This is a genomic window from Halorussus salilacus (genome assembly GCF_024138125.1).
GTDB classification, from domain to species: Archaea; Halobacteriota; Halobacteria; order Halobacteriales; family Haladaptataceae; genus Halorussus; species Halorussus salilacus.
The window spans coordinates 2,820,956-2,875,366 of record NZ_CP099993.1; the positions used below are offsets into that span (position 1 = coordinate 2,820,956).

A 54,411-nucleotide genomic window follows, 5' to 3' on the forward strand; every position below is an offset into this window, starting at 1 on the left:
CTTCGCGTCTCGTTTCCCGTCGGTTCCGCGTCGTCGTGTCCCCCCATGACGCGAGTAGTGTCGGTGGTTTCGTCCAAAAGCGTTCGGGTCGGCTACCCGTCGAGGTCGTCCAACTGGACCGTCTCGTCGACGACGAGGGTCGGCCCCTCGTCCATGTCCACGAAGTTCGCGGCGTCGGCCTGAACCTCTTGGCCGATTTCGGACTCGAACGCCTCGCCGATGGCGGCGGTGTCGTCGAAGTAGAGTTCGAGCAGGCCGTCGTAGCCCGCCTTCTCGGGGTCCTTCGGAACCGAGGTGACGTACTTCCGGAGACCGGGCAACTGCTCGGCGAGGTCGGCGTGGTCGCCCGTCCAGTACTCGACGAACTCCTCGTGGGTCAGGCCGTCCTTGCGGACGAGCAGGTCGACCAGTTTGACTGCCATAATTCCACGCTTGACCCGCGTGAACTTCCGTGTGTCGGTCGACGTTTCTGTCGTCGCTCGCACCCGTCGGCGACGCGGTGTCGAGTGCGGTCGTCGCTCGCGCCAGTCGCCGACGCGATTTCGGGTGCGGTCGTCGCTCGCACCGCGAGCGACGACCGCACGGCGATTCCGGCAAGCACTGATGGAGGGGCCTCACTTAAGTACCCGTGCCACCTGTTGGCTAGCGATGACCGAACTGGAACCGCCGACGAGGCGCGAGTGTCAGCGATGCGGTCGCCGAGAGGCGTGGGACGACGACGCGACGAACTGGACGATACGCGACGACGCGCAGACTGGCGAGCCGTTCTGTATCCACGAGTGGGACATCACCGGGACGTACCGTCCGATTCGGGGGTGACCGATTCGGGGGTGACCGATTCGGGGGTGACCGCCCCGGAGGGTGAGGGTCGGCCCGGCGGTCCCAGCCCACGTCCCCCTCCGTCCCGCTCTCCCGCCCCCAGCGAGCGGCCGGACCAATCCCGGCAGTTTTTATTACCGGGGGGCGTAAACCCGTCATAGACCGATAGTTCGCGGGTTCGTGGCTCGGCCACCGCGGGCCCCACCGACGGCCGAAAGACGCCGCGGCGGGGGTTCGACGCCGCGAGCAGGTTTGAATGCGTACGGACGCCGCGCGACGTGGCTCTCACCGAACCACGGCGCGGCTTTGCGTACAACAGGATGAAACTATGGAAATAGAAATTGCAACCATCGGCGGTTACGAAGAAGTCGGACGGCAGTGTACTGCCGTGCGCGCGGGCGACGACGTGGTCATATTCGACATGGGGCTGAACCTCTCGAAGGTCCTCCTCCACGACAACGTCGAGACCGAGAAACTGCACAGCCTCGACCTCATCGACATGGGCGCGATTCCGGACGACCGCGTCATGAGCGACCTCGAAGGCGACGTGCAGGCCATCGTGCCCACGCACGGCCACCTCGACCACATCGGGGCCATCTCGAAGCTGGCCCACCGGTACAACGCGCCGGTCGTCGCCTCGCCGTTCACCATCGAACTGGTGAAACAACAGATTCAGGGCGAGCAGAAGTTCGGCGTCGAGAACGACCTCGTGAAGATGGAGGCTGGCGAGACGATGTCCATCGGCGACTCCGGGCAGGTCGAACTGGAGTTCGTCAACGTGACCCACTCCATCATCGACGCCATCAACCCGGTGCTCCACACGCCCGAGGGGGCCATCGTCTACGGTCTCGACAAGCGGATGGACCACACGCCGGTCATCGGCGACCCCATCGACATGAAGCGGTTCCGCGAGATCGGCCGCGAGGGCGAGGGCGTCCTCTGCTACATCGAGGACTGCACCAACGCGGGCCGGAAGGGCCGCACCCCGAGCGAGGCGGTGGCCCGCCGCCACCTCCAAGACGTGATGACCTCGGTCGAGGACTACGACGGCGGCATCGTGGCGACGACGTTCTCCAGCCACATCGCCCGCGTCAAGAGCCTCGTGGAGTTCGCCAAGGACATCGGGCGCGAACCCGTCCTGCTCGGACGGTCGATGGAGAAGTACTCGGGCACCGCCGAGCGACTCGACTTCGTCGACTTCCCCGAGGACATGGGGATGTTCGGCCACCGCAAGTCCGTGGACCGCACCTTCAAGCGCATCATGAAGGAGGGCAAGGAGGACTACCTCCCCATCGTCACCGGCCACCAGGGCGAACCGCGCGCGATGCTCACCCGGATGGGTCGGGGCGAGACGCCCTACGAACTGGACGACGGCGACAAGGTCATCTTCTCGGCCCGCGTGATTCCGGAGCCGACCAACGAGGGCCAGCGCTACCAGTCCGAGCGCCTCCTGAAGATGCAGGGCGCGCGCATCTACGACGACGTCCACGTCTCGGGCCACCTCCGCGAGGAGGGCCACTACACGATGCTGGACGCGCTCCAGCCCCAGCACGTCATCCCCGCCCACCAGGACATGAAGGGGTTCTCGCCCTACGTGAGCCTGTGCGAGAACCAGGGGTACAAGCTCGGTCGAGACGTGCACGTCACGAGCAACGGCAACCTCATCCAACTCGTCGAATAACATGACAGACGCGAGCGCCGAGACGCTGGAAGAGCGGGTGATGGGAGCGGTCGAACAGCGACGCGAGGTCGTCAACGACGCCATCGTCGAGGACCTCCCCGTCGACGAGCCCGAACGGCTCTACGAGGCCGCGCGGTACCTGCTCGACGCGGGCGGCAAGCGCCTGCGGCCGACCGTGCTGTTGCTCGTTGCCGAGGCGCTCGCGGACGCCGACGCCGACCCCGAGACGACCGACTACCGGGCGTTCCCCGGGCTCGCGGGCAACGACGTCGACGTGATGGCCGCCGCCGTCGCCATCGAGGTCATCCAGTCGTTCACGCTCATCCACGACGACATCATGGACGACGACGACCTCCGGCGGGGGGTCCCGGCGGTCCACCGCGAGTACGACACCTCGACCGCGATTCTGGCGGGCGACACCCTCTACTCCAAGGCGTTCGAGATACTGCTCGACGCCGACGCGCCCGCCGACCGCCTCGTCGGCGCGACCGACGTGCTGGCGACGACCTGCACCAACGTCTGCGAGGGGCAGGCCCTCGACATCGCGTTCGAGGGGCGCGACGACGTGCTCCCCGAGGAGTACCTCGACATGATCGAGCACAAGACCGCCGTGCTGTACGGCGCGTCGGCGACCATCCCGGCCATCCTGCTCGGTGCCGACGACGAGACCGTCGAGCAGCTCTACCGGTACGGCATCGACGTGGGCCGGGCGTTCCAGATTCAGGACGACGTGCTCGACCTCACCGTTCCGAGCGAGAAACTCGGCAAACAGCGCGGGAGCGACCTCGTCGAGAACAAACAGACCATCATCACCCTCCACGCCCGCGAGCGGGGCGTGGACGTGGACTCGCTGGTCGAGACCGACGACGTCGAGGCGGTGACCGAGGCCGAGATCGACGAGGCGGTCGCGGCGCTCGCAGACGCGGGAAGCATCGATTACGCCTCCGAGAAGGCCCGAGAACTGGTCGAGCGAGGGAAGGCGCGTCTCGAAGTCCTGCCCGACAACGAGGCGCGCGACCTGCTCGAAGGTATCGCAGACTACCTCATCGAGCGCGAGTACTGAGTCGCGTCGTCGCTTCGAAGTCGCCAGCGGGGGCGGCTACTCGTCGGTGAACTCCTTGTAGTGGGTGTGTTCGAGGTACTCTTCGAGCGTGGGCTGTCGCCAGTAGCGGACTACCTCGCTCCGGGCGTCGTAGTCCACCACGTCGGCACTGGCGATGGTGGGGAGGTGGTCCTCGCGGAGTTCCTCGGCGATCTCTTCGCGGAGGGACTCCGTGATGGGCACGTCGTCGGCGCGGGCCTCCCACATCGCAACCTCGTCTGCGAGCGTCTCGACTTCTGCGAATCCGTCGTCGGTACCCATCAGGGCGTAGAGTGCGTACCGACGACGTTTCTCCGCGAGGAGGGCGAACAGGGTGTCGAACGAGGGTGTCGTGACTGCGCGTCCGCTCCGGAGGGCGTGTTCGTCAGTCGCCGAACGTACCGGGTCGTTGCTCATGGCGGGTGACCTCCAAGAACTCCTTTCGCCAGAGAGGCCAACAAACCCATGCCTCAATAATTAGGTGCGGCCGCGAGAGAGTGTCACACGGCCAATATCAGCCGTCTAATCAATCGAGGAACGTCCCGACCAGCTTGCGCTGGGCCGCCCGGAGGTGCTGGTGGAGGGTGGGCGACGAGACGCCGAGCGAGTCGGCGACCTCCTCGGCGGTGCTCTCTCGGGGGTACTCGTAGTAGCCCGCGAAGTACGCGGTCTGGAGCGCAGTCTGCTGTTTCTCGGTGAGCTCCCGGTTCAGGGTCTGTCGGAACTCCTTGGCGGTGTGGACCGGGCGACCGACCTCCTGCTTGCTCACGAGCTTCGCGTCGGGGAACGTCAATCGGAGGCTGTCGACGACCGACCTGACGTTCGCGTCCGAGGGCGCTTCGGTGACGTACTCGATGTCGCCGCCATCGATGGTCCCCGACTTGACCACGGTGCCAGCCTTGACGAGCCGGGTGACTCCCGTGTGCGAACAGAGGATTTCGAGCAGGCACTCGTCGGCGTCGTCGGTGACGACGCGGAACTCCTCGACGCCGCTCGCGTCGACGCCGCTCAGCGCGTCCCGAATCGCAGACGCCGACGCGTCCTCGACCGCCACGTATTCGAGCAGGCGGTCCTCGGAGACCTCCACGAACCCTTCGAGGACGAACCGACACTCCAGTTCCGCTGCCGTTCGGGCGAGCGCGGAGTCGGCGTCTCGAACCCGGAACTCCAGCTCGATGGCGGTGTCGGCGAACAGCAGGTTCCGGTTCTTGACCGCGTTGATAGCGAACGCGACCACCTCCGCGAGGGCTTCGAGCGCGCTCTGCTCCCGGTCGCCGAACGGTCGCGAGCACGCGCCGCTGATCCCGAGGACGCCGTAGTTGGTGTTGCCGTAGGTCAGCGGCAGGAGGACCGCCGAGGACATCTCAAGGTCCAGCATGCACTCGCGCTCGTGCTCGGAGAGTCGGGCGTCGGTCGACACGTCCGGGACGACGACCGATTCGCCCGCCTGCACGACGCGCGTGAAGGAGTTTCCCCCCTCCGACCGGGCGCTAGTGGCCTCGACGAGTCGCTCGACGCCCTCGCGGTCGGCTCCCGCGATGACGCTCGGGTCCATGCGCTCGTCTTTGACCCACGGCCCGCCGATCCACGCGAACTGGTAGAACTCCGAGTCGGCCAACCCCTCACAGACGGTGCGCTCGACCTCCTCTCGGGTCCCCGACTCGACCAGCGAGTCGAGGATGCCGTGGATCAGGTCGTTGATGCGGTTGAGCGTCTCCAGTTCGTCCCCGCGGGCGGTCAGTCGTCGCTCGTTCTCCCGGCGGTCGGTCACGTCGCGGGCGACCCAGACGACCGCATCGCGACCGTCGATGTCGCTCCCGAGCGGCGCGGTCCGACCCTCGAACCAGCGTTCGCCCGCGTCGGTGTCGACCCGGTACTCGATGGTCTCGACCCCGCCGGTCGACAGCGTCGTGCGGATGTGTTCGAGGAACCGGTCGGCCATCGACTCCTCGAACGCGTCGTAGAGGGTCTGGCCCACGAGTCGCTCGCGCTCGACCGTTTCGAGGTCGGCGGTGGTCGGCCCCGAGAGCAGTTCGAGGTACCGGCCGTCCTCGTCGATGATGAAGGCGACGTCGGGGAAGGCGTTGGTCAGCTCGCGCATGCGGTCGCCGGTCAGTCCCGAGTCGGCCTCGACGCTGGTGGCGGCGACCGCGCGCCCGACCCGCTTGCGGAGCGACTCGCCGCCCGCGTCCTTGGGGAGGTAGTCGGTCACGCCCTTCCCGAGGGCCTCGCTGGCGACCGCTTCGCTCCCCGAGTCGGTGAACAGGACCACCGGCAGATTGGGGTGGTCGTCGCGGATGGTTTCGAGCAGGTCGATGCCGTCGCCGTCGGGCAGGTCGTACTCGGTGACCACGCAGTCGACGTCGCCGCAGTCGGCGAGTCGCTCCCGCGCGGCGGCGACGGAACCGACGCTGGTGACCGCGACGCCGTGTGAAGCCAGCGACGCGGGCGGTTCCTCGGCGTCGACGTAGACGAGCCGGACGGCCGTCGCGTCTCGATTGGGAGTCACGCTCTGGGAAGCGGTACGTTCGGCTTCACCTAAGCGTCTCGGTTAGCTAGCGCACACGTTCGGCGACCGCGGGGTCGGTCGGACGACCGACCCCGCGGTCGCTCGCGCGTTCGAGCGAATCCGGTTCAGTTTTCCCCCGGACGCTCGAACGACTCCCCAATGAACGACGAACTCCGAGAGCGGATCGAGACGGAGGCAGAGATTCACGCGCTCGTGAACGCGGTCAAACACGACAGCGACGCCGACGTGGGCGCGGTGATGGGGCCGCTGATGGGCGAGAACCCCGACTTCCGCCAGCACGGCGACGAGATTCCGGGCGTCATCGGCCCCGTGGTCTCGCGGGTCAACGGCCTCGACGCCGACGAGCGCCGCGACCGGCTCGCCGAACTCGCGCCCGAGTGGCTGGCGGAGTTAGAGAGCGAGGACGAGGGCGAGGACCATCCCCTGCCGGACCTCCCGAACGCCGAGGAGTACGACGACATCCGGATGCGGTGTGCCCCGAACCCCAACGGCCCGTGGCACATCGGCCACGCCCGAATGCCCGCGGTCATCGGCACCTACGCCGACCGCTACGACGGGGAGTTCATCGTGCGGTTCGACGACACCGACCCCGAGACCAAGCGGCCCATGCTGTGGGCCTACGACGAGATTCTGGAGGAGGTCGAGTACCTCGGCTTCGAGCCCGCCGAGGTGTACCGCGCGAGCGACCGCCTCGACATCTACTACGACCACGCCCGCGACCTCATCGAGAAGGGCGGGGCCTACACCTGCTCGTGTTCGGGCGAGGAGTTCTCCGACCTGAAGAACTCGGCCGAACCCTGCCCCCACCGCGAGAAGGACCCCGAGACGACCATGGCGGAGTTCGAGGCGATGGTCGACGGCGAGCACGAGTCGGGCGAGATGGTCCTCCGGGTCAAGACCGACATCGAGCACAAGAACCCCGCGCTCCGGGACTGGGTCGCGTTCCGCATCATCGACACGCCCCACCCCCGCGAGGAGGCCGAGGAGTTCCGGTGCTGGCCCATGCTCGACTTCCAGTCGGGCGTCGACGACCACCTCACGGGCGTCACCCACATCATCCGGGGCATCGACCTCCAAGATTCGGCCAAGCGCCAGCGCTTCGTCTACGACTACTTCGACTGGGAGTACCCCGAGGTGGTCCACTGGGGCCACGTTCAGGTCGACGAGTACGACGTGAAGATGTCGACCTCGACCATCCGGGAGCTCATCGAGGACGGCGAACTCGACGGCTGGGACGACCCGCGCGCGCCGACCATCCCGAGCGTCCGACGACGCGGGATTCGGGGCGAAGCGCTCGTGAACGCGATGGTCGAACTCGGCACCTCCACGTCCAACGTCGACCTCGCGATGAGTTCGGTGTACGCCAACAACCGCGAACTCGTCGACGACGAGGCCGACCGCTACTTCTTCGTGCGCGAACCCCACGTCGACTTCACGGTCACCGGCGACGCCCCCGACTCGGCGCATCCGCCGGTCCACCCCGACCACGAGGACCGCGGAACGCGCGACATCGACCCGGGCAACCGGGTCCGCATCGAGGAGGCCGACGTTCCGGCAGACGGCGAGCGCGTCTGGCTCAAGGGATTCGGCTGTTTCCGACGTGCCGACGACGAACTCGACTACGTCGGCGACGACATCTCCGCGGTCCGCGAGGAGGGCGTCGACGTGATCCACTGGGTGCCCGCCGACAGCGCCACCCTGACCCAGATGCGCCGCAAGGAGGGCGACGTGGTCGGCTACGCCGAACCCGGCTTCCGAGAGGCCGACCCCGACGAGATGGTCCAGTTCGAGCGCGTCGGCTTCGCCCGCGTGGACCGTCAGGAGGCCGACGACGAGACGGTCGTCTACTTCGCCCACGAGTGAGCGGTCCGAACTCCGAGCGAAACGCATTCCTATTTCCGCTGACGAGTTCGCGACGTGCGACATCGCGCCCTCGTTCTCTGCGTCGCGCTCGCGGCCCTGCTCGTCCTCGCAGGGTGTTCTGCGTTCGCGCCCGTCAGGGGAACCGATTCCGGCCCCGACGACCCGCCGGTCCTCCGGGACCTCGCGGTCCAGAACTACGACAATACCTCCCACACGGTCGAGCTGGTCGTTCTCGACGACGAGGAAGGCGTCGTCCACTGGACGACCCGAGAGATAGAGGGCAAAAGCCGCGACGACACCCGAGGCACCGTGGTCGACGGTGCCATCGTCGACCCGCCGAGCGTCGCCAACTCCACGCGCGAGTACACCGTCCTCGTGCGACTCGACAGCGCATCCGACGGGGTTCGGTATGAGGTACCGCCAGACGGAGCGTCCGACTGCTACAGCCTCGGGGTCCACATCCGCGACGGGAAACTCACGGGACCGATGACCAATCACTGGAACGACGACCACGGCTACTGTTCGGACCCCTGACTCCTCACGGCCACTCGTCCTCGCGCCCCGCCAGCGGTTCGGCGACCACGCCGTCGCGCTGGGCCAGCGCGCGAGCGTGGCCGGGACAGACCGGGCGGTTCTCGGCCCACGGAACATGAAGTCGAACCGCGGCGCGTTCCGAACAACCGTCTTCGGTGCACTCGGTCACGGCCGACCCTACTCCCCGGGTCCTAATCGGTGTACCGCCGTTTCTCGGCCACCGCCGACTCGTCGCCGTAGCGGTCGACCAGCGGCTCGTAGGCGTCGCCGAGCGCCCGCATGCACTGGCCCGCCGAGTGGAACCCGAGTTCGTCGGCGACGCGAGGCCACGGGTGACCCTGCAGGACCTTCCGGACCAGCAGGCGCTCCTCGCGCGCCGAGAGCGGCGGGTCGGCTCCCGCCGACCCGCCGCTCTCGACGAAGTGCTTGAGCGCGACCCGGCGGAACGGCCGGGGCGCGGCGTCGTAGAGGCCCGGTCCGTAGGCGCTGGCGGCGACCGCGCGCCAGTCCCACGGAGAGAGGTCGAGGTCGACCTCGGCGTCGACCGACCGGAGGAGTTCCCGGACCACGTCGGGGTCGGCGTCGCGCAGGGGGTCGGCGAGCATCGACGCGACTCGGGAGGCGAACCACCGGGCGTGGCGGTCGTGGAGGTCCGCTCCCTTCCCGTTCAGGGGGTCGAGCATGAGCGCGGAGTACTCGCCGCTCGTGTCGTTTCTGGTGGTCGAGAGCTGGACCGCGCGGTAGCCGTTCTCGCGCCAGAACCGCAGGAGCTCTGGGGTCGCGCCGTAGCCGACCCCGAGCCAGTCGAGGTCATCGGCGAACTCCCCGCGGACCGCTGCGAGCAGGCGCGAGCCGAGCCCGCTCGACCGGACTGCGTGGTGGACCGCGATGCGCATCACCCGCAGGCCCTCGGGGACGCCCGCCTCCTCGTCGCGGAGCTGGGAGGTCAGCACGTCAGGGAGCATGTTCCCTCGGACGCGCCCGCCCTCGTACATGTGTTCGCGTACGTCCGCGGGGAGGTTGCCCTCGCGGGCCAGTAGCGCCACCGCGACGACGTGGTCACCGCCGGTCGCGGGGCCCTCGCGGACCAGTGCCCGGACCGCGAGGTTGGGCGCGTCCAGCAACCGCGCGAGGTCGTCGGGCTCGGTCCGGTAGTGGGCCAACACGAGCAGCCCGAACGCCTCCCGGAGGAGCGTCTCGTCGGCGAGGAGGTCGTCGGGCGAGAAGTCGCGGTACTCGACCGAATCCGGAGTTGCACCTGCGACGACCCCCTCGACCGGCGGCCGCGCGTCGAGCAGGAGCGCGCGGAACGCCCACGCCTCGACGGGGTCGCCCGCGGCGTACCGGATGGGTTCGTCGAGTCGGGTCTCGACCACCTCGTGGTCGCTCTCTGCGAGTCGGTCGCGGAACCGGACCGCGAAGCCCCTGCCCGCGCCCTCGTAGCCGTGGACGGTCGTGGCGAACGCGACCCGGCGCGCGTCGAGGAAGCGTTCGAGCAGACGGACCGAGAGCGCGGCGGCCTCGTCGACGAAGACCACGTCGGGGTCGCCCGGAAGGTCGGCGGCCGCGGTCGGTTTCTCGAAGCGAACCCGGCCGCCGGTCCCGTCGCACAGACGGATTTCTCGGGGCGGGTCGCCGTCGGTCTCTACCTCGCGGCCGAGCGACTCCAACAGCGCCGCCGCTCGGACGAACACCTCGCGCGAACTCCGATACTCCGGGGCGGTGACCAGCACGTCCCCGCCTTCCGCCGCGAGCGCCCCGGCCGCGATGCCCGCGGCGCTCGACTTCCCCCGGCCGCGGTCGGCCTCCACGACCGCGGCGGTCCCATCCTCGCGCAGGGCTTCGAGGTCCCGGACGACAGCTATCTGGTCGCCCGTGAGACAGGCGTCGTAGGCCGCGTCGGGGAACGCGCGGTCGTCGGGCAGCCGCGGCGCTTCGTCGGCGGTCGAGAGCCGCGGCGCTGGTCGAGTCAGGCCGTCGCGCTCGATGGTCTCCTCGCCCCCCTCGTCCACGCTCACGATGGCGACGCCGGGGTGGGCGCGCAGGGTCCCGACGAACCGCCGCCGGAACCGCCCGGTCACGTCGCCGAGGGTCACGGGCGGCACCGCGAGCGTCTCGTCGAAGTCGGTCCGGCGGTCGGGGAACTCATCGAGCGCGGGCATCAGGATGACGAACAGGCCGCCGCCGTCGGCCGCGCCGACGACTCGCCCCACCGCGTTCGGTCGGAAGTCGGCGTGGCAGTCGAGGACGACGCACTCGCGGGTCGTCCCGAGCAGGCGGTCGGCGCGCTTCGGGCCGACCCGCTCGCAGTCGAGGCTCCCGGTGCCGACGAGGGTGGTGGCCGCGCGCTCGACGCCGCTGGCGTCGAGCGCGCGGTCGGCCGCCCGGTAGCAGGCGTCGCGGTCGCCAGCGAGGACGAGGAGGCGTCGCTCGTCGGTCGCTCGGGCCTCCTCGCGGAGCGCGGCGGCGACCTCGGCGAGGGTCATGTCCGGGGGTTGTTCCGACGCGAGTATGGGCGTTGCGACTCGGGGCGTTGGGACTCGTCGCGTCGAGCGCTCTCTGCTCGCCGGTGAGATGGCTCAGCCGTTTCCGGTTAGTCGGACTGGCGGTCGCGAGGTGGGGGCGGCGGCGTCGCCCGCGGCGCGGGCGACGCCGCCGCCTGTTCGACACTGCCGACTGACTCGCCGACTATCTGCCCCGCAACCGCGCGAAACGTCCACGCCGGATTGGTCTCGGCTTCGGATTTAAACCCTCGCGTCGCTTGGGTCGATTCCGGTGCGTTTCGGGTATTCGATAGATTCCGAAGACCTTTGTCATGTGACTCCCTCGCCCGCGGTATGCCCGGCCCCGTCTATCTCTCCGGCGAGCGCGTCGAGCTCCGAGTCACCGAGCGCGAGGACGTGGAGTTCCTCCAGCGCGCGCGGAGCGACCCGGACCTCCGGACGCCGCTGACGTTCACCGAACCCCGGACCCGCGAGCAGGTCGAAGCGTTCTACGAGAACACGATTTCGGCCGACAACGGCGACGCGAACTTCCTGATCTGTCCGGCGGGAGGCGACGACCCCGTGGGCGAGGCCAACCTCTTTCGGGTCGAGGACGACCACGCCGAGGTGGCCTACTGGCTCCTGCCGGAGGCCCGCGGCGAGGGGTACGCGACCGAGGCCGCCTCGCTACTGGTCGAGTACGCGTTCGAGACCCGGGGTCTCCGGCGCGCGTACGCCCGCGTGGTCGATTTCAACGAGGGGTCCCGAACGCTGTTGGACCGACTCGGCTTCTCCGAGGAGGGACGCCTGCGCGACCACGTCTTCCTCGACGGCGCGTATCGCGACGTGCTGTTCTACGGCCTGCTCCGCGAGGAGTGGGACGAGCGGGACGAGTGGACCGAAGCGTAGCGACGGAGTGGCCCAACTTCCCGTGTCTTGGTTTCGCACGCCCGCGGCGGCATTTGAAAGCGCTTTTAAGGGGTGACGAACAATCCAATTGTACGACCTGCGCGCGGTTGATGATGCTCCTAGCCGCACAGGACTATCCCGGCAGGGGAGCCTGAGCCGACGTGCAGGGAGGTGAACAACCTATGCCAGTGTACGTAAACTTCGACGTCCCAGCCGACCTCCAAGACAGCGCCGTCGAGGCGCTCGAGGTCGCCCGAGACACCGGAACCGTCAAGAAAGGAACCAACGAGACGACCAAGGCGGTCGAGCGCGGCAACGCCGAGCTCGTCTACATCGCCGAGGACGTTCAGCCCGAGGAGATCGTGATGCACCTGCCCGAACTCGCCGACGAGAAGGGCATCCCCTTCGTCTTCGTCGACACGCAGGACGACATCGGTCACGCCGCCGGGCTGGAGGTCGGGAGCGCCGCCGCGGCCATCACCGACTCCGGCGAGGCCGACGACGACGTGGAGGACATCGCCAGCAAGGTCGAGGACCTTCGGTGAACTAAACCATGAGCGCAGAAGAGACCGAAGAAGAAGGCTCCACGCCCGCCGAAGTGATCGAAATCGTCGGCAAGACGGGGATGCACGGCGAGGCCATGCAGGTCAAGTGCCGCATCCGCGAGGGCGAGAACCAGGGCCGCATCATCACGCGGAACTGCCTGGGCCCCGTCCGCGAGGGCGACGTGTTGCAACTGCGCGAGACCGCCCGCGAAGCCGACTCCATCGGAGGCCAATAACATGCCCCAGACCCGAGAGTGTGACTTCTGCGGGTCGGACATCGAGCCCGGCACGGGAACGATGTTCGTCCGCACCGACGGCACGACCATCCACTTCTGCTCCGCGAAGTGCGAGAAGAACGCCGACCTCGGGCGCGAGCCCCGCAACCTCGAATGGACCGAGGAGGGCGGTTCCGGGGACGGCGAACGGATAGAGGAGAGCGAGTGACATGAGCGAGACCGAGCGCACCTTCGTCATGGTCAAGCCCGACGGCGTCCAGCGCGGCCTCATCGGCGAGATCGTCTCCCGCTTCGAGGACCGCGGCCTGAAGCTCGTCGCCGGGAAGTTCATGCAGATCGACGATGAACTGGCCCACGAACACTACGGCGAACACGAGGGCAAGCCCTTCTTCGAGGGGCTCGTGGACTTCATCACGTCCGGCCCCGTCTTCGCCATGGTGTGGGAGGGTCAGGACGCGACCCGACAGGTCCGCACCATGATGGGCGAGACCGACCCCGCCGAGTCCGACCCGGGAACCATCCGGGGCGACTACGGCCTCGACCTCGGTCGGAACGTCATCCACGGTTCGGACCACGAGGACCCGGGCGCGAACGAGCGCGAGATCGACCTGTTCTTCGACGAGGAGGAACTGGTCGACTACGAGCGCATCGACGAGACGTGGCTGTACGAGTGAGATAGCGTCGGCGTTTCGTTTTTTCGCGGCTCTGCTCGACCGGTAGCGGGAGCTGTCGGGTTCTACACCTCGATTTCGAGGTCCTTCCGGTCGAGTTCTTCGGCGACCTCCTTAACGGCCTCGTCCAGCCCCCGGACCGTCTCGGTCTGCTCGGTCGTCGCGTCGGCGATCTCGCCGGTGCGCTCGGCCACCGTCTCGGTTCGGTCGGCGAAGTCGGCCACCTCCGACTCCAGCGACGCCATGCGCCCCGCGTGGTCGTCGACCGCGTCGGCCACCGCGGTCAGTTCGCCCGCGACCTCCCGGACGTTCCGGCTGATGGCTGTCTGGGTGGTTTCGAGGTCCCGGGTCTCGTCGACCGCCGCGTCGAGGTCCTCGTCGAGCGACCGGACGTTCTCGACCGTGCTCCCGATGGTCTCTCGGACGGCCTCGACCTGCTCGCCGACCCGCTCGGCCTCCGACCGGGAGCGCTCGGCGAGCTCTTTGACCTCGTCGGCGACGACCTCGAATCCCCCCGCGTCGGCGGTCGAGTCGGCGACCCGCGCGGCCTCGATGTTGGCGTTGAGCGCGAGCAGGTTGGTCTGCTCGGCGATGTCGGCGATGGTGTCGGTGACGCTCGTGATCTCGTCGGCCCGGTCTTCGAGGTCGGCGGCGTTCTCCCGGACCGTCTCGGCGGCCTCGACCGCGCGGTCGAGCGTCTCGACGACGTTCGCCACCGCCTCCTCGCTGCGTTCGGTGTCCCCGCGGATGGCGTCGCCGCGCTCGTCGATCTGGCGGGCGCGGTCGGCCACGGCGTCGCTCTCGTCGCTGACGGTCGCCAGTTCGTCGTGGATGTCGGCGAGTCGGTCGGACTGCTCGACCGTCGTCTCCCGGATGGCTTCGCTGTGGTCTGCGGTCTCCGTGAGCGACGACCGGAGTTGCTCGGTCGCGGTCGCGACCTCGTCGGTGATTCGCGAGTGGAGCGCGCCGAGGTCGCGGTTGCGCTCGACGATGTCGGTCACGACCGTGTTGACCTGGAGCGCGCCGACGGTGTGCCCGTCGGGCGCGGTCAGGGGGAAGCCCGCGCCCTCGACCGCCCAGAGGTCGCCCTCGGGCGTCCGGCCGGTCCGGACCCGGTCCTCGACGATGGTCTCGCCGAGTCGGGCGACCTTCTCCGAGAGCACCTCGTCTTCGCCCTCGGTCCCGACCACGTCGTAGGCCTGCTCGCCCACCGCCTCGCTGGCGGGTATCCGGACGAGGTCGGCCAGCCCCTCGTTCCAGTGGGCGACGACCCCTTGCTCGTCGACCACGCCCACCGGGTGAGGGAACGCCTCGACCACCTCCCGGAAGAGGTGCCGGTAGAAGTCCCGCTGGCGGCGGAGCTGTGCGGTGGTCGGCTCCCGGTCGTCGTCGGTCGCGAACTCCTCGGGGACGAGGCGGTCGGTCGCCATCGCCCGCCCGTCGTCCCCACCGAGTCCCGTGGCACTACTTGACATATCCGTCTCTCGGCGGAGTAGTCTTATAGAAATTGTGGTGAGCTATCTCGTGGCGTCTCCACGTCGACCCGAGTGGCCGGTCTCGGACCGAGTGGCCGGTCTCGCAGCGAGTGACTCTGTGCCGACCGCCCGGTGGCGATTCGACGGCGTCGAATCGCCACCGACAGCGACGAGGGGCAACGCTCCGAGCGCGACGCGACCCGGAACGCTCGTCGGACAGCGCACCGGACGTTTTATGCGACCGATGCGACACGTACCGGTATGGACACCGACCTCACTCGCCGCGCGCTCGTCGCCGCCATCGTCGGCGGCGGCGCAGTCGGCGGGTCGCTCTCGCCGGTCCGGGGGTATCTCGACCGGTTCGCGCCGTTCACTGGGTCGGCGTGGGCGAGCGCGACCGACGGCCCCGACCGCCGGGTCGAGAGCCCGTACGGCGAGGCCACGGTCCGGTACGACGAGTACGGGGTTCCTCACGTCGAGGCCAACGACGAACGAGCCCTCTACTTCGCTGTCGGCTACGCGCAGGCCGCAGACCGCCTGTTCCAGATGGACCTCCAGCGCCGGGTCATGCGCGGCCAACTCTCGGAGGTGGTCGGCGAGTCGACGCTCGACTCCGACGAGTTCCACGTCCGGATGGACTTCGCGGGCGGCGCGGCGGCCAACCTCGAACTGCTTTCAGGAACCGAGACGGGGCGAGCGGTCGAGGCGTTCGCCGAGGGCGTGAACGCCTGCATGGACCGCGAGGAACTCCCGCTGGAGTTCGGCCTGCTGGAGTACGAACCCGCGCGGTGGACCCCCGCCGACACGATGCTGATGGAGTCTCAGATCGCGTGGGGCCTCACCGGGAACTTCGGAACGCTCGAACGCGAACTGGTCGCTCGGCGGCTCGGCGAGGACGCCGCCGCCGAACTCTACCCCTTCCGACTCGACCACGACGCGCCGATACTCCGCGACGGAGCGAGCGACGGAGACGGCGGTGAATCGACCGAGAGCCGACCCGTCTCCCCCTCGGGTGAGTTCGACGACCCCGCCCTGCTCGACTGGCTCCGAGCGTTCGAGAGCCCGCCCGGAATCGGCTCGAACAGCTGGGTCGTCTCGGGCGAGCACACCGACAGCGGCGCGCCCGTGGTCGCCAACGACCCCCACCTCACGCTGTCGGCCCCGCCGGTCTGGTACGAGATGAACCTCCGGACCGCCGACGCGAGCGTCCGCGGGGTGACCTTCCCGGGCGTGCCGTTCGTCGTCATCGGCGAGAACCACGCCGGGGCGTGGGGATTCACCAACGCGGGGGCCGACGTCGTCGACTTCTACACCTACGAGACCGACGAGTCGGGCGAGCGCTACCGCTACCGGGGCGAGTGGCGCGAGTTCGACACCGAGGAGCGGACCATCCGAGTCGCCGACCGCGACGACCGGACGGTGACCGTCCGGAAGACGGTCCACGGCCCCGTCCTCGAACGCGAGGGCCAGCGGATGGCCGTGGCGTGGACCGGACACACCGCGACCGAGACCTCCCGGGCGGTCCACGAGTACGCAGAGAGCGACGGTATCGAGGACTTCCTCGACGCGACCGAGCGGATGGACCTGCCCACCCAGAACGTCGTCTACGCCGACCGCGAGGGCAACACCCTCTACTACGTCACGGGAAAGATTCCGCGCCGGACGATAGACGGCGAGGAGGTCCGAGGGACTCGGGTGTTCGATGGCTCGGCGGGGGAGGCCGAGTGGGAGGGCTTCGAACCCTTCGGCGTCTCGTCGTGGGAGGGGTTCGTCCCCTTCGAGGAGAAGCCCCACGCGATACATCCCGACTACGTCGGCACCGCGAACCAGCGCATCGCCGACGACCCCGACCACTACATCGGCGAGCGCTACGGCGCGCCCTACCGGGGACAGCGCCTCTACGAACTCCTCGACGAGCGCGTCGAGTCGGGCGAGCCGGTGACCCCCGAGTTCTCGAAGCGCCTCCAGCGCGACGCCTACGACAAGCGCGCCGAGCAGTTGGTCCCCGACCTCGTCTCGGCGGTCGAAGACGCAGACGAGGACGACGACCTCCGAGAGGCCGCCGAGAGCCTCCGCGACTGGGACTATCGGATGGCCCGCGAGTCGCGGGCCGCGCTCGTCTTCTCGCGGTGGGTCGACCGGTTCCGCGAGGCGACCTTCGGCGACGACTTCGAGGAAGCCGACCTCGACGAGAGCTACTACCCGAGCGACTGGGTGCTCGCCACCCTTCCGGCCGACAGCCGGTGGTTCGGAGACGACTCCCGGGCCGAGGCGATGGTCGGCGCGCTCCGGGCCGCTCTCGACGGAATCGAGGACGACGCCACCTACGGCGACCACAACACCACCGAGTCCATCACTCACCCGTTCGACCAGTCGTTCCTCAACTACCCCGCGTACCCGACCGACGGTTCTCCCCACACGCTGAACAACTACCGCAGGGAGTCGGCGGTCGGGAGCAGTTGGCGGATGGTCTGCCCGATGACCGAGCGCGCCGACTCCGCCTGCGTCCTCCCCGGCGGCAACTCCGGCGACTACTTCTCGGACCACTACGACGACCAGCTCCGGATGTGGGCAGACGGCGAGTACCGGCAGATGCCCCGCGAAATCGAGGACGAGAGCGAGGTCGCTATCCGGTTCGACCCGGGGGAGGGGGACCGATGACCCCCTTCGGGTCGGCGCTCGACGAAATCCGCGCGAACCGCCGCCCGCGGTGGCTCGCGCTGGCGGCCGCCGTCGCCGTCGGTCTCGCCGCGGCGCAGGTCCACTGGTACGGCTTCCTCGTCGGCGGCGCGCTGGTCGGTCTCGTCTCGAAGACGACTGCGCGCGCGCTGCTCGCCGGAATCGCGTTCGGCCTGCTGGCGGTTGCGGTGTTCTCGGGGTTGCTGGCGTCGAACGGCGCGCTCTGGAGGGCCGCCGCGATGGGAGAGGCGTTCTATCTCGGCGTGGCGATTCCGGTGGTCGGGGCTGGCCTCGGGTCGCTAGTGAGAGGTGTCGTCTGAGCGCTATGACGTAATCGCTGGCCGTTCGTCGATTTCCGATTTTCGTCGCTTCTGCTCGGTTTGTCGGCGACGAAAACATACTCCGGGACCGAAACTGCGAGCGAGGATAGAAGACACCGAAAGCGCTAGCTATCACTTGAGCCACGGAGACCGCAACCGCACGGCAACCGCGGGCCACACACCTCCCCAGCCGACTGCGCTTCTCGCTCCTTCCAGTCGCTGCGATGCTCATCCCTCGCGCGAATTGGGCGCGACCCCGCGGTCACACTCGCTTCGCTCGCGTGAGCGAGGGGTCGCGCCAGCGCGCGCCGGAGTGGAAATATCGACCTGCGATAGTTCTCCGGGTCCACGAAGCGAACCTTCAAGTACGAAGCCGGGACCAACCCGGGCCGTGACCTGAATCGGGCCGGAACGCGTTCGCGGTCGCGCGGCGCGCGGCGTTCCGGACGGAGCCAGCGCGCCGCCAGTTAGCCCGACACACCGCCCCTCGAACGCTTCGCGTCCCCCCGCCAACGCTTCGCGTCCCCCCGCCAACGCTTCGCGTCCCCCCGCCAACGCTTCACGATTCGAGTTCGACCCGCGGGTAGAACAGCGCGTAGCCGACGTCTCGGAGGAAGTTGGCGACCACCCCGACCAGCGCCGGGAGCAGGACGACGCCGAGCATGAGCGGCAGGTCGTGGCCGCCCGTCATCACGTTCACCGTCAGTCCGCCGAGCCCCGGCACGCTGGCGATGACCTCGACGACGTAGACCGCGAGTAGCACCATCCCGAAGAGGTCGGTGAAGAACACCGACGCGAGCGGCACCACCGCGTTCCTGAGCATGTGGCGGCCGACCCGCCAGACGCTCGACCCCTTGCCTCTGGCGGTCTTGACGAACTCCGCCGACGCGTACTCGCCGAGTTCGGCCCCCGCGTACCGGAGCTGAATCCCGAACAGGTACAGCCCCATCACGGTGGCGGGGAAGACCGCGGCCTGCAGGTTCCCGGGCGCTAACGGCCCGGCCGTCGCGGTGTAGGCTATCTCGTCGTTGGTCGCGACGAAGTAGGCCGGAAGCACCCACCACTTCACCGCGTACGCGAACAGGAACACCGGTACGCTCACCGCGACGTACGAGAGGCCGTCGGTGAGTCTGTCGAGTCGCGTGTCCTCGGCGGCCCCCGTGTAGAGCCGGATGCCGGTGGCCCCGATCACGGCGAACGCCAGCGCCGGGAGGAAGTACACCAGCGTGAACGCGACGTGGTCGGCCAACAGCGTTGTCACGGCCGCCTCCCTGGTGTACGACCACCCCAGATCGAGTTTCGCGAGCCCGACCAGCCAGTCGACGTACCGCTCCGACACGGGGACGTTCTGGTTCGTGGCGGCGAGGTACGCGTCGACCGCCTCCGAGGGGTCCTCGCCGCTCATCGACGCCGACTGCACGATGCGCGTCTCAGCCGGGTCGGTCGTGAAGACCACGACCGCGAACGCCGTCGTGAGCACCGCCCAGACCGTGAGGACCATCCCCGCCAACCGACGGAGGACGAACGAGCGCCGACTCACGGCCTCGACCTCCGCGGGACGCGTTCGGTGCGAGCAACCGGACTCCGTGGCGGAGAACCGCCGCGCCCCACCGGGGGTGACTGGGTAGATCTCATCGAGGGCTCTGACCGTAGTGTCTTCGATAAAAAGTATAAATCTTTACGTTTCCTCGGCGAGTTCCCCGGAACGATTGACGAGAATGAGTTCCGACCCGCCGACAGGAGACGAATCCTTCGAAGCCGTCGACTGGGAACTGATCGATGGGGACGCACACCCGGTCTCTTGGAACGTCCGGGCGTTCGTCGTCGGAGCGGGACTGCTCGCGGTCGGATACGCCCACCAGCGATTCGCCGCCGCACCGCTCCCGTTGGACTGGACGCTCTCGCACCTCGACTGGCTGACCGCCCTCTCGTTGCTCGCGGTCGGCGCGTTCGTCGTCGTACCCCTCGCGAGAAACCTCCGGACGACACTGCGGTACTGGGGCCGGTTCCGGGCGAACCGACTCGGCGTCGCGAGCCTCCTCTACGCGGTCGCGTTCTTCGCGGTCGGGCTGATCGGCCCGTTGCTCGTCTCCGAGCCCAAACTCGACGTCCTCTACGGCTATCAACCCCCGGTCGGGACCGCGGTCGACCTCAAGTTCGTCCCGTCGTGTCTGGGAAGGGTGGCCGACGGCCGGTGTCACGGAACGTGGCGGTACCCGCTGGGAACGACCTACAGCGGCAAGGACCTCGTGCCCTTCGTCGTCTTCGGCGCGCGGACGACCCTGCAGGTCGTTCTCGTGTCCTCGGCGCTACTGGTGCCGACCGGCGTCGCGGTCGGCCTCGCGGCCGCCTACGCGAGCGACCGGGTGGACGCCGTCCTCATGCGGTCGGCCGAGAGCCTCCAGACCATCCCAGCCATCCTCATCTACCTCGTGCTCCGTCCGTGGGTCGGCGACTACCGGCTCCTGCTGATGGTCGGGGTCTTCGGACTGGCGAACTGGGGCGGCCTCGCCAAGCTCGTCCGTAGCGAGGCGCTCAAGCACCGCGAGGAGTCGTACGTCCGGGCCGCCGAGAGCGCAGGTGCCGACCGCCGGACCGTCGTCCGCCGCCACCTGTTGCCGAACATCTCGGGGTCGGTGCTCGCCAACGCGACGCTACAGATACCGATGTTGGTCCTCACAGAGGCGGCCCTGTCGTTTCTGGGCTTGGGAGCGCCCACGGTCCACTCCTGGGGACAGACCATCGCCCTCGGAATCCGGGACCTTGGAACGCATCCCGCGTGGTGGGTCACGCTCTTTCCGGCGGTACTGTTGACACTGACGGTGCTGGCGTTCAACGCGCTGGGGGACGCGCTGGAATCGACCCTCGATCCGCGCCGATGAGCGACCCGTCGGGGTCGGAATCGGGGTCGAAATCGGGGTCGGGACCACCCGGTTCGGGACTCTGCTCCGGTCGGAGCGCCGTCAGTCGTCGGCGGTCACGGTCGACTTCCCGACCGCTATCTCGCCCGCGTCGAGTTCCTGCTCGATTTCCCGCGCGGCGCGCACGAGGTTCGCCATCTTCTCGTAGGCCACCTCGCGGGGCAGGAGCTTCAGCCCGCAGTCGGGGCTGACGGTCAACTGCTCGGGCGGGACGACCTCCAATCCCTTCTGGATGTTCTCTTTGATCTCCGCCACCGATTCGACCTCGGCGACGTGGGCGTCGACCACACCGAGCGCGAGGTCCTTGGTGAACTCGGGCTCTTCGAACACGTCCAACTGGTCGTAGTCGCCGTTCGCGAGTTCGAGGTCGAACTCGTCGACGGGGAACTCCAGTATCTCGGGGTAGATTCGCGAGTAATCGCCGTAGCAGACGTGGAGGCCGATACGAACGTCCTCCGGAATCCCGTCTGCGATCCGCTCCAGACACTCGCCGACGATTGCGTGGTCGTCGGGCGTGGTCGCGAGCGCGGGCTCGTCGATCTGGACGTACCGGGCACCCGCTTCGACCAGCTTCTCGACCTCGGTGTTGACGAGGTCGGCGAGGTCGTGGGCCAGCGCCTCGGTATCCTCGTAGGCCTCGTTGAAGCTCCAGTTCGCGAGGGTGTACGGCCCCGTGATGGGAACCTTGACCGGCCGGTCGGAGACGCTCGCGGTGAACTCGTACTCATCGACCAGCCACGTCTCGTCGTACTCCACGTCGGAGACGACCGAGGGCTTGTCGAAGGTGTTGTGGCCCCACACCTTCACCGGGCCGTTGAACTCGTAGCCGTCGATGCGGTGGGCGAAGTACTCGACCATCTCGTTGCGACGCATCTCGCCGTCGACGACCGCGTCGAGTCCGGCGCGCTCGTGTTCGCCGGTGATGAGCCGCGAGGCGTCGTCCTTGGCCTCCTGCCACGCCGCCTCGTCGAAGTCCGCGTCGGGGTCTTCGTAGAGGTCGCGCGAGCGGTCGACCCACTTGGGCTTGGGGTACGAGCCAACGACGGTCGTCAGCAGGAAGTGGTCGTTCGGGTGGTCCTCGGGTCGGAACTGGTCTCGGTTGTCGCTCATGCTTTCACCTCCGCGATGTCGGTCGCCTCGCCCAGCGCGGCGAGCTTCTCCTCGAACGTCGAGTACGGCAGGTAGAACAGCTCGGTGTTCGGCGTGAGATAGACGGTCTCGAAGTCGGTCGCCGGGGTGTTGTCCGCCAGCCAGTCGGCGCGCTCGGCGATTTGCTCGGCGTCCTCGACCAGCGTGTTCTGGCCGTCCACGACGCCCGCCGCGATGGAGTCCTTGGTGCCGTACTCGTTGATGTTGTAGAGGTTGTCCTCGGGGTTCGAGACGAAGTCGTAGCCCACCGCGTCGAAGTCGGCGTCGAGCAGGTGGGCGTGGACCTTCTCGTCCAGCGCGCCCCAGTAGGTGTGGACGACCACGTCCGCGCCCTCGGGGGCGGCCCCGGCGACCGTATCGATTGCCTGGCTCGCGCGCTCGTCCTCGCCGTCGCCCGGCGGGTTCTCCACGAGCGAGGGTTCGAGCACGAACAGCGTCTCGACCTCGGGGAACGCCTCGACCTCTCCGGCGAGGAAGTCGGCGACCGCCGCGAGGAAGTCGGCGTCGTCGCCGTAGTGTTCGTCGGTCGCGAGGTCGGCGAGCGAGTACGGTCCCGGCACGACCGCCTGCAGGGAATCGGAGTCTGTCAGCGCCGCGGCCGCCTCCAGCTCGGCCGCGATGTCGCCGTCGAAGGTGAGGTCGCCCGTGACCACGGGGTCCCGGTAGAAGTTGTTGTTGTCGTAGTATCGGACGATGCCGCGGGTCTCGACCGAGTCGTGGACCGCGAGCGGGTGGGCGAGCATGTCGTCCCACCGGAGTTGCCCCTCGACCGCGCGGTCGAGCCCGGCCGACTGCTGGCGCTCGATCACCTCCTCGCGGGCCCGCTCGTAGACCGCGACCACGTCTTCGCCCTCGTCGCCGTCGATGAGGTCGTGCTTCTGGTGGCCCTTCAGGTCGGCGAGGTCGTCTTTCGCCCAGTCCGGAAGCGGATACACCCCGGGTGTCGTAGCGACGCGCTCTGTCATGTACATCGGGCTACGGAATGCCGACGCTTAATATTTTCTACTCGGGAAATTACCGATGTTCATAGATGCATGTTAGCACGTCCCGCTATCTGGCGATTCGCGATTTCGGGAGAGAGGGCGTCGACGGCGTTATCGAACCAACTTCAGCACGGTCAGCGTCTCGAACGGGAACGACTCGTCGCGGAGTGCGACGGCCGAGAAGCCCTCCGCGGCCGCGAGTTCGACCACCTCGTCGACGCCGGTGAGACTGCTCACCAGCAGGTAGACCGCGCCGTCGGGCGCGAGCGCGCGCCCGACGGCCGCGAGGAACGGTTCGACCACCGCGCGGCCGTCCTCACCGCCCGACAACGCGACCTCCATCCAGTCGTCGCGCTCGGCGTCGGGGTCGGTCGGCAGGTACGGCGCGTTGAACAGGACGGCGTCGAACGCGTCGTCGCGGAACGGGTCGAGCAGGTCGGCCCGGACGGCCTCGACGCCGCGCTCGCGGGCCTGCGCGCAGGCGTGAGGATTGATGTCCGACCCGACGACCCGGAGACCGGTCTCGTCGGCGACACGCTCGGCGACGTAGCCCGACCCGGTGCCGACCTCCAGCGCGAGGTCGGCGGCCGAACCCCGCAAATCCGTCGTCGCGGCCTCCGCGAGCAGGCGCGAGTCCTCTGCTGGCTGGTACACCTCGGTCTCGACGCCCCGGCGGTCGGCGAGGTCGGTCACTCCTCGCCCACCCCGTCGTCGCTCGGTTCCGGGCGGTCGGACTGGTCGGCACCCCCGTCCGGGGTGGCCTCGACCGCGGTCGTCTCCTCGCCAGCCAGACGGAACCCGCCCGACTCCTCGCGGCCCGTGAGTTCGCGCTGGGGGTACGGAATCTTGACGCCCTCGCGGTCGAACGTCTCCTTGACCGCCTTGATGACCGCGGTCCGGGCCCGCCACTGCCTGCGTGAACTCGGCTTGTCGATCCAGAAGCGCAGGCCGAGCACGACCGCGGAGTCGCCGAACCGCTGGACGACGACCTGCGGGGTCGGCACCGACAGTATCTCGTCGAGGCCCTTCATCGCGTCCTTGGCGAGGTCGGCGGCCCGCTCGACGTCGCTCGCGTAGTCGACGCCGACCTCGACTTCGATGCGGAGCCGCCCCTTCCGGCTCTTGTTGATTATCTTCTCGCCGCTCACGATGTCGTTCGGAATCATCACGTACTCGCCGTCGAACGTCTGGATTCGGGTGTTGACGATGGAGATGTCGGTCACGATGCCCTCCTCGTCGTTTATTTTGACCCAGTCGCCGATCTCGAACGGCCGGGAGAACATCAACACGAACCCCGCCAGAAGCGAGCCCAGCGTCTGGCGCGCGGCCATGCCGACGATGATGCCGAGGAACCCCGCCCCGACCAGCAGGCCGCTAAGGTCGATTTTCCACACCGTTCCAATGATGATGGCCCCGGCGGTGACGTACACCGTCAGCTGGAGCACCCGGAACGCGATCTCGCTCTGGTGCTCGGTGATGGTGTCGTGGCTGTCGGTGAAGCGGTCGACCGCGCGCTTGATGAACCCGGAGGTGACGTACGCCGCGGCCGCGACGACCAGCGCGAGTATGGCTCGTGCCCCCGTATCGGCGACGCCGCTGATCTGTTCCAGCGCGTGGGCGGCGTCGTCGCCGACCCCCCAGAGCACGAGCAGGGAGACCACCGCGGCGAACCCGACGACCGCGATGGACACGCTCAGCACCGCGTCGGCCACGCGGCTGTGGAACCGACCGCGGAGCTTCGGGCGGAGGAATCGGACCGACGCGACGGCGGCCGCCACGGCGAGGAGGATGAACGCGCTCACTCCGAGTCGGAGCTGGGTGGTGTCGTACTGCTGGAGCTGGTCGACAAGTGCCAGCAGGTCGGCGACCAGCGCGCTCACGGGGTCTCACCCCGGTCGGACTCGCCTCGGTCGGCCCCGTTCCGCCCGTACTCGTCGGCGACCGCCGCCAGCGCGGCGAACGTCGCGGGCGGAATCTTGCCCGCGCGTCTGCTCGTCACGTCCGGGTCGAGGTCGGTCTCGCCCGCCTCGATGGCCTCGACGACGCCAGCGGCGTCGTCGAGGCCCGAGATGTGGGCGGTGTTTCGGATGGCGTTCCGGAGGGTCTTGCGCCGCTGGGTGAACACCGCCTTCACGAAGCGGAGGAAGAACGCCTCGTCGTCGACCTCGTAGTCGGGCTCGCGGGGGGTCGTCCGGACGACCGCGCTCCGGACCTCTGGCGGCGGCGAGAACGCCTCCCTCGGGACGGGTTCGACCACTTCCACGTCGGCGTAGTGCTGGGCGCTGACCGACAGGCGGCCGTAGTCGTCGGTCGCGACCTCGGCGGCCATCCGCTCTCCGAACTCCGTCTGGAACATCAACACGAGGGGCTTGCCGCGGGGGAGCAGGCGGAACGCGATTTCGCTGGAGATGCCGTACGGGAGGTTCGAGACGGACGCCGAGAAGTCGGGGAGGGCGACTTCGAGGGCGTCGCCCTCGACGACGGTCAGCCGCCCCGCGGATATCTCGTCGGCGAACTCCTCACGGAGGAAGGCCGCGAGCTTCGGGTCGCGCTCGACCGCGGTCACCTCGTCGGCGACCGCGAGCAGGCGGTCGGTCAGCGCGCCGGTGCCCGGACCGATTTCGAGGACGTGCGAGAGGTCGGCGTCCGTCTCTCTGGCGTACTCGGGAAGCCGGTCGAGCACCCGGTCGTCGACGAGGAAGTGCTGGTCGCGGTCGGGGTTGCCCCGGACGCCCGCTCGGCGGAGCAGGGCGTCTGGGTCCCGGAAGTCGGCGTCGGGTGGAGAGCGCGCGTCGGTCATCTTGTCACGGGGATAGCGACCGGAACCGGGTAAAGCCACCGAGTCTTTGCCCGAACGTGTTCGGGTTCCGGGTTGTTCTGAGTCTCCGACCCAGTCCACCTCGGCGCGAACGCTGGCGCGGCATGAAGCCGCGCCAGCGTTCGCGCGAGGTCTTCGGGAGCGTCGCGAGCGAAGGCTCGTCAGAGTTCGCTCTGACGGCGGATGCGGACCGCAGACTGCGAGTGAAACGAGCAGTCGAGGACCGCAGTCGATTGGGGAGGCGTGTGGCCTGCGGTCGCGCTACGGTGCTGTGGCGGTCGGTCGGACCGAAAGGGCCCGCCCGGTCGCGTTTACGTGGTCGCCTCAGCGACCTCTATCGCGGGCCGGTTCGTTGCGGTGAGGCTCGCGATATGTCGCTGAGCGACCGCGACCGGGGCGGGGGCTTTCTGACTGTTCACGGTTCCGTTCTTTTCGGTTCGTGGTGACCAGCCAAGGACTGTCGAGGGTGAAATCACGTCACCAGCCATCCCCAATAAGACGGTCTCCAGGAGTGACGAAATAGGCCGATTACTGCTCCTCGCGCCGCACGAACGTCCGGTACTTCAGGTCGTCCTCGCGGAGCTCCTCCAGAATCCGCTCGACCAGCACCTCCTTGGGGTTGTGCAGGCCCGACACCCGCTCTTCGAGGTCCTCGAAGCTCTCGAAGGGCTTTCGCTTTCGCTCTTCGAGGATGTTGTTGCGCAGTTTCTTGCCGATGCCCGGCAGGAGATTCAGCTGGTGGAGCCGCAGCGTGATGGGCTGAGCGTCGTTGTAGAAGTCGACGAACCGCCGTTGGTCTTCCTCGACGATGGCCCGGATGGCGTGTTCGAGCTCCGGCTGGGCGCTACTGGAGAGGTCCCCGTAGTCGAGTTCGCGCACGCTGGCGACGACGTCGCTGCGCCGGTCGGCGTCGAAGCGGTCGGTGATGGTGAGGCTCACGTCCTCTTCGAGCGTGACCTCGAACAGCCGGAACTCCTCGACGCCCAGCGCGTAGGCGATAGCTGGCTTCTGGTACTGTGGCCGGTCGTCGTCGGCGCGACCGTTCGGGAGGTAGTCCAGCACCACCGCTGGCACCCGCTCGCCGTTCTCGTTGTGTTCGCTCATTGTCATCGAATACGCTCACGAAATACTTAAAGAGTCGGTGACAGTCGGTCGCTCAGTCGTACTTCGCGACGACGTTGAGGATGTCGTCGAGTTCGTCGCCCGAGAGCGTGTAGCGCTCCTGGGCGTAGATGGCGCGGAGTTCGTCGCGGTCCTTGGGAAGGAGGTCGGCTATCTTGTACGCCGTCGGCTCGTCGACCTTCTCGACCTCGAGCAGTTCCTCGACGAGTTCGCGCGACTCCTCGGCGTCGAGGAGCGCGAATCGGTTGACGTGCTCGATGGCGCGGGCGAGTTCGTAGCGCATCTCGCGGTCCTCGTCGAGCGCGCGCTCGTCCTCGATGTCGGCGAGCAGTTCCTTGGCCTCCGAGGTGGTCAGGTACTCCTCGTCGAGCTTCTCCTTGAAGATCGTCATGCTATTCCTGCGCCTTCAGGTGCGCGGGGATGGCGATGAGGGTCTTGTCCTTGCCGCCGTCGTTGACCGAGACCTTGTAGGCTCGTCCCTGCGTGCCCTCGACCTCGCCGGTCTGACCGTTGAAGCGCGGGTGGAACCGGCCCTTCTCGACGCTCGGGTCGATCTTGAGGTGGACCTTCTGACCGACCTCGAACTCCTGGACCGCGCGCTGGGGCGGGGAGGTGCCGCTCTCGCGGGGACTGTTCTTGAGTTTGTTGCGGGTGCTGTGGTAGGGTCCGTTCGAACTCGGCATAGTCGTACGACCCTCTTGTCCTGTCGTCGTTATAAATGCCGCGTTCCACGCTTCTCGGTGACGCGGACGCGCCTGCGCTCCAAGCCCAGTCTCGGCCCGCGTTGCCGACTCACGGCGGGTGCGACGCGGCGGGACCGGCGTAATCAGCCATCAGGCCCTTTCCGGAGCGGACCCTGAATCTGGACATGGTAGACGTACTCGGTCACCTCGGGATGGCGCTCATCTGGCTCGCACCGGCGTGGTACTTCATCGACCACCGGAAGACCGCCGCCGCGTTCGTCGCCGCGGGGTTCTGGTTCGGGATGTTACCGGACGTGGACCTCTACCTCTCGAACTGGGTCGCGGGCATCCACCACCACGGTGTCGTCCACACGGTGCTGGCGGTCACCGCGATGGCCGCGGTCGTCGGGCCGATGTTCGGGTGGGTCCTCAAGACGGTCGGCCACGACTCCGAGTGGTTCTCCGAGCGCGCCGAGTCGAAGGCGTACGTCCTCGGCTTCATCGCGGTCTGGGTATCGGGCCTCGCGCACCTCTTCGCCGACATGCTGTCGGCACCGGACGTCTCGACCCAGATAGAGCCGTTCTGGCCGGTGTTCCACGGTGGACTGTTCCACGTCGACGTGCTCTGGTACCAGTCGTTTTGGGCAACGTGGGCGCTGTTCGGTCTCGGCATCGCGCTCAACGTCGCGGCGTGGTACTGGAAGGACGGCAGTGCGGACTCGCGCGGAGCGATCATGTCCTCGAACTGACCCCCGCCCCGCCCCGCCCCGCCCGCCCCGCCCCGCCCCGCCCCGCCCGCCCCGCCCCGCCCCGCCCGCCCCGCCCCGCCCGCCCCGCCCGCCCCGCCCCGCCCCGCCCCGCCCCGATTCGCGTTTCACACTACTTCTGTCGCGCGATTCCGGTCGGTCCGTTCCGGCCGTTCGCGCCGAAAGGACAAGAGTAACCTGTCGGCCCTGCGTTGGTCGGGACATGACCGACCGCGATGAGTTCCGATTCGAGACGCGCTCCATCCACGCCGGACAGGAGCCCGACGAGGAGACGGGCGCGCTGATGACCCCCATCCACGCCAACTCGACCTACGTGCAGGACGCCCCGGGCGACCACCGCGGCTACGAGTACTCCCGGACGGGCAACCCCACGCGCACCGACCTCGAAGCCAACGTCGCCAGCCTCGAAAACGGCGAGTACGGCCGCGCGTTCTCCAGCGGGATGGGCGCGATAAACACCGTCCTCAATCTGCTCGAAGCGGGCGACCACGTCGTCGCCAGCGAGGACGTGTACGGCGGCACCCACCGCATCTTCACGCAGGTCTACGAGAAGTACGACCTCGAATTCGACTTCGTGGACATGACCGACCCCGACGAGACCGAGGCCGCCATGCGCGAGGAGACCGAACTCGTGTGGGTCGAGACCCCCACGAACCCCCTGCTCAACGTCGTGGACATCTCCGCGACCGCCGACATCGCGGCGGAGTACGACGCCCTGAGCGTGGTGGACAACACCTTCGCCACGCCGTACCTCCAGCGCCCCCTCGACCTCGGCGCTGACGCCGTCTGTCACTCCTTGACGAAGTACATGGGCGGCCACTCCGACGTGGTCGGCGGCGCGCTCGTGACCAACGACGAGGACCTCGACGAGGAGTTCGGCTTCTACCAGAACAGCGTCGGCGCGACGCCCGGCCCCCACGAGTGCTTCCTCGTCCTCCGGGGGACCAAGACGCTCCCGGTGCGGATGGACCGCCACTGCGACAATGCTCGGGAACTCGCCGACTGGCTGGAGGGCCACGAGGCCGTCGACCGCGTCTACTACCCCGGCCTCGAATCCCATCCGGACCACGACCTCGCCGCGGAACAGATGGACGACTTCGGCGGGATGGTGAGCTTCGAGCTAGACGCCTCGCTGGAGGAAGCGGCGGACGCGGTGTCCGAGACGGAGGTCTTCACCCTCGCGGAGAGTCTGGGCGGCGTCGAGAGCCTCATCGAACAGCCCGCGACGATGACCCACGCTGCGATTCCGCGCGAGGAGCGCCACGCCGCGGGACTCACCGACGGCCTGATTCGGGCCAGTGTGGGGATAGAGAACGTCGAGGACCTGAAGGCCGACTTGGCGCGGGCGTTCGACGCGGCGCTGGACTGAACGATTCTGCAGTTCTGGCGATTTTCCCGCGGTCTCGGTAGTTCGGAGTCGGTGACGAGAACGCGACGCTAGCTATCGCCGTCACCTATGAAACCGCACCGCGACCGCAGGCCACACCCTCCCCAACCGACTGCGTTTCTCGGTCCGGCGCTCGCTCCGGTCGCGCCGTCCCTGTGATACTCGTCCCTCGCGCGAACGATGGCGCGGCATGAAGCCGCGCCAGCGCGCGCCGAGTCGGAAACCCCGGCTTCTCTCCGTTCAGACGCCCGACCCGGTCGGCGCGTCGGGGAGGTCGTAGCGCTCGATTTCGATACCCAGCTCCCTCAGCGCCCCCTCGATGTGGCGCTCCTCGGCGAACTCCGCGCCGTCCTCTTCGCGGATGCGCTGGGCGGTCGCCAGCACCTCTCCCCGGCGGTCGTCGGGAATCGCCCACTTGTCGGTCGAGAGCTCGATGACGAGTCCGTTGTGGTCCTGCGTGTACAGCGAGTGGAAGATTCCCCGGTCGAACTCGTTGTAGCCGCGCCACTCCTCCGCTAGAGCCTCGCGGATCTCGACGAACTCCTCGGGGTCGATGCTGAAGCAGAGGTGGTGGACCCCGCCGACGCCGGTGCGCTGGGGCCCCCGATGGGACTGGCGGTCGTCGCTCACGAAGAACGTGAGGATGCGGCCGTCGCCGGTGTCGAAAAAGAGATGGGTCGAGTCGGGGTCGTCGAGGTTCGGCTGACGGAGGATGAGGGGCATCCCGAGGATGTCGCGGTAGAACGCGATGGTCTCCTCGGCGTTGCTCCCGACCAGCGTGATGTGGTCGGTGCCCGTGGTTCGGATGGGGCTGTCGGGAAGTTCGGACGTGACCTCGAAGTCGTCGGCGGGACGGAACCGTTCGGACATGCCAGGGGGTAGTCGGTCGAGGGCAATAGGTCTCAGGTAACCCTCACGTCACCGGCTGTGTGATTGGTGTGTCGGCAGAATTTCATCCGGATGGTCGGCGACGGTGACGTTCGGACGGGTCCCTTCGACGCTAGCTATCGCCGTCACCTGTGAGAACCGCACCGCGACCGCACCACGTCCTCCCCAACCGACTGCGTTTCTCGGTCCGGCGCTCCCTCCGGTCGCACCGTCCCTACGATACTCGTCCACCCGCGGACAAACCACGTCCGCCGAGCCTTCGTTCGCTTCGCTCACGAAGACCTCGCGCGGTTGTCGGCCCACGAGGGGCCGACAGCGCGCGCCGGGGTGAAAGGACGAGGGTTCGAATTTCCACAACCGAACGGCGCGCGCTGGCGCGACCCGGCGGTTTTGGGTCGCGCCAAGGCGTGCGAGGGATGACCGAGCGACCGGAGGGAGCGACGGAATCGGCTGGGGAGGCGTGTGGCCTGCGGTCGCGGTGCTGTGCGGTCTCATAGGTACCGGGAGTAGCTAGCCGCGATGCTGGTGAGCCGTGAACGCGAACAGCACGAACGAACTAGAATCTACACTCAACACGAAAACCGCGAACCGCGAATCGAACCGAAAAAGCCGAATTAAATCCGACCGACGTTCTCGACTTCGACGCTCTCGACGCCCTCGACGTTCGAGAAGCCCTCCTCGACCGCCTCGGTCCCGCCCGTGTCGTCGGGGACGATGACGGTCGGCAGGAGCGCGACCAGCCCGAACGCGACGTCGTCGCGCTCGAAGCCGTTGATCTTCGCGCCCTCGGGGAGCGACTCTTCGAGTCGGTCCTGGAGGTCGTCGAGGTCGATTTCGGGGCTCTGCGGCATGACCTTGATCTTGGCTGCTACCTTCCCCATGGTTACGGTCCCATAAATCCGCAGTCGGGGCACTCGTAGAGGTTGCTCTGCTTGCGGCACTTCGCACAGCGGTAGATCTGCTGGCCGCAGTCCGGGCACTTGAACGACGCCGCGTTCGTGCCGGAGATGTTGATCCCGCACGAGACGCACCGTCGCGCCTGTTTCTGTTGGGACTGGCTCATACCCTCCCATTCCCGCGCACGACTTTTAACCGCTTCGAAAGCGCGACCGACCGCGGAGTCGGCCGATTCGCAGTCGCGGGCTCGGTTCACCCGCGACCGCCCGCGAGGCGACCCGCCGCGGGAAGCCCCCGCAGCCGGAGCATGGCGAGCGTGCCGAGGACGGGGCCGACCGCGAGCGGCGCGAACGCCCACCGCCAGCCGACCGCGTCGGCCACCATCGGAAGCAACTGAATCGAGACGGTGGTCAGCAGGAAGCCGACCGCGGTCTGGAGCGTGAGCGCGGTACCGACGTACGACTCCTCGGCCAACTCCGAGACCGCGGCCGAGAACTGCGCGGAGTCGGCGACGATGGCGAATCCCCAGATCAGTACGAAGGGGACGAGCAGGGCGAGCGACGACCCGAAGACGACGCCCGCGGCGAGGCACGCGACCCCGCTGACGCCCATGCTGAGTCCCGTTATCGTGGTCCGGCCGAGTCGGTCGGCCGCCGACCCCGCGACCGCCGCTCCGAGTCCGCCGACCGCGATGGTTCCGAATGCGAGCAGGGACGCCAGTTCGCCGCCGACGCCGCCGTTTCCGCTCTCGGCGAGGCTCGCCGCGAGGTACGCCGGAATCCACGTCCAGACCGCGTACAGCTCCCACATGTGGCCGAAGTAGCCGCCGTTTGCCAGCATCGTGGCGCGGTCTCGGACGATGCGGCCGATGGCTCCGGGGTCGAAGGGAGCGGTCGGTGCCTGATGCGGGCCGGGTTCGACCAGCAACGCCAGCAGGCCGCCGACGGCGGCGAGTCCTCCTGCGCCGTACAGCACGACACGCGGCTGGCCGACCCCGCCGACCGCCCGGAGCAGGTGGGGGAGCGCCGACCCGACGGTGAGCGCCCCGACCAGCACGCCGATGGCGAACCCGCGGCCCTCCTCGAACCACCCCGCCAGTATCTTCATCCCGGTCGGGTACACGCCCGCCAGCGCCATCCCCGTCAGAAATCGGAGCGCGATGGCCGGGGTCGCGGCGTTCACGACACCGGCGATGAGAACGGTGAAGCCCGCGCCAGCGAGGGCCGACCCGGCGAACAGGTAGCGGGGCCGGACCACGTCGGCGATGGTGAGCGCCGACGAGAGGAACGCGCCCGCGACGAACCCCAACTGGACCGCGATGGTGAGCCACGCCGTCTCGGACGCGGTCAGCCCCCACTCGGCCGACAGCTCGGGTGCCGCCGCGGTGGCGCTGAACCACAGCGACATCGCCAGCAGTTCGGCCAGCGCGACCACGAAGAGGACGCGTCGCCGCCGCGAAACCGAGGCTCGGTTGCTCATCGATTCGTCTGCCCGAGTCGTTCGCAGAGGCCCGTGATAAATACCTGTGAAGGAGTAGGACGGACGCCCGCCCGGACGACCCGCCGATTTGGCGCGGGGCCGGGCGTCGCTCGCACCTCGAATCTCGTCCGTTCGGCGAGAATCGCGCGACTGTCCCACCGCAGTCGCGCGATTCTCGGTTTCTGTCGCCCGCAACGTCCCCGAAACACGAAACGTGATTCTTAAGGGGCGAACGAGCGACGTTTCGGGTATGAGTGAAGAACAAGAGGCCGAAGTAGCCGACGACGCAGAGAACGAGGAAGTGGACGCGGAGGCCGATGAGACCCAGGAGGAGGCCACCGACGGGCTTCAGGACGGGGACTTCGTCCGCCTGGACTACACCGCGCGCACCGTCGAGGACGGCGACGTCGTCGACACCACCGACCCCGAGGTCGCCGAGGAGGAGGGCCTCGAAGACGAGGGCCGCGACTTCGAGCCGCGCGTCATCGTGCTCGGCGCGGGTCACATCTTCGAGAGCGTCGAGGACGACATCGTCGGTCAGGAGGTCGGCCACTCCGGTAGCACGACCATCCCCGCCGAGGAAGCCTTCGGCGAGTACGACTCCGACGAGGTCAAGACCGTCAGCGCCGACAAGATTCCCGAAGACGAGCGCTACCCCGGCGCGCACGTCAACGTCGACGGCCAGCACGGCCACGTCGAGACCATCATCGGCGGCCGCGCCCGCGTCGACTTCAATCACCCGCTCGCTGGCGAGGACATCGAGTACGACTACGAGATCGTCGGCGAGGTCGACGACCGCGTCGAGCAGGCCCAGGGCCTCATCTCGATGTACATCGACGCCGACCTCGACATGTGGATCGAGACCGACGAAGTCGAGGAGGAGACGGTCGTCGAACCCGAGGAAGACGACGAGGACGCCGAGCCCGAGACCGAAGTCGAGACCGTCGAGAAGGAGACGCTGTACATCGAGAGCACGCCCCAGCTCGCGATGAACCAGCAGTGGATGTTCCAGAAACAGCAGATCGCCCAGAACGTGATGGACGAACTCGACCTCGACCGCGTCATCATCCAAGAGACCATCGAGGGCGGCGGCATGCCCGGCATGGGCGGGATGATGGGCGGCGGCATGGGCGGCGCAGACATCGAGGAGGCGCTCGAAGACGCCGACGTCGACGAAGACGAAATCCTCGACGAACTCGAAGGCGAAGAGACCGAGGAGTAAGTCGCTTCTCTCCGTTTTTTCTCCGGTCGCGAGCGACGCGGTCGAGTCGCGTCGCTCGCCGAGCGACCCGGCGAATCACGCGATGTCGCGGCTCGTGTCGATGCGGACCGACTCGGCGAGTTCGAGCTTGATGGTCTCGGGGAGCGCCCGGCCGCCCCGGAACTTCGGCACCGCGAGCCGCGTCTCGACGGTGTCGCCCGAGTACTCGGTGTGCAACTGGAACACCACGTCGGCGACGTGTTCGGTCAGGTCGCGGGTGTCGGGCACCGACCGGCCGTCGAGGCAGTGGAGGACCGCGACGCTGCCGGTGTTGTGGAGGTGGTTCTGGAGGTCGTTGAGGAAGTTGCGGTAGCGACTCTCCTCGCGGCGCTCCAGCAGGTCGACCGGGTCGATGATGAGGTTCGAGTCCTCGGGGAGCCGCCGGAAGAGCCGCTGGGAGTGGTCGAGCGGCGCGTCGCCGGGGACCCGGCGCACGTCGGGCGACCCGGTCCGGCCGGGCGCGCGATTCAGCGCCTCGGTCACGGCGGCCTCGTCGCGGTCGGTCGAGAGGTAGAGCGTCTGGCGCGCCGACGTGAACTCGTAGAGCAGTAGCTCCGCCTGACTCGCCGGGGGTGCCGACAGCGCGACGATGCTGCCCTTCGGTAGCCCGCCGTCGAGTTTCCGGTCTAACACCTCGATTCCCGTCGAGAGTCGCCGTGCCACGTAGTTGCACGCGTGTACGCGCCGGTCATAAGTATTTGGGCTGTAGGGCTGACACGAGGCGGTCGTGGGCGGCCCGGACCCGGTCGTCGGCGAGCGGGGCCGACCCCACCTCCGGGACGACTCCGAGGACCGGACAGTCCAGCAGGTCGGCGATTCCCTCGGGCGGGTTCGGTTCGGCCCCGTCGCACTCGGGACCCACCGCCCGGGAGACGACCGCGCCCGCGACCGGCGTTCCGAGTTCGCGCGCCATCGCGGCGGTCTTGGCGGCGTCGCGCAGGCAGGCGGGTTCGGCGGTGGTCGCCACGACCGCGGCGTCGGCCACACGGAGGGGCGCGACCGCGTCGGGTCCGGCCCCGGCGGGCGAGTCAAGCAGGACGGCATCGGCGGCGTCGGCGGCGCGCAGGCCCGCGAGCGCGAGGCCCTCGGTTCCCTCCGCCGGACCGCCCCGCGTGGGACCGCTCGCCGCCGGGAGGACGCGAACGCCCGACGACACCCCGGACGCCGACGGGCGTCCGGCGACCGCCCTCGCGGGCCACCCCGCCGCGACCGCGTCGAGGCCCGGTCGGCGCGAGACCCCCGCCATCGCGTGGAGGTTCGGCATCTCGCGGTCGGCGTCGGCCGCGAGGACCGACCTGCGCTGGCGGGCGAGCGCGCTCGCGACTCCGAGGGTCGTGGTCGTCTTCCCGCACCCGCCCTTGCCTCCGGCGATGGCTAACATGGCGGGCCGAATTTGGCCCGGCTTCGGGTTTGAACCTTGGGGCCCGGACTCAGTCGAACATTCCGGTCGAGAGATAGCGCTCGCCGCTGTCGGGGAACACCGTCACCACGAGCGGGCAGTCGTCGTAGCCGTCGAGACTCCCGCCGTCGGACGCCACCAGCTCGTCGATCTCGTCGGGCAGTTCGGGACAGTTCAGTTGGGGCTGAGCGAGTCGCTCGGCGACCCGGCGCGCGGCGACCGAGGCCGCGCCCGACGACTGGCCCACCAGAATCCCCTCCTCGCGGGCGAGCCGTCGGGCCTCGGCCTCGGCGTCCTCCAGCGCGACCGTCTCGACCGAATCGAGGAGGTCGGTGTCGAGCAGGTCGCTGACGAACCCCGGCCCCATGCCCTGGTAGTCGTCTTCGCCCGACTCGCCGGTCGAGAGCACTGCGTTTCGCTTGGGTTCGACCGCGACGACCTCCATCTCGGGGAACTCCTCCAGCAGGCGCTCGGCGGTGCCCGTGATGGTGCCGCCGGTGCCGACCCCCGCGACGAACGCGTCGACCTCGCGGCCCTCGACCTGCGCAATGATCTCCTCGGCGGTCGTCCGGTAGTGGGCCTCGGCGTTCGCGGGGTTCTCGAACTGGCCCATCTGGACCGCGCCGGTCTCGGCGGCGAGTTCGTCGGCGCGCTCGCGGGCGTCGGACATGTCGCCGTCGACGAGTTCGAGGTCGGCACCGTACGCTTTCAGGAGTCGGCGTCGCTCGGGCGACTTCGAGGCGGGCATCACGATGGTGAGGTCGTACCCCCGGGCGGCGGCCGCGACCGCGAGGCCGATGCCGGTGTTGCCGCTCGTGGGTTCAACGAGGCGGTCGCCCGGCGAAATCTCGCCCGCGCGCTCGGCCGCGGCGATCATCTCCCGCGCCGGGCGGTCCTTGGCCGACCCGCCGGGGTTGAACGCCTCGACCTTGGCCGCGACGGTCGAACCCTCGGGGGAGGCGACCCTGACGAGCGGCGACCCGACCGCGTCGAGGATGGACTCTCTCATTACCTCGGGATAGGGAGCCAGCCTATAAACCCGTGGCGGCCCGCACAGAACGTGCCGGAACCCGGTGAGCGACCCTCGGAGCCCGGTGAGTGGCCCCAGAACCCGGTGAGCGATTCGACGCGAGTCGGAACTCCGCGGGGAAGTTCGCCGCAGCCTGTGTGGTTAAAGCCGTCGGGCCACAACGTCCGGGCATGGAATCGACCGAACCGAGTCAGACGTGGGACGCCGCGGCGCACAGCGAGGTCGTCGGCGCGCTCGAAGCCGGAATCGCGGAAGTGACCTACCGGGTCTGGGGAGCCGACTGGTGTGGCGACTGTCGGGCGGTCCTGCCCGACTTCTTCGCCGCGCTCGAAGCCGCGGGCGTCCCGGATGAGGAGGTCGAGGTGCACGAAGTCGACGAGGACAAGGACGGCGAGAAGGTCGCCGAGTACGACGTGACCCACATCCCGACCATCGTGGTCGAGCGCGAGGGCGAGGAACTCGTCCGGTTCGAGGAGAGCGAGGACCGACCCGCCGCGCGGTACGTCGCTGACCGACTACTGGAGTCGGACGTGATGGCCTGAGAATCCGCTACTCGCTCGTCGCGTCGCCGAGGAGTTCGTCGCTCCACGTCAGTTCGCCGTCCGCGACGAGCGGGGCCGCCTCCTCGCGGAGTAGTTCCCGAACTCGGGTAGCCGGGGGCTCGACCGTCTCCAGCGGCCCGCAGGTCAGGTAGTAGGTGGGGTCGTCGTCTTCGAGGAAGAACGGCGACCCAATCGACCCCATCGGGTACTCCCGGACGGTGTACCTGACGGCCGTCACCGGGACGCGCTCGCCGGGCGGTCCCTCCGACGGGTCGCCCGCCAGCTCGAACAGTACCGGCGCTCCGTCCTCGCACTGGACGACGCTCGCGCCGGGGTCGCCGAGGGTCACGTAGTGGCGGCCGATGGAGGTGTACTCCTCGGCGATGGAGACGGCGCTTCCGATGGGGAATCCGTAGTTGAGCAAGCGAGCGAGCGTCTCGCCGACCTCCACCGCGCCCTCGTTGCCCACGTCGGCGACCGTGACGATGGACGCCCTCGCGCCAGCGTCCACCAGTCCGACCCCCTGCTCGTAGGACCGACACGCGTTCAGCAACACCGTCGTCGCTCCCACGTCGTCGAGCGCCGTCGCGTCGAGGACGCCGTCGGGGCACTCGAACCCCCGGCCGTCGATGTGGCCGACGAAGTGGAACAGGTCGGTCTCCTCTGCGAGCAGGTCCCGGAGCTGGTCGGTCGAGACGCCGAACCGACAGTCGGTGTCGAACCGGACGACTTCCCGGTCGCCGTAGAGTCCCGCGACCGAGTCCCACTCCTCGCGCATCGCCTCGTCGTTGCAGACCACGGTCACGGTGATGGTGCCGTCGGCCGACGCCTCCCCGGCGCGGTCGACCGCGCCGGGGAGGAGCTTCGACCCGTGGACCGGGGCCCCGTCGCCGACCCACGCCCGTTCGAGCGCGTCGGTCTCGGGCAGGGGGACGTACTCGCCCCTCCCGGGGATGCCCCGGGGGTCGTCGTCTGGCCCGCCGGTCCGCTTGAACGACGCGACGGACTCGCTCTGGCCGGACTGGTCGCCCGACTCCGGACGGTCGCCCGTCTCGGCGCGGTCGTCCCCGCCGGAGTCGTCCCCGCCGGAGCGGTCGGTTGCCACCGACCGCTCCGGCGACCGGACCCGGACCAGCGAGAGGTCCTCGACCACGGACGGGAGCGACTCGACGCCCGTGGCCGACGGGCGGGTGTAGACCACGCGGTCCCACGTCGGGACCGCGTCGGCGACCGCCGAGAACGGTATCGAGAGGTAGGTCTCCAGCTGTTCGGCCAGCGGCGCGTCGTACAGCGACGCGAAGTCGAGGTCGACCGCGGGGTTCGATTCGAGGACCCGCCGCTCGTGGAGGGGCGACCGGAAGTACCCCTCGGTCCGGACGGCGGCGTCGAACAGCAGGAGCCGCTTCATGACCCGCGCGACCTCGTCCTCGAACCCTCCCGGGCCGTCCAGCGCGTACGAGAACCCGGTGTCGGTGGTCAGCACCGGCGCATCGCCGGGGACCACCGCCGCGCCGAGGTAGTACGCGAGCGGCGCTATCGGGAACGCGAACTCGTACTCGGGCGGAACCCGGAGGGTGACGCCCGAGTCGGGCGGTTCGAGCCCCTCGGGAATCGAGAGTTCGTCACCCCGGCGCAGTCGGGGCGGGTGCCCGCGGAGGGTCGGCCACGACCGCTCGCAGGTCGTCGTCTTGAGCGCCGACCCGAACGTCGAGACGCCCCGGAGGACCGCGGCGGGGTCGTCGGGGACCACGACCGTCTCGGCCGGAGAGGTGTGGAACGACCGCGCGCCGACGCCGACCCGGGTCGGGTCGCCGAACTCCAGACGGGTCCCGTCGTCGTCGGCGTCGATTCGCAACGGCGAATCGACCCGGAGGTAGAGCTTGATGGGCGTGCTCAGCAGTTCGAGCAGGTACTCGCCCGCTTCGAGGTCGCGGACGCACGGGGGCTCGGCGTTGGCCAGCTGTGCGCCGGTCGCGGCGTCGCGGACGACCGTCACGATTGCGTAGGGGAGTTCGATGCGCTCGGTCGAGATCGCGCACGCCGACGAGACCGGAAACGCGAACTCGCCGGTGTCGGCCGGGGTCGGCGAGACCTCCTCGGGCGTGTACACCGCGAACTGGCGGTTCTCGATGCGGTCTTCTATCTCCAGCCCGTTCCCGTCGTCGAGCGTGTCGAATCGTGGTTCCATCTGTCGGCGCGTGGCGTCGGTCTCACATCGGCATCCAGTCGGTCGTCAGCTCCCGGCTCGGAACGTGCCAGCGCTCCTCGGCGTCGTGGTCGCACGTCGCGGGGTCGACCGCGCGTATCTCGACGACCGCGTCGAACTCGGGGGCCAGCGACTCGACGCGCTCGCTGTCGTACGGTCTCGGCAGGACGTAGTGGCCCATCCCGGCGTAGTCGGCGACGTAGCCGGTCACCACCCGGAGGCAGCGACGGACGACGCCGTCGTCGTAGTGGCCGAACAGCGATTCGAGCGAGTCGACGCCGACCCGGAGTTCCCCGGGCCGCAGGCCGCCCGCGAGCTGATTGAACGCCGCCATCCCCTCGGTGAGCTGGGCCTGCAGTCCCGCGAGCTGGGGGTCGACGACGTGGGTCTCCGCGATGCCGGGCAGGTCGGCTGGCGAGCTACCAGCGTCGTCGGTCACCGACCGGGGCGGCGAGGCGTGGTTGACGATTCGGGTCGTCTCCCCCAGCGGCTCCGGGGCTTCGTCGGGGTCCGGGAGGCGTTCGGCGACGCTCCGCGGGCTCGCGTCGGTGACCGCGAGGAGCCGGTACCGACGCTCCTCGGGGTCGCCGAGCAGGCCCGCGCTGGCGCATGTGAACAGGTGTCTCGGGGCGTCGCCGACCACGAGCAGGTTGCATCCCTCGGCCTTCAGCTCCCGGAGAACCTCGCGGAAGTCGTCGGTCTCGGTCGGCGATTCACCGACCGGGTCGGCGTCGCTCCCGACCCCGTCCCCCGGAGAGTGAGAACTCGGTGAACTCATCCGATTGTACGTGGGATGTATCGGTAATAAACCTTCGTGGTCGAACAGCGGTCGGCGCGATTCGGCCGAGCGGGGCTCGGCCGAATCCTACCGGCCGTTACCCCTGCTCGGCGGCCCAGTCGAGCGCCGCCGCGAGGTCGGTCTCGGGCGGCGAACACGCGAACCCCCTGCAGACGTACGCCGTCGGCGAATCGTCGCGCCGGTCGCGGTCGGCCCAGACGGGCGGGACCTCGTCGAGGCCCACCTCGTCGAGCCGCGCCGAGAGGTCGCCCGGCGGCCGGACCGACAACAGGCGGGTCGGCAGGTACCGGCCCGCGAGTTCCTCGCGCCACGAGTCGGGGAGCGACTCGGCGACGACCGTCACTTCGAGCGACCCGCGGGCGTACCGGTCGGCCGCCAGCGCGAGCGAGGCGTGCTGGAGCGGGTTCGAGCGGATCGCCTGCCCGCGGGTTTCGAGGACGCGCTCGGCGATGTCCGTGAATCGGTCGTGGGGGACAAATTCCGAGAGCGCGAGCAGGGTGTCGACCGCCACGCCGAGGCTGGAGGGCGTCGACTGGTCGTGGGGTTCCTGCGGGCGCGCGACGAGGTCCTCGCCGCGCTCGGGCGTGAAGTAGACGGTCCCGGCCTCGGCGTCCCAGAACTCCGACTCGACCGCGCGCGCGAGGTCGAGCGCGAACGTGAGGTGCTCGACGTCGCCCGTCGCCTCGTAGCAGTTCAGCGCGCCCCGCGCGAGGAAGGCGTAGTCTTCGAGGTAGCCCTCGATGGCGGTGTCCCCGTCCTTGAACCGCCGGAGGAGTCGCCCCTCGTCGGCGTCCCACAGCTTCTCCCGGACGAATTCGAGCGCGCCGCCCGCGAGGTCGGCCCACCGGTCGCCGTCGTCGAGCACCAGCGCGCCCTCCGCGAGCGCCGAGACCAGCAGGCCGTTCCACCCCGCCAGCACCTTCTCGTCGCGGCGAGGCCTGACCCGCTCCTCGCGCGCCTCGAAGACGCGCTGGCGGGCGTCTTCGAGGCGCTCGCGGACCGCGGTCTGGTCCATCCCGTACTCGTCGGCGAGGTCGGGAACCGACTCGCTGGCCGTGAGGACGGTCTTGCCCTCGAAGTTGCCCGACTCGGTCACGCCGAACCGGTCGCAGAACAGGTCGGCGGCGGTGTCGTCGGCGACGGCCTCGCCGACCTCCTCGGGCGTCCAGACGTAGAACTTCCCCTCCTCGCCGTCGCTCTGGGCGTCGAGGGTGCTGTAGAATCCGCCCTCCGGATGGGTCAGCTCGCGCTCGACGAACGCGAAGGTCCGGCGGGCGACCTCGGCGTATCGCTCCTCGCCCGTGACCTGATATCCCGCGAGCATCGCGCGGGGAATCTCTGCGTTGTCGTACAGCATCTTCTCGAAGTGGGGGACGACCCACTCGCGGTCGACGGTGTAGCGGTGGAAGCCCCCGCCCAACTGGTCGAACAGGCCGCCGTCGGCCATCGCCGAGAGGGCCTCGGTCGCGACCTCGCGGTACTCGTCGGCGCGCTCGCTCGCGTCTGCTCGCTCGCCCGCCTCCTGCTCTCCGTTCTCTCCTTCTTCGTTCGCCTCCGTCTCGCCCTCCTTCGCCCTCTCCTGCGGGCCGCCGACCGCGTCGGCGGCCCGCAGGAGGAGGTGGATTCGGCCCGCCTGCGGGAACTTCTGGCCGGTGCCGAACCCGCCGTGGTCGCGGTCGGCGCTCCGGACCGCGGCGTCGGCCGCCGATTCGAGCAGGTCCTCGCCGGGCGGGTCGCCGGGTTCGGGCACGGATTCGAGTTCGCCCTCGATGGCGGCGGTCCACTGGTCGGCCCGGTTGTGCATCTCCGCGCGGTCGGTCTCGTCACCCCACGACTCGGCGATGTTTTCGAGCAGGTCGAGGAAGCCGGGTTGGCCCCGCTTGGGTTCCTTCGGGAAGTAGGTCCCGACGTAGAAGGGTTTGCCCTCGGGCGTGAGCCACGCCGAGAGGGGCCACCCGCCCCGCCGGGTCACGGCCTGACAGATGGTCTGGTAGATGGAGTCGAGATCGGGGCGCTCCTCGCGGTCGACCTTTATCGGGACGAAGTTCTCGTTGAGGACTCGTGCGACCGCCTCGTCCTCGAAGCTCTCGTCCTCCATGACGTGACACCAGTGGCACGCCGAGTAGCCCACCGAGAGGAAGATGGGGACCTCGCGCTCGGCGGCCGCGTCGAGCGCGGCCTCGTCCCACGGTTGCCAGTTCACCGGGTTGTCGGCGTGCTGGCGGAGGTACGGGCTCTCCTCCTCGTCGAGCCGGTTGCGGTCGGTGGGGTCTCCGTGGGGGTCGCTGGGACCTCGGTCGGGGTCGCTCATGGGTGGACCGAGGGGTTCGAGACGTGTAAAGTCGGGGCTTCGCCGACCGCGGTCGGCGAAGCCCCGTCGGCTCACTCGGCGTCGGTCACCGAGTCGGCTTCGGCCACGTCCCGCATCCGCTCGCTGTAGTCCCAGCTGTACGCGCGCTGGGGGTGAACGCGAATCCGGACCTCCTCGCGCTCGGGCGAGAGCAACCACCTCGCGAGCTCCGAGTCGGTGTCGCCGAGGTATCGCTCGATGAGCGAGCGAAGCACCTCCTTGCCCTCGTCCTCGGAGAGGCTGGCGCTCCCGTTGCCGCGCACGCCCCGGTAGGGCGGGTGGTTCGCCGACACCTCGAAGGCGACCTGCGAGTCGTTTCGGAGGTAGCCCACGAGGTCGGCCTTCGCCCACGTCGCGCACTCGAAGGTCCCGTCCCTGTAGCGATACCACAGCGCGACCATCCAGAGCGACTCGTCGGGTCGATGGCAGGCCAACCGAATCGGTATCGTCTGCTCGGTGAGGAACGACTCGGCTTCCGTCTCGGTCCACGCACCCCTGAACTCCGTCATACCACCGACTACCACGTAGCCACCGATAGTTCTCCCGCCGGTCGCCTCCGCACCTCCGACGGCAAAACGGGTCCACTCGGTGGCTCTCAGAGGAACGACTTCGGGATGCCCGAGTCGGCCCAGAGGTACACGTCGTCGGTCGCGGGCCACGTCTGGGGCGTGCCGTCGTACCGGACCTCCTGATGGAGGTGGATGCCGGTGGAGTTGCCCGTGTCGCCGGTCCAGCCGATGAGCTGACGCCGGTCGACGCTCTCGCCCTGCGACACCTCGTACTCCGAGAGGTGGGCGTACAGCGTGTCCCACGCGCCTTCGTGGTCGACGATGACGGTGTTGCCGTAGCCGCTGATCTCCCCGGTGTGCGAGACGGTGCCGCCGCGAGCCGCGGTGATCTCTCGGCTCCCGCCGTCGGTGTGGGCCATGTCGACGCCGGAGTGGTCGCGTCCGTCGCCGTGGGTCGCGGTGATGTAGTCGTACGACCCGTAGCCGAAGTCGGCGGCGGGCGCGTACTGCTGGACCGCCCACCCGGTGTAGCGGTTCGGGTCGTTGGCGTCGCCGTTGACCCGGAACTTCCACCAAGTGTAGCCGTCGCTCTCGACCGGGCCGTCGACGACGAGCATCCCGGTGTTCTCCAGCGCCGTCCGCTTGACCGCGTAGTCGGTCCCCGGCCCCTCGCGGATGTTCAGGTCGGTGTTCGTGTAGCACGGGAGGCCGACGCTGTGGGCCGACACGGAGCCCGACATCGCCGCGGTGCCCGCGATTCCTGTTGCCGTTGCCTTCAGAAACGTTCGGCGGTCGTATTTCTCTCTCATCGAAACACCTCAATTTTAACACTTCCCTCAGCGACTTTAATTTATTGGCTAGTATCATAGAATAAGGCCTCTCCGGTTCCGATGGCCCACTTCCGGACCGCAGAGGTCGTTGCGGAAGACTCCATACACGAACGTGGTCATATTCTGGAGTCTGAAGGGGAAACTTTACACCCTTTTGCGTACACCCTCCGACCATGCCAGAGACAGTCCTGCTGGTCGGCGGCGGCGGCCGCGAACACGCCATCGCCCGCGCGCTCGCGGGCAGCGACGCGGCCCTCTACGCCTGCGCTGGCAACCGCAACCCCGGTATCGCGGCCCTCGCCGAGGGCTTCGAGACGCTGGAGACCACCAACCCCACGGCGGTCGTGGAGTACGCCGAGGAGGTCGGCGCGACCCTCGCGGTCGTCGGCCCCGAGGGGCCGCTGGCCGCGGGCGTCGCCGACGCGCTCGACGACGCCGGAATCTACGCGTTCGGTCCGAACGCCGAGGAGGCGCGCATCGAGACCGACAAGGCGTTCCAGCGCCGGTTCATGCGCGAACGCGGGATTCCGGGCTGTCCCGACTTCGAGACGTTCGACGACCTCGACGCCGCCTGCGAGTACATCGACGACTACGACGGCGACCTCGCGGTCAAACCGGCGGGCCTCACCGGCGGCAAGGGCGTCCGGGTCATCGGCGACCAGGTGACGAAAGCGGAGGCCAAGGAGTACCTCCGCAACTCGGACTACGACCGCGTGGTGCTCGAAGAGCGCCTCGTCGGCGAGGAGTTCACCGTACAGGCGCTCGTGGCGAACGGCGACCTCAGGGTCGCGCCCGCGGTTCAGGACCACAAGCGCGCCTACGAGGGCGACGAGGGGCCGAACACCGGCGGTATGGGGAGCTACAGCGACTCGGGACTCGCCCTACCGTTCATGACCGACGGGGACTACCGCGAGGCCGTCGAGGTGCTCGAAGCCACCGTCGAGGCGCTCGACGGCTACAAGGGCGTCCTCTACGGTCAGTTCATGCTGACAGCCGACGGCGTGAAGGTCGTGGAGTTCAACGCCCGCTTCGGCGACCCCGAGGCGATGAACACCCTGCCCGTGCTGAACACCGACTTCCTCGACGTGCTCGTCGCGGCGCGCGAGGGCGACTCGCTCCCGGAACTGTCGTTCTCCTCGAAGGCGACCGTCTGCAAGTACGCGGTCCCCGAGGGGTACCCCGAGGACCCGAAGGCGGGCGCGAGGGTCGAGATATCCCCCGAGAACGCGGGCGACGCACTGCTCTTCTACGCCAGCGTCGACCAGCGCGAGGACGGCATCTACACCACCACCTCCCGAGCGTTCGCCGTGGTGGGAGTCGCCGACACCATCGCCGCCGCCGAGGAAATCGCCGAGGACGCCCTCGCGGTCGCGGGCGAGGAGGGCCTCGACGTTCGCCACGACATCGGCAAGGCCGACCTCGTCCAGAAGCGCATCGACCACATGGACGAACTCCGCGGGGAGTGAGCGGCCTCCCGACCTCGCCTACCTCGCCCGGATAAGCATCCCCTGTTCCTGCCGAAGCGCCGTCATAACAAAGCCGAGAGCGGCCGTCGCTCCGCCGATGTCCGAACGCGACGGCCGACGCTCGCTGACGACCGACGAGGCCATCGACCTGCTCGCCCACGACGAGCGTCGGCGCGCGCTGGCGGCGCTCCGGGCGCAGGGCGGGTCGGCCGCGCTCGACCACCTCGCGGGGGCGACCGTGGCGCGTGCCCAGGACTGCTCTCCCGACGACGTGGCGGCCGCCGCGCGCGAGCGCGCGGCGGCCGCGCTCCACCACCAGCACCTGCCGCGGCTGGTCGACGCGGAGGTGGTCGAGTACGACCGCGAGGAGAACCGGGCCGAACTGACCGCGGTCGCCGGGGACCTCGACCCGTTTCTGTCGATGCTGAGCGGGAACGGCTGAGACGGGGTCCGGCGGGGCGGGGCGGGGCGGGGCGGGGCGGGGCGGGGCGGGCGGGGCCGTCGAGGGCTACTTTCAAGGTCGGACCGCACGAATTCCAGCGCGTGACCGACGAGCGCCGACACGACCGACTCACGCACCACGCCACGCCCGGCCGGTGGAACTCCCTCCGGTCGTGGCCCGACGCCAAGTCCCCGCTGCGGGTCGCGCTGAACTACCTCGTCATCGTCCTCGCGCGAATCTCACCGAGTCTTCGACTCAAGAACTACCTCCTGCGGAGCATCGGCGTGACGGTCGGCGAGGGGGTCTCGTGGGGCCTCGAATCCACGCCCGACGTGTTCTGGCCCGAACTCGTCACCGTGGAGGACCACGCCATCGTCGGCTACGACGCCACCATCCTGTGTCACGAGTTCCTGCAGGAGGAGTACCGGACCGGCGAGGTCGTGGTCGGCGAGCGCGCGATGGTCGGCGCGGGCGCGATACTCCTTCCCGGCGTGACGGTCGGCGAGGGCGCGAGCGTGGCGGCGAACTCGCTTGTGACCCGCGACGTGCCGCCCGGCGAGACTGTCGCGGGCGTGCCCGCGAAGCCGATGGGCGGCGAGGAGTCGCCGGACTGAGGCCGGTCGCGTGGCCGGGGCGTTCAGCCCCGTGCGCGTGCGACCGCCCGCCGGACCCCCAACTCCGCGAGCGAGGCCGCTAGCATCCCGGCGACGAACAGGGGACCGAAGAAGAGCGCGTACAGCGCCAGCGGGTCGGACTCGCCCCGCACCCGGAGGAAGGCGTACAGCACGAGCGTCGTGCCAGCCAACAACTCCGCGAGCGGGACCGCGAGGCCCCACCGGGCGAACAGGTACAGCGCCAGCCCGGCCTGCGCGCCGAGGACGAGCGCGCTCCACGCGAGGAGGCCGAGGAAGTGCTCCGGCGAACCGAGCAGCGAGGGCGCGAACGAGTTCGTCGCGAACCGGGCACCGGCCCACGCGCCCAGACCGAGGGCGGCCGACGCGACTCCGCCGCCGAGGGCGACTCGCCGCGGGGCGGCGAGTCGCCCGCGGAAGGCGTAGGGGAGCGACGCCGCGAGCGCGCCGACGCCGCAGGCGACCGCGAACGTGGCCGCGTCGCTCCCGACGACGGGGTCGGGCGTGCCGGGCATCTCACTCCCGAATCCGGACGACGCCCTCCTCGAACACCCGGCTGTTGGGGACGATGTACTCCTCGCCGTCGCTCTCGATGCGGGTGACGAACACGTCGACCTCCTGGACGATGCCCCGGTCGTCGCCGACCCGGACCTCGTCGCCGATGCCGTAGGGCTGATTGAGCAGGAGGTAGACCCCCGCCGCCGAAGAGCGCAGGAGGTCCCAGAACGCCACCGCGGCGAACAGCACGACCGCGAACACGTACGCCGTCAGGAGTATCAGGAGCGCGCCGGTGTCGACGCCGACCTGCCCGAACGCGACCAGTCCCGCGAGGAAGACGATGGTGTACTTGACGACCCGCGGGATGATGCCGACCTCGGGGAGTTTGACCGAGCGCAACTGCTCGCCGACCACCAGTTCGGCCTTGTCGGCGACGACGAATCCCACGATGAACACGAGTATCGCGATGAACAGGTCGGGGACGAACCGGACGATGCCCTGCCAGAACAGCTGGGCGTTCAGGAGTTCGGCGACGTTGAGCGCGATGAGAACGACCACGCCGTAGATGAACCACGAACTCAGGCGCGCGACCAGCGAGACGGTGTCGGTGCCGAGGCTCTGGGCGGTCCGCTCGAAGGGGGTCCGCTCGACCGCCTCGGGGACGCCCGCGGCCTGGAGGAGTCGACGGTTGAGTCGGCCGATGACGTAGCCTGCGATTCCGCCCACGAGCAGGATGAGTAGCGCGAGGACGTACTGGAACTCGTCGTGGAGCAGGACGGTCCAGTCGACCTGCAGCGGTACCATCAGTACTCCTCCGGGTCGAGTTCGAGGATCAGTTCACCGCCCTTGAACGCCCGGACCATCCCGTCGCTCTCGCTCAGGACGATGGCGGTCGCGTTCGTCTCGCGGGTGATCGACCCGGCGGCCATGTGGCGCGCGCCGAGCCCCTTCGGGATGTCGACGCCCTCGGCGGAGGGTTCGAGGTAGCGGTACGCCGAGACGATCTTGCCCGCGTCGCTGATGACGAACGCGCCGTCGAGCCGCGAGAACTCCTTGAGCATCACGTTCACGATGGGGTCGCCGACGTGGACGTGGGACTTCTCGAAGGGGTTGTAGCTCAGCGGCCGGGACTTGTTCATGACCTTGCCCGCGTCGCCGACGACGAACAGCGCGCCGACCGGCTTGCCCTTCTGGCCCTTCTTGCCGAGTTCGACGGCCACGTCGAACACGTCGCGGATGACCCCGGGGTCGGCCCGGGAGTTGGCGAACAGGTCGTAGACGCCCGACTGCATCGACTCGCTGGCCCGGGCCCGCGTGACCGTGTCGGTGCCCTCCTCGAACAGGTTCGTGGTGCAGACGACAACGTCGCCGTCCTCGACCAGGTCCTGCTCCATCGCGCCCTCGATGCCGAACTTGATGCGGTCGCGCACGCCGTCGAACTCCAGCGGGAGTTCGACGAACGAATCGGCTCCGACGGTGTTCTCCGGCCCGACGACAACGAGGTCGGCGTCGGCGTCGAGGTCGGCGAATCGGTCGTAGTAGGAGCCGCTCGGCGAGAACAGAAAGATCGCGTCGGCGTCTTCGACGATGTCCCCCAAGAGTTCGCTCACGTCAACCATTACCCGAAACGACTCAGCGGGCGGAGAAAAGGTTTGTGGGAGTATGTGTCGGCGACGAGCGGTCACACCCGGCTTCGGTCGGGCCTCCGGCGGGAGTGTTCTCGCGGGCTCGCACGGAACGTCTCGGATTCTCGTCCCGTTACTCCTCGTCGTCGAAGAAGGTGCAACCGCTCTCGCCGGTACCCCCGTCGGCGGTGGCCGGAAGCGAGGATTCGAATCCTCACCGATGCGACGTTGCCGCTCGCGTGAATAGCGAGCGCACGAGGCGCTCGCTGTGTTGCTCGCGGCAAAAGTGCGCGGGACCGGATTTGAACCGGAGCAAGACGGTCCGGGCGTGCGGCGCTTCGCTCGCGGTTTCACCGCTCGCATTGCCGAGGCGCTTCGCGCCTCGCTCGCGCCGTTCCGGGCGTGCGACTTGCAGGGTTCAAATCCGCCCCTGCTCTTCGCTCACTTCGTTCGCTCATGCGCGGGACCGGATTTGAACCGGCGGACCCCTACGGGATAGCGTCCTAAGCGCTACGCCGTTGGCCTGGCTTGGCAACCCGCGCGCACTCGGACGTTCTGGCGAGCGAACCAAGAAGGTGTCGTCTTCTCTGCGAGCGTTTATGTACGATGGCCCACTACCCGACCATGTGTATCGGGCACGCGATCACGTCCAGAACGAACGGTGGCTCGCCGAACTCCAGCGGACCGCCGACCGACTCGACCTCGACACCGAGGCCCGCTCGCGGGCGACCGACCTCTTTCTCTCGACGGTCACCGAGTGGGACGACGACGACAACGACGACTCGAAGCGCGCGGTCGTCGCGGCCAGCCTCTACGCGGGGTCGCTCATCGAGGGCGACCAGCGCTCGCAGGGCGCGGTCGCAGACGCCGCGGGGGTCGCGCGACTCACCATCCAGCAGCGCTGGAAGGACCTCCTCGAACGCGCGGGACTCCAACCGCCGTCGTGGTAGGCCGGACTCACTCCGCGCTGGGAGCGACCGTAGCGCGGTCGTCGGTCTCCTGACCGAGTTCGACCCCCGTAACCTCGAAGCGCGCCCCGCCCGACTCGCCCTCGGTCGGTTCCACGTTCCACCCGTGAGCGTCGCACATCCGTTCGACGATGGCGAGTCCGAACCCGGTTCCGTCGTCGGACGACGAGAAGCCGTAGTCGAACACGTCCTCGCGCATCCCTTCCGGAATACCCGGCCCGTCGTCTTCGAGGTAGAACCCGTCGGGGTCGTTTAGCGCGCCGACGGTGACGGTCACGTCGTCCCCACCGTGTTCCACGGCGTTCCGGAAGAGGTTCTCGAGTAGCTGCTTGAGCATACTCTCGTCGGCCCGAATCGCCCGGTCGGTCTCCACCCGGAGGTCGGCGTCCCCGGTCTCGGCCGTTTGCCAGCTCTCGGTCGCTATCCCCGCTATATCGACCAATTCGACCTCCGTCACCGACTCGTCTTGGCGCGCCATCAGCAGGATGTCGTCTATCAGCGTCTCCATTCGCTCGTGGGAGTCGGCCACGAGCGACAGGTGTTCGCTCTCGCACTCCTCGCGGGCGAGTTCGAGTCGGCCGCGGGCCACGCTGAGGGGATTCCGGAAGTCGTGTGCCACGATGCTGGTGAACTCGTCGAGCCGCTCGTTCTGTCGCTCGAGTTCGCGCTCGCGTTGCTTGAGTTGCTCGTTGCGCTCGCTGAGCGCCCGTCCGTGCGTGATGGCGCGCGCTTCGCTGAGACCAATCGCGATACCGCCGACGGAACCGAGTGCGATGGCTATCGACCGCGTTCCGGGCGTGAACTCGACGCTGACGTTCGGATGGAGGACCCGAAGCGTGATGAACCCGTACATCACGACGATGCCGCCGAGACACCACATCAGCACGCGCGGGTACAGTTCGGGGTCGAGTCCCGAGTTCGGCAACCATGAACCGAGATACAGTAGCAACACTCCGGGGAACGCGGTCAGGACGAAATCGACCGACGCGCCGAGGATGGCACCGCCGCTCGCGATGGTGAGCGTCGTCTGTCCGGCCGCGAACACGACGAACAGTCCGCCTACCAGCGAGATGCGACGAGGCCAACGACTCATTCTCCTGTATTTTACAGAACAGTAGTATATGTCTTAGGGTTTTAGCCGAGCGACAGTAACCGCCGGGAGCACCGTCGTCACGCCGACGAAACCGAACTACCGGTACTCGGCGCTTCGGCCCTCGCGGTCGGGGGTGAGCTCGCCGTGTTCGTCGATCTCGCCCTGGACGATGCGGGTGCTGGAGATGATGTCGCCGTCCTCGGCGTGGACGTGCGGGACGACCTCGATTTCGAGGGGAGCGTGGCCGCGCTCGGTGCGAATCTCGTTGATGCGTTCGGCCCCGTCGGTCGTCTCCGGGGAGACCACGAGCGCGTCGAACTGGGATTCGGTGGCGATGCCGGTCGGCTCGGTGAGCTCTCGCACCTCGAACTCCCGGTCGTACTCGTCGGCGAAATCGGCGAGCTCGGATTCGAGGTCCCGCTTTCGCTCGTCGAACGGGCGGACGTACCGGTCCACATGGCGGGTCTTCGGCGCGAGTTCGTCGCTGGTGAGCCCGACCGTCACGTCCCCGAGTTCGAACGCGCGCTCGAACAGCGCGCGGTGGCCGTCGTGGACCGGGTCGAAGGTCCCGCCCAGGGCAACCTTCATACCCCGGCGAAGGGCACCCCGCGGCTTAGTGCCTTCGGAACCGCGTCGTCGCCGAATTCACTCCTCGAAGTCGGAGTCCTCGAAGTCCGAATCCGCGTCCTCGGACTCCCCGCTGGACTCGTCGTCTTCGTCCTCGACCTCGATGCTGACGGGTTCGGCGGTCTCGGCGGCCTCCTCGCCGTTTCCGAGGTGGTCGTCGAGGTTGAACACCGTGTTGAGCTCGTCCTGTACCTGCCCGACGATGCCCGAGACGAGTTCGCTCGGTGCGATGGCGGTGTACTCGTAGGGGTTGTTGCCCGCGCCCTCGCTCTCGCGCTTGCGGCGCTCGACCTTCTCCTCGTCGTGGAGTTCCGCGAGCGACTCCCGGACCGTGCTGGGGTAGAGACCGGTCCCCTCCGCGATCTCCTCGCTCGTGCTGTGGGGGTGCTGGCGGAGGTAGACGTAGATGCGGGCGCGGGTGTCGGTGTCGAGCACCCACGACAGCAGGTCGACGATGCCCTGGTCGAACTGGTCGACCGCCTTGTCGGCCTCCTCTTCGAGTCGCTCGCGCCCCTTGGAGAGTCGCTCGCGGCCCTCTTCGACCGGGAGGTCCTGTTCGACGGTCAGCTTCTCGTCGCCGGACTCCTCGACGGCGACCTCCTCGGTGACCCCCTCGTCGTCCACCGATATCTCCTCTTCTACGCTCACGTCCTCGTCCACGTCGTCGATTTCGGTCTCCTCGACGGTGTCGTCCTCGACGTTCACGTCGTCTCGTTCGTCGTCTGCGTTCTCCCCGGACATGTCCTTTCAACGAGGACAAAAGCCACCTGCGGGTAAAAACCTTGCCTACGCCCGACGCCGACCGAACGCGGGTCACTCGCCGTCGAGCAGTAGCGACTCGTAGAGCGCCTCGACGCCCTCCTCGTCGCGAATCCGGCGCTGGCGGTCGGCACCGCTCTCGGCCTCGTAGACCTCCCGGATGCCGGAAACCCCGAGTCGGTCGCACTCGCGGTCGACGACCTCGCCCAGTTCTACCGTCCCCTCGCGGTCCCGGCGGATGAACGAGGCCTCGCGGCCGTACCGCATCGCGCGCCACTTGTTCTCGTCGAGGAGTTCGCGGCGGTGGCGATACGCCGGATCGCCCCTCCGCGGGCGTCGCCCGCTCCGGTACGCCGACCACGGGTCGGCGCTGTCCTCGTACCGCTCGGCGAGGTCCACCACGAGCGCTCGGGCGTACTCCGCGAACGCCAGCACGCGCTCGGGGTCGGCCTGTCCGTCCGGCGTCCGGACCTCGACCGTGCCGTGGCCGGTGTGAGGGCGCACGTCGTACCAGAGTTCGCCCCGGTCGTTTATCGAGTCGGTCCGGAGCATCGTCTCCTCGAACGCCTCGAAGTCCTCGTAGGAGTCGAAGCAGGTCGGCATCCCGGTGTTCGGGAGCGCCTCGAATATCTTGGCCCGCGCCGACTGGAGGCCGGTGTCGTGGCCGTTCCAGTACGGGGAGTTCGCCGACAGCGCGAGCATCACGGGGAGGTACCACCGTATCTCGTTGGCGACCCAGACCGCCTTGTCGGCGTCGTCGACGCCGACGTGGACGTGCAGGCCCGCGGTCGTGTTCCGATGCTGGGGATACTGGATGCGGTCCAACTGCGCGCGGTACCGGGGCTTCTCGGCGTGTTCGAGTTCGCGCCACTTCGCGGCGGGGTGGAGCCCCGCGGCCGCGATTCGGTAGCCGCCCGCTTCGGCGTGGTCGACCAGCGCGTTCCTGACCGCGAGCAGGCTCTCGCGGGCGTCCGCGGGTCGCTCGATCTTCGGGGTCTGGGTCTCGATGACGAACTTGAACAGCTCGTGGTCGAGCCGTCCCTCCAGTATCTCGGGCGGGTCGCGCTCGTAGACGAGTTCGTCGGTTCCCGCGGTCGGGCGGCCCCGGTCGTCGACGACGAAGAACTCCTCTTCGATGCCCAGCGTGCCCATCTCCGTGAAGTTGGTAGCCGAACCCGAGTCCATCTTTCGAGCGTTCGTAATCCGAGGTGTAAATAGTTCCGAACCCGGAAAGACCGGTCGGTTGTCCGGGCGCTGTCGCCCGCCTCCGCGGGCGACAGCGCCCGGACGCGATTCCGCGAGCGGGGCGACCCGCAGGCCGAACCGACTCGCCTCTCGGACGACCCCGCCCCGGCGACGTTCGTCGCCGGGGCGGGGACGCGGCCCGAATCCCTAACCCTCCGAGCGTCGAACCCGGTCGCATGACCGACGAGCCACACGCCGAGACCGGCGAACCCCGGACCGACGACTCCCAGACCGGGGCGACCGACGACGACGGCTGGCTGACCGAGGGCGCGATAGGGGCGCTCATCGTCGCCGGAGTCGTGCTGTTCGTCGTCCCGGAGCCCGCGACGACGGGACTCGGGACGCTGCTCATCGTCGCGGGGGTCGTCGGATGGGTCGTGAACCGGTTCCGGTAGCGTCGGTCGTGTCGGTCGCGCCGGTCAGCGCGGTCGGGCCACCACGCCGAGGTGGTCGTCGTGGTACGGTTCGAGTCGCTCGGTCTCCAGCACCTCGTAGGCCTCGCGCAGGTCGTCGAGCGCGTCCTCGAACACGTCGTCGGGGTCGCGGGTCACGTCCTCGCTCCGGGCCTTGATGGCCGCCAGCAGGCGACCGTCCTCGCGGAGGAACTTCGCGTTCCGGACCGCGACCCGGGCCTGCCCGCGGGTCGCGACGTCCTGCACGATGGCGTCCACGTCCGACTCCACGACGTGGGCGTAGGTGTCGGGCTTGCGCGCGTCCTTCAGCAGGGGAAAGAGGTTCCCGCGGTCCTCGGCGACCCCGACGAGGTCCCGGACCGGCCGGGGCGCGAACTCCACGGCGTAGGTCGCCCCGGCGAAGTCGGCGACGTGGCCCGCGGTCGTTCCGCTCGCCGCCCCGAGGTAGAGGACGGTCTCGCCGCCCGCGAGGCCGGTCGCCATCCCGCGTTCGAGCATCGCCGCGAGTTTCGAGCGTCCGGCGTCCCACAGCCGCCACCCCTCGTCGGTGGGTTCGCCGTAGACGGGTTCGCCGCGGGTCGCGAGTCGCTCGCGGCCGTCGAACTCGCGGTACTCGACGCCAGCGGGGAGGTCGGCGCTCATTCGGCGTCACCCCCGCCGTTGCGAATCCGGTCGATTCGCTCGCGTAGCTCCTCGTCCAGTTGGGGCTTTCGCTCGCCGGAGTAGTGGTCGATTCGCGCCGCGATGGCGAGCTTTCCGGCGAAGGCGCGGGCGGCCGACCCGCGCTTCTCGGGCCG

General features: G+C 68.8%; 59 protein-coding genes and 1 tRNA gene (2 of these 60 only partly in view). 22 read left to right on the plus strand and 38 right to left on the minus strand.

The genetic code is table 11. The features are described 5' to 3' along the window. Both NGM10_RS14550 and NGM10_RS14555 read right to left on the minus strand, forming a co-directional pair. Positions 1–47, minus strand: the start of a protein-coding gene (locus NGM10_RS14550; protein ID WP_253479946.1) for a plastocyanin/azurin family copper-binding protein. The gene continues 880 nt to the left of window position 1, outside the view; only the first 47 of its 927 coding nucleotides appear in the window; its start codon is at positions 45–47; the stop codon falls past the left edge of the window. A 45-nt stretch (positions 48–92) separates the two neighbouring features. Then, positions 93–422 (minus strand): EthD family reductase, encoded by a 330-nt coding sequence (locus NGM10_RS14555; RefSeq protein ID WP_253479948.1) that lies wholly within the window; start codon positions 420–422, stop codon positions 93–95. Between the two features lie 226 nt (positions 423–648). Between NGM10_RS14555 and NGM10_RS14560 the strand changes: the two genes are divergently transcribed. The 3 genes from NGM10_RS14560 (at position 649) to idsA3 (ending at position 3,563) form a co-directional block, all read left to right on the plus strand. Next, positions 649–819, plus strand: a complete 171-nt coding sequence (locus NGM10_RS14560; protein ID WP_253479950.1) for an HEWD family protein — start codon at positions 649–651, stop codon at positions 817–819. 328 nt (positions 820–1,147) lie between these two features. Continuing rightward, entirely contained in the window at positions 1,148–2,500 is a 1,353-nt protein-coding gene (locus NGM10_RS14565) for a ribonuclease J (protein ID WP_253479952.1), read from the plus strand. Position 2,501: 1 nt separating this feature from the next. Continuing rightward, positions 2,502–3,563, plus strand: coding sequence for a geranylfarnesyl diphosphate synthase (gene idsA3, locus NGM10_RS14570; RefSeq protein ID WP_253479954.1), 1,062 nt, complete (start codon positions 2,502–2,504; stop codon positions 3,561–3,563). 36 nt (positions 3,564–3,599) lie between these two features. Here idsA3 and NGM10_RS14575 read toward each other — a convergent pair whose 3' ends face one another. Together NGM10_RS14575 and NGM10_RS14580 are read right to left on the minus strand one after the other, a co-directional pair. Next, positions 3,600–3,998, minus strand: a complete 399-nt coding sequence (locus NGM10_RS14575) for a DUF7344 domain-containing protein (RefSeq protein WP_253479956.1) — start codon at positions 3,996–3,998, stop codon at positions 3,600–3,602. A 109-nt stretch (positions 3,999–4,107) separates the two neighbouring features. Then, complete coding sequence (locus NGM10_RS14580; protein WP_253479958.1) at positions 4,108–6,090, minus strand: bacterio-opsin activator domain-containing protein; 1,983 nt, start codon at positions 6,088–6,090, stop codon at positions 4,108–4,110. A 159-nt stretch (positions 6,091–6,249) separates the two neighbouring features. Here NGM10_RS14580 and NGM10_RS14585 point away from each other — a divergent pair, with 159 nt between their 5' ends. Next, positions 6,250–7,974, plus strand: a complete 1,725-nt coding sequence (locus tag NGM10_RS14585) for a glutamate--tRNA ligase (protein ID WP_253479960.1) — start codon at positions 6,250–6,252, stop codon at positions 7,972–7,974. 54 nt (positions 7,975–8,028) lie between these two features. Beyond that, positions 8,029–8,508 carry a hypothetical protein gene (locus NGM10_RS14590; protein ID WP_253479962.1) on the plus strand — a complete coding sequence of 160 codons (480 nt, stop codon included), beginning with the start codon at positions 8,029–8,031 and terminating at the stop codon, positions 8,506–8,508. A 4-nt stretch (positions 8,509–8,512) separates the two neighbouring features. Here the strand turns inward: NGM10_RS14590 and NGM10_RS14595 are convergent, their stop codons facing one another. After that, positions 8,513–8,677 carry a DUF8014 family protein gene (locus NGM10_RS14595; protein ID WP_253479964.1) on the minus strand — a complete coding sequence of 55 codons (165 nt, stop codon included), beginning with the start codon at positions 8,675–8,677 and terminating at the stop codon, positions 8,513–8,515. A 22-nt stretch (positions 8,678–8,699) separates the two neighbouring features. After that, positions 8,700–10,994 carry a tRNA(Met) cytidine acetyltransferase TmcA gene (gene tmcA / locus NGM10_RS14600; RefSeq protein WP_253479966.1) on the minus strand — a complete coding sequence of 765 codons (2,295 nt, stop codon included), beginning with the start codon at positions 10,992–10,994 and terminating at the stop codon, positions 8,700–8,702. A 351-nt stretch (positions 10,995–11,345) separates the two neighbouring features. Here tmcA and NGM10_RS14605 point away from each other — a divergent pair, with 351 nt between their 5' ends. From NGM10_RS14605 to ndk, 5 genes are all read left to right on the plus strand, one after another. Further along, the gene (locus tag NGM10_RS14605) at positions 11,346–11,900 is read left to right on the plus strand and encodes a GNAT family N-acetyltransferase (RefSeq protein ID WP_253479969.1); all 555 of its coding nucleotides are present in this window, start codon (positions 11,346–11,348) and stop codon (positions 11,898–11,900) included. 182 nt (positions 11,901–12,082) lie between these two features. Next, positions 12,083–12,445 carry a 50S ribosomal protein L7Ae gene (gene rpl7ae / locus NGM10_RS14610; protein ID WP_253479972.1) on the plus strand — a complete coding sequence of 121 codons (363 nt, stop codon included), beginning with the start codon at positions 12,083–12,085 and terminating at the stop codon, positions 12,443–12,445. A gap of 8 nt (positions 12,446–12,453) precedes the next feature. Then, a complete protein-coding gene (locus NGM10_RS14615; protein ID WP_115796086.1) occupies positions 12,454–12,681 on the plus strand; it encodes a 30S ribosomal protein S28e in 228 nt (75 codons plus the stop codon). Position 12,682: 1 nt separating this feature from the next. Next, on the plus strand, positions 12,683–12,889 hold the full coding sequence (locus NGM10_RS14620) for a 50S ribosomal protein L24e (protein WP_253479974.1): 207 nt from the start codon (positions 12,683–12,685) through the stop codon (positions 12,887–12,889). A gap of 1 nt (position 12,890) precedes the next feature. Next, the gene (ndk, locus tag NGM10_RS14625; RefSeq protein ID WP_253479975.1) at positions 12,891–13,355 is read left to right on the plus strand and encodes a nucleoside-diphosphate kinase; all 465 of its coding nucleotides are present in this window, start codon (positions 12,891–12,893) and stop codon (positions 13,353–13,355) included. A 62-nt stretch (positions 13,356–13,417) separates the two neighbouring features. Here the strand turns inward: ndk and NGM10_RS14630 are convergent, their stop codons facing one another. Further along, entirely contained in the window at positions 13,418–14,827 is a 1,410-nt protein-coding gene (locus tag NGM10_RS14630; protein ID WP_253479977.1) for a methyl-accepting chemotaxis protein, read from the minus strand. 261 nt (positions 14,828–15,088) lie between these two features. Between NGM10_RS14630 and NGM10_RS14635 the strand changes: the two genes are divergently transcribed. Further along, on the plus strand, positions 15,089–17,488 hold the full coding sequence (locus NGM10_RS14635; RefSeq protein WP_253479979.1) for a penicillin acylase family protein: 2,400 nt from the start codon (positions 15,089–15,091) through the stop codon (positions 17,486–17,488). Further along, positions 17,485–17,826, plus strand: coding sequence for a hypothetical protein (locus NGM10_RS14640; RefSeq protein WP_253479981.1), 342 nt, complete (start codon positions 17,485–17,487; stop codon positions 17,824–17,826). Before NGM10_RS14635 ends, NGM10_RS14640 begins: the two co-directional genes overlap by 4 nt. Positions 17,827–18,385: 559 nt before the next feature. Here the strand turns inward: NGM10_RS14640 and NGM10_RS14645 are convergent. Next, entirely contained in the window at positions 18,386–19,366 is a 981-nt protein-coding gene (locus NGM10_RS14645; RefSeq protein ID WP_253479983.1) for an ABC transporter permease, read from the minus strand. Between the two features lie 178 nt (positions 19,367–19,544). On the opposite strand from NGM10_RS14645, the gene NGM10_RS14650 reads away from it, so the two are divergent. Continuing rightward, positions 19,545–20,708: an ABC transporter permease gene (locus NGM10_RS14650; protein WP_253479985.1), complete on the plus strand. Its 1,164-nt coding sequence runs from the start codon at positions 19,545–19,547 to the stop codon at positions 20,706–20,708. A gap of 81 nt (positions 20,709–20,789) precedes the next feature. Here NGM10_RS14650 and NGM10_RS14655 read toward each other — a convergent pair whose 3' ends face one another. The 8 genes from NGM10_RS14655 to NGM10_RS14690 all read right to left on the minus strand — a co-directional run bounded on the left by NGM10_RS14655 (position 20,790) and on the right by NGM10_RS14690 (position 27,502). Continuing rightward, a complete protein-coding gene (locus tag NGM10_RS14655) occupies positions 20,790–21,857 on the minus strand; it encodes a methionine synthase (RefSeq protein WP_253479988.1) in 1,068 nt (355 codons plus the stop codon). Further along, positions 21,854–22,861, minus strand: a complete 1,008-nt coding sequence (locus NGM10_RS14660) for a 5-methyltetrahydropteroyltriglutamate--homocysteine methyltransferase (RefSeq protein WP_253479989.1) — start codon at positions 22,859–22,861, stop codon at positions 21,854–21,856. Before NGM10_RS14660 ends, NGM10_RS14655 begins: the two co-directional genes overlap by 4 nt. 129 nt (positions 22,862–22,990) lie before the next feature. Then, the gene (locus tag NGM10_RS14665) at positions 22,991–23,572 is read right to left on the minus strand and encodes a HemK2/MTQ2 family protein methyltransferase (protein ID WP_253479991.1); all 582 of its coding nucleotides are present in this window, start codon (positions 23,570–23,572) and stop codon (positions 22,991–22,993) included. Then, complete coding sequence (locus NGM10_RS14670; RefSeq protein WP_253479993.1) at positions 23,569–24,759, minus strand: mechanosensitive ion channel family protein; 1,191 nt, start codon at positions 24,757–24,759, stop codon at positions 23,569–23,571. The genes NGM10_RS14665 and NGM10_RS14670 overlap by 4 nt, the downstream gene beginning before the upstream one ends. Next, on the minus strand, positions 24,756–25,679 hold the full coding sequence (locus NGM10_RS14675; RefSeq protein WP_253479995.1) for a 16S ribosomal RNA methyltransferase A: 924 nt from the start codon (positions 25,677–25,679) through the stop codon (positions 24,756–24,758). The genes NGM10_RS14670 and NGM10_RS14675 overlap by 4 nt, the downstream gene beginning before the upstream one ends. Positions 25,680–26,225: 546 nt before the next feature. Continuing rightward, positions 26,226–26,801, minus strand: a complete 576-nt coding sequence (locus tag NGM10_RS14680) for a DUF655 domain-containing protein (RefSeq protein WP_253479996.1) — start codon at positions 26,799–26,801, stop codon at positions 26,226–26,228. 52 nt (positions 26,802–26,853) lie between these two features. Then, positions 26,854–27,210, minus strand: coding sequence for an RNA polymerase Rpb4 family protein (locus tag NGM10_RS14685; protein WP_253479998.1), 357 nt, complete (start codon positions 27,208–27,210; stop codon positions 26,854–26,856). Position 27,211: 1 nt separating this feature from the next. After that, entirely contained in the window at positions 27,212–27,502 is a 291-nt protein-coding gene (locus NGM10_RS14690) for a 50S ribosomal protein L21e (RefSeq protein ID WP_253480000.1), read from the minus strand. 185 nt (positions 27,503–27,687) lie between these two features. Here NGM10_RS14690 and NGM10_RS14695 point away from each other — a divergent pair, with 185 nt between their 5' ends. Beyond that, positions 27,688–28,251 (plus strand): metal-dependent hydrolase, encoded by a 564-nt coding sequence (locus NGM10_RS14695; protein WP_253480002.1) that lies wholly within the window; start codon positions 27,688–27,690, stop codon positions 28,249–28,251. 220 nt (positions 28,252–28,471) lie between these two features. Beyond that, the gene (locus NGM10_RS14700; protein ID WP_253480004.1) at positions 28,472–29,638 is read left to right on the plus strand and encodes a cystathionine gamma-synthase; all 1,167 of its coding nucleotides are present in this window, start codon (positions 28,472–28,474) and stop codon (positions 29,636–29,638) included. Between the two features lie 258 nt (positions 29,639–29,896). On the opposite strand, the gene NGM10_RS14705 is transcribed toward NGM10_RS14700, so the two are convergent. The 4 genes from NGM10_RS14705 to NGM10_RS14720 form a co-directional block, all read right to left on the minus strand. Continuing rightward, positions 29,897–30,526, minus strand: a complete 630-nt coding sequence (locus tag NGM10_RS14705) for a VOC family protein (RefSeq protein WP_253480007.1) — start codon at positions 30,524–30,526, stop codon at positions 29,897–29,899. Positions 30,527–31,158: 632 nt separating this feature from the next. Further along, positions 31,159–31,425, minus strand: coding sequence for an elongation factor 1-beta (locus tag NGM10_RS14710; RefSeq protein WP_253480010.1), 267 nt, complete (start codon positions 31,423–31,425; stop codon positions 31,159–31,161). A 2-nt stretch (positions 31,426–31,427) separates the two neighbouring features. After that, entirely contained in the window at positions 31,428–31,607 is a 180-nt protein-coding gene (locus NGM10_RS14715; RefSeq protein WP_253480013.1) for an HVO_2753 family zinc finger protein, read from the minus strand. Between the two features lie 86 nt (positions 31,608–31,693). After that, positions 31,694–32,920 carry an MFS transporter gene (locus tag NGM10_RS14720; RefSeq protein ID WP_253480015.1) on the minus strand — a complete coding sequence of 409 codons (1,227 nt, stop codon included), beginning with the start codon at positions 32,918–32,920 and terminating at the stop codon, positions 31,694–31,696. Positions 32,921–33,170: 250 nt separating this feature from the next. Between NGM10_RS14720 and NGM10_RS14725 the strand changes: the two genes are divergently transcribed. Next, complete coding sequence (locus NGM10_RS14725) at positions 33,171–34,142, plus strand: FKBP-type peptidyl-prolyl cis-trans isomerase (RefSeq protein ID WP_253480018.1); 972 nt, start codon at positions 33,171–33,173, stop codon at positions 34,140–34,142. A gap of 75 nt (positions 34,143–34,217) precedes the next feature. On the opposite strand, the gene NGM10_RS14730 is transcribed toward NGM10_RS14725, so the two are convergent. Genes NGM10_RS14730 through NGM10_RS14740 form a run of 3 tightly spaced genes read right to left on the minus strand, consistent with a single transcriptional unit; the run spans position 34,218 to position 36,589 of the window. Continuing rightward, positions 34,218–34,844 carry an RAD55 family ATPase gene (locus NGM10_RS14730; RefSeq protein WP_253480021.1) on the minus strand — a complete coding sequence of 209 codons (627 nt, stop codon included), beginning with the start codon at positions 34,842–34,844 and terminating at the stop codon, positions 34,218–34,220. Positions 34,845–34,869: 25 nt separating this feature from the next. Next, positions 34,870–35,562, minus strand: a complete 693-nt coding sequence (locus NGM10_RS14735; protein WP_253480024.1) for a MinD/ParA family ATP-binding protein — start codon at positions 35,560–35,562, stop codon at positions 34,870–34,872. 49 nt (positions 35,563–35,611) lie between these two features. After that, positions 35,612–36,589, minus strand: coding sequence for a PLP-dependent cysteine synthase family protein (locus NGM10_RS14740; protein WP_253480026.1), 978 nt, complete (start codon positions 36,587–36,589; stop codon positions 35,612–35,614). 191 nt (positions 36,590–36,780) lie between these two features. Between NGM10_RS14740 and NGM10_RS14745 the strand changes: the two genes are divergently transcribed. Then, positions 36,781–37,152 (plus strand): TlpA family protein disulfide reductase, encoded by a 372-nt coding sequence (locus tag NGM10_RS14745; RefSeq protein WP_253480029.1) that lies wholly within the window; start codon positions 36,781–36,783, stop codon positions 37,150–37,152. 7 nt (positions 37,153–37,159) lie between these two features. On the opposite strand, the gene NGM10_RS14750 is transcribed toward NGM10_RS14745, so the two are convergent. The 5 genes from NGM10_RS14750 to NGM10_RS14770 all read right to left on the minus strand — a co-directional run bounded on the left by NGM10_RS14750 (position 37,160) and on the right by NGM10_RS14770 (position 43,825). Continuing rightward, positions 37,160–39,340 carry a hypothetical protein gene (locus NGM10_RS14750; protein ID WP_253480032.1) on the minus strand — a complete coding sequence of 727 codons (2,181 nt, stop codon included), beginning with the start codon at positions 39,338–39,340 and terminating at the stop codon, positions 37,160–37,162. 22 nt (positions 39,341–39,362) lie between these two features. After that, positions 39,363–40,136 (minus strand): DUF7504 family protein, encoded by a 774-nt coding sequence (locus NGM10_RS14755; RefSeq protein WP_253480035.1) that lies wholly within the window; start codon positions 40,134–40,136, stop codon positions 39,363–39,365. 97 nt (positions 40,137–40,233) lie between these two features. Further along, entirely contained in the window at positions 40,234–42,468 is a 2,235-nt protein-coding gene (locus NGM10_RS14760) for a thioredoxin domain-containing protein (RefSeq protein WP_253480038.1), read from the minus strand. A gap of 71 nt (positions 42,469–42,539) precedes the next feature. Then, positions 42,540–43,016, minus strand: a complete 477-nt coding sequence (locus NGM10_RS14765) for a pyridoxamine 5'-phosphate oxidase family protein (protein ID WP_253480040.1) — start codon at positions 43,014–43,016, stop codon at positions 42,540–42,542. An 86-nt stretch (positions 43,017–43,102) separates the two neighbouring features. Next, complete coding sequence (locus NGM10_RS14770) at positions 43,103–43,825, minus strand: M23 family metallopeptidase (RefSeq protein WP_253480042.1); 723 nt, start codon at positions 43,823–43,825, stop codon at positions 43,103–43,105. A 194-nt stretch (positions 43,826–44,019) separates the two neighbouring features. On the opposite strand from NGM10_RS14770, the gene purD reads away from it, so the two are divergent. From purD to NGM10_RS14785, 3 genes are all read left to right on the plus strand, one after another. Further along, positions 44,020–45,312: a phosphoribosylamine--glycine ligase gene (gene purD / locus NGM10_RS14775; RefSeq protein WP_253480044.1), complete on the plus strand. Its 1,293-nt coding sequence runs from the start codon at positions 44,020–44,022 to the stop codon at positions 45,310–45,312. A gap of 97 nt (positions 45,313–45,409) precedes the next feature. After that, a complete protein-coding gene (locus tag NGM10_RS14780; RefSeq protein ID WP_253480045.1) occupies positions 45,410–45,754 on the plus strand; it encodes a DUF7344 domain-containing protein in 345 nt (114 codons plus the stop codon). Between the two features lie 101 nt (positions 45,755–45,855). Continuing rightward, positions 45,856–46,368, plus strand: coding sequence for an acyltransferase (locus NGM10_RS14785; RefSeq protein WP_253480046.1), 513 nt, complete (start codon positions 45,856–45,858; stop codon positions 46,366–46,368). A gap of 23 nt (positions 46,369–46,391) precedes the next feature. Here the strand turns inward: NGM10_RS14785 and NGM10_RS14790 are convergent, their stop codons facing one another. The 4 genes from NGM10_RS14790 to NGM10_RS14805 all read right to left on the minus strand — a co-directional run bounded on the left by NGM10_RS14790 (position 46,392) and on the right by NGM10_RS14805 (position 49,051). Continuing rightward, positions 46,392–46,901, minus strand: a complete 510-nt coding sequence (locus tag NGM10_RS14790; RefSeq protein ID WP_253480047.1) for a hypothetical protein — start codon at positions 46,899–46,901, stop codon at positions 46,392–46,394. 1 nt (position 46,902) lies between these two features. Further along, positions 46,903–47,688 (minus strand): mechanosensitive ion channel domain-containing protein, encoded by a 786-nt coding sequence (locus tag NGM10_RS14795; RefSeq protein WP_253480048.1) that lies wholly within the window; start codon positions 47,686–47,688, stop codon positions 46,903–46,905. Then, on the minus strand, positions 47,688–48,503 hold the full coding sequence (gene dacZ, locus NGM10_RS14800) for a diadenylate cyclase DacZ (protein ID WP_253480049.1): 816 nt from the start codon (positions 48,501–48,503) through the stop codon (positions 47,688–47,690). The genes NGM10_RS14795 and dacZ overlap by 1 nt, the downstream gene beginning before the upstream one ends. 463 nt (positions 48,504–48,966) lie before the next feature. Next, positions 48,967–49,051 (minus strand) — tRNA-Leu (locus NGM10_RS14805). Positions 49,052–49,135: 84 nt separating this feature from the next. Here NGM10_RS14805 and NGM10_RS14810 point away from each other — a divergent pair. Then, positions 49,136–49,459 (plus strand): cyclin family protein, encoded by a 324-nt coding sequence (locus tag NGM10_RS14810; protein ID WP_253480050.1) that lies wholly within the window; start codon positions 49,136–49,138, stop codon positions 49,457–49,459. Between the two features lie 7 nt (positions 49,460–49,466). Here the strand turns inward: NGM10_RS14810 and NGM10_RS14815 are convergent, their stop codons facing one another. The 4 genes from NGM10_RS14815 to NGM10_RS14830 form a co-directional block, all read right to left on the minus strand. Further along, positions 49,467–50,570, minus strand: a complete 1,104-nt coding sequence (locus NGM10_RS14815) for an ATP-binding protein (protein WP_253480052.1) — start codon at positions 50,568–50,570, stop codon at positions 49,467–49,469. A 96-nt stretch (positions 50,571–50,666) separates the two neighbouring features. Next, the gene (locus NGM10_RS14820; protein ID WP_253480054.1) at positions 50,667–51,158 is read right to left on the minus strand and encodes a phosphopantetheine adenylyltransferase; all 492 of its coding nucleotides are present in this window, start codon (positions 51,156–51,158) and stop codon (positions 50,667–50,669) included. A gap of 57 nt (positions 51,159–51,215) precedes the next feature. Continuing rightward, entirely contained in the window at positions 51,216–51,938 is a 723-nt protein-coding gene (locus NGM10_RS14825; RefSeq protein ID WP_438267159.1) for a helix-turn-helix domain-containing protein, read from the minus strand. A gap of 72 nt (positions 51,939–52,010) precedes the next feature. Continuing rightward, entirely contained in the window at positions 52,011–53,141 is a 1,131-nt protein-coding gene (locus NGM10_RS14830) for a glutamate--cysteine ligase (protein WP_253480057.1), read from the minus strand. Positions 53,142–53,377: 236 nt separating this feature from the next. On the opposite strand from NGM10_RS14830, the gene NGM10_RS14835 reads away from it, so the two are divergent. Next, positions 53,378–53,596 carry a hypothetical protein gene (locus NGM10_RS14835; RefSeq protein WP_253480060.1) on the plus strand — a complete coding sequence of 73 codons (219 nt, stop codon included), beginning with the start codon at positions 53,378–53,380 and terminating at the stop codon, positions 53,594–53,596. 24 nt (positions 53,597–53,620) lie between these two features. Here NGM10_RS14835 and NGM10_RS14840 read toward each other — a convergent pair whose 3' ends face one another. Further along, entirely contained in the window at positions 53,621–54,256 is a 636-nt protein-coding gene (locus NGM10_RS14840; RefSeq protein WP_253480063.1) for a fibrillarin-like rRNA/tRNA 2'-O-methyltransferase, read from the minus strand. Beyond that, on the minus strand, positions 54,253–54,411 hold the final stretch of the coding sequence (locus NGM10_RS14845) for an NOP5/NOP56 family protein (protein ID WP_253480066.1). 705 nt of this gene lie beyond the right edge of the window; the window shows 159 of its 864 coding nt (coding positions 706–864); its start codon lies beyond the right edge, outside the window — the gene reads right to left on this strand; the stop codon is at positions 54,253–54,255. The genes NGM10_RS14840 and NGM10_RS14845 overlap by 4 nt, the downstream gene beginning before the upstream one ends.

Bases quoted from the DNA above. Each gene is read 5' to 3' on its own strand.
- NGM10_RS14555 (WP_253479948.1), bottom strand. From the start codon at position 422: ATGGCAGTCAAACTGGTCGACCTGCTCGTCCGCAAGGACGGCCTGACC.
- NGM10_RS14560 (WP_253479950.1), top strand. From the start codon at position 649: ATGACCGAACTGGAACCGCCGACGAGGCGCGAGTGTCAGCGATGCGGT.
- NGM10_RS14565 (WP_253479952.1), top strand. From the start codon at position 1,148: ATGGAAATAGAAATTGCAACCATCGGCGGTTACGAAGAAGTCGGACGG.
- idsA3 (WP_253479954.1), top strand. From the start codon at position 2,502: ATGACAGACGCGAGCGCCGAGACGCTGGAAGAGCGGGTGATGGGAGCG.
- NGM10_RS14575 (WP_253479956.1), bottom strand. From the start codon at position 3,998: ATGAGCAACGACCCGGTACGTTCGGCGACTGACGAACACGCCCTCCGG.
- NGM10_RS14585 (WP_253479960.1), top strand. From the start codon at position 6,250: ATGAACGACGAACTCCGAGAGCGGATCGAGACGGAGGCAGAGATTCAC.
- tmcA (WP_253479966.1), bottom strand. From the start codon at position 10,994: ATGACCCTCGCCGAGGTCGCCGCCGCGCTCCGCGAGGAGGCCCGAGCG.
- NGM10_RS14605 (WP_253479969.1), top strand. From the start codon at position 11,346: ATGCCCGGCCCCGTCTATCTCTCCGGCGAGCGCGTCGAGCTCCGAGTC.
- rpl7ae (WP_253479972.1), top strand. From the start codon at position 12,083: ATGCCAGTGTACGTAAACTTCGACGTCCCAGCCGACCTCCAAGACAGC.
- NGM10_RS14615 (WP_115796086.1), top strand. From the start codon at position 12,454: ATGAGCGCAGAAGAGACCGAAGAAGAAGGCTCCACGCCCGCCGAAGTG.
- NGM10_RS14620 (WP_253479974.1), top strand. From the start codon at position 12,683: ATGCCCCAGACCCGAGAGTGTGACTTCTGCGGGTCGGACATCGAGCCC.
- ndk (WP_253479975.1), top strand. From the start codon at position 12,891: ATGAGCGAGACCGAGCGCACCTTCGTCATGGTCAAGCCCGACGGCGTC.
- NGM10_RS14630 (WP_253479977.1), bottom strand. From the start codon at position 14,827: ATGTCAAGTAGTGCCACGGGACTCGGTGGGGACGACGGGCGGGCGATG.
- NGM10_RS14635 (WP_253479979.1), top strand. From the start codon at position 15,089: ATGGACACCGACCTCACTCGCCGCGCGCTCGTCGCCGCCATCGTCGGC.
- NGM10_RS14640 (WP_253479981.1), top strand. From the start codon at position 17,485: ATGACCCCCTTCGGGTCGGCGCTCGACGAAATCCGCGCGAACCGCCGC.
- NGM10_RS14650 (WP_253479985.1), top strand. From the start codon at position 19,545: ATGAGTTCCGACCCGCCGACAGGAGACGAATCCTTCGAAGCCGTCGAC.
- NGM10_RS14655 (WP_253479988.1), bottom strand. From the start codon at position 21,857: ATGAGCGACAACCGAGACCAGTTCCGACCCGAGGACCACCCGAACGAC.
- NGM10_RS14660 (WP_253479989.1), bottom strand. From the start codon at position 22,861: ATGACAGAGCGCGTCGCTACGACACCCGGGGTGTATCCGCTTCCGGAC.
- NGM10_RS14675 (WP_253479995.1), bottom strand. From the start codon at position 25,679: ATGACCGACGCGCGCTCTCCACCCGACGCCGACTTCCGGGACCCAGAC.
- NGM10_RS14680 (WP_253479996.1), bottom strand. From the start codon at position 26,801: ATGAGCGAACACAACGAGAACGGCGAGCGGGTGCCAGCGGTGGTGCTG.
- NGM10_RS14685 (WP_253479998.1), bottom strand. From the start codon at position 27,210: ATGACGATCTTCAAGGAGAAGCTCGACGAGGAGTACCTGACCACCTCG.
- NGM10_RS14690 (WP_253480000.1), bottom strand. From the start codon at position 27,502: ATGCCGAGTTCGAACGGACCCTACCACAGCACCCGCAACAAACTCAAG.
- NGM10_RS14695 (WP_253480002.1), top strand. From the start codon at position 27,688: ATGGTAGACGTACTCGGTCACCTCGGGATGGCGCTCATCTGGCTCGCA.
- NGM10_RS14700 (WP_253480004.1), top strand. From the start codon at position 28,472: ATGACCGACCGCGATGAGTTCCGATTCGAGACGCGCTCCATCCACGCC.
- NGM10_RS14705 (WP_253480007.1), bottom strand. From the start codon at position 30,526: ATGTCCGAACGGTTCCGTCCCGCCGACGACTTCGAGGTCACGTCCGAA.
- NGM10_RS14710 (WP_253480010.1), bottom strand. From the start codon at position 31,425: ATGGGGAAGGTAGCAGCCAAGATCAAGGTCATGCCGCAGAGCCCCGAA.
- NGM10_RS14715 (WP_253480013.1), bottom strand. From the start codon at position 31,607: ATGAGCCAGTCCCAACAGAAACAGGCGCGACGGTGCGTCTCGTGCGGG.
- NGM10_RS14720 (WP_253480015.1), bottom strand. From the start codon at position 32,920: ATGAGCAACCGAGCCTCGGTTTCGCGGCGGCGACGCGTCCTCTTCGTG.
- NGM10_RS14725 (WP_253480018.1), top strand. From the start codon at position 33,171: ATGAGTGAAGAACAAGAGGCCGAAGTAGCCGACGACGCAGAGAACGAG.
- NGM10_RS14735 (WP_253480024.1), bottom strand. From the start codon at position 35,562: ATGTTAGCCATCGCCGGAGGCAAGGGCGGGTGCGGGAAGACGACCACG.
- NGM10_RS14740 (WP_253480026.1), bottom strand. From the start codon at position 36,589: ATGAGAGAGTCCATCCTCGACGCGGTCGGGTCGCCGCTCGTCAGGGTC.
- NGM10_RS14745 (WP_253480029.1), top strand. From the start codon at position 36,781: ATGGAATCGACCGAACCGAGTCAGACGTGGGACGCCGCGGCGCACAGC.
- NGM10_RS14750 (WP_253480032.1), bottom strand. From the start codon at position 39,340: ATGGAACCACGATTCGACACGCTCGACGACGGGAACGGGCTGGAGATA.
- NGM10_RS14755 (WP_253480035.1), bottom strand. From the start codon at position 40,136: ATGAGTTCACCGAGTTCTCACTCTCCGGGGGACGGGGTCGGGAGCGAC.
- NGM10_RS14760 (WP_253480038.1), bottom strand. From the start codon at position 42,468: ATGAGCGACCCCGACCGAGGTCCCAGCGACCCCCACGGAGACCCCACC.
- NGM10_RS14765 (WP_253480040.1), bottom strand. From the start codon at position 43,016: ATGACGGAGTTCAGGGGTGCGTGGACCGAGACGGAAGCCGAGTCGTTC.
- NGM10_RS14770 (WP_253480042.1), bottom strand. From the start codon at position 43,825: ATGAGAGAGAAATACGACCGCCGAACGTTTCTGAAGGCAACGGCAACA.
- purD (WP_253480044.1), top strand. From the start codon at position 44,020: ATGCCAGAGACAGTCCTGCTGGTCGGCGGCGGCGGCCGCGAACACGCC.
- NGM10_RS14780 (WP_253480045.1), top strand. From the start codon at position 45,410: ATGTCCGAACGCGACGGCCGACGCTCGCTGACGACCGACGAGGCCATC.
- NGM10_RS14790 (WP_253480047.1), bottom strand. From the start codon at position 46,901: ATGCCCGGCACGCCCGACCCCGTCGTCGGGAGCGACGCGGCCACGTTC.
- NGM10_RS14795 (WP_253480048.1), bottom strand. From the start codon at position 47,688: ATGGTACCGCTGCAGGTCGACTGGACCGTCCTGCTCCACGACGAGTTC.
- dacZ (WP_253480049.1), bottom strand. From the start codon at position 48,503: ATGGTTGACGTGAGCGAACTCTTGGGGGACATCGTCGAAGACGCCGAC.
- NGM10_RS14815 (WP_253480052.1), bottom strand. From the start codon at position 50,570: ATGAGTCGTTGGCCTCGTCGCATCTCGCTGGTAGGCGGACTGTTCGTC.
- NGM10_RS14820 (WP_253480054.1), bottom strand. From the start codon at position 51,158: ATGAAGGTTGCCCTGGGCGGGACCTTCGACCCGGTCCACGACGGCCAC.
- NGM10_RS14825 (WP_438267159.1), bottom strand. From the start codon at position 51,938: ATGTCCGGGGAGAACGCAGACGACGAACGAGACGACGTGAACGTCGAG.
- NGM10_RS14830 (WP_253480057.1), bottom strand. From the start codon at position 53,141: ATGGACTCGGGTTCGGCTACCAACTTCACGGAGATGGGCACGCTGGGC.
- NGM10_RS14835 (WP_253480060.1), top strand. From the start codon at position 53,378: ATGACCGACGAGCCACACGCCGAGACCGGCGAACCCCGGACCGACGAC.
- NGM10_RS14840 (WP_253480063.1), bottom strand. From the start codon at position 54,256: ATGAGCGCCGACCTCCCCGCTGGCGTCGAGTACCGCGAGTTCGACGGC.